The organism is Mucilaginibacter sp. SMC90, assembly GCF_022811725.1.
GTDB lineage: Bacteria > Bacteroidota > Bacteroidia > Sphingobacteriales > Sphingobacteriaceae > Mucilaginibacter.
Genome location: NZ_CP094527.1, coordinates 7490691 through 7548361 on the forward strand (window position 1 = coordinate 7490691; position 57671 = coordinate 7548361).

At 42.7% G+C, this 57671-nt stretch carries 51 protein-coding genes (2 of these 51 cut by a window edge); 19 read left to right on the plus strand and 32 right to left on the minus strand.

Annotation, left to right across the window (positions count from 1 at the left end):
* Positions 1 to 719: the 5' portion of a hypothetical protein gene (locus tag MTO98_RS31295; protein ID WP_243483262.1), read on the minus strand. 94 nt of this gene lie to the left of the window's left edge; the window shows 719 of its 813 coding nt (coding positions 1-719); it begins with the start codon at positions 717 to 719; its stop codon lies beyond the left edge, outside the window.
* 236 nt (positions 720 to 955) lie between these two features.
* Here MTO98_RS31295 and MTO98_RS31300 point away from each other — a divergent pair, with 236 nt between their 5' ends.
* Together MTO98_RS31300 and MTO98_RS31305 are read left to right on the plus strand one after the other, a co-directional pair.
* Complete coding sequence (locus MTO98_RS31300; RefSeq protein WP_243483264.1) at positions 956 to 1975, plus strand: sensor histidine kinase; 1020 nt, start codon at positions 956 to 958, stop codon at positions 1973 to 1975.
* On the plus strand, positions 1972 to 2682 hold the full coding sequence (locus MTO98_RS31305; protein WP_243483265.1) for a LytTR family DNA-binding domain-containing protein: 711 nt from the start codon (positions 1972 to 1974) through the stop codon (positions 2680 to 2682). The genes MTO98_RS31300 and MTO98_RS31305 overlap by 4 nt, the downstream gene beginning before the upstream one ends.
* A 30-nt stretch (positions 2683 to 2712) precedes the next feature.
* Here MTO98_RS31305 and MTO98_RS31310 read toward each other — a convergent pair whose 3' ends face one another.
* Entirely contained in the window at positions 2713 to 3216 is a 504-nt protein-coding gene (locus MTO98_RS31310) for a hypothetical protein (RefSeq protein WP_243483268.1), read from the minus strand.
* Positions 3217 to 3336: 120 nt separating this feature from the next.
* Here MTO98_RS31310 and MTO98_RS31315 point away from each other — a divergent pair, with 120 nt between their 5' ends.
* Together MTO98_RS31315 and MTO98_RS31320 are read left to right on the plus strand one after the other, a co-directional pair.
* Positions 3337 to 3933, plus strand: a complete 597-nt coding sequence (locus MTO98_RS31315) for a TetR/AcrR family transcriptional regulator (protein WP_243483270.1) — start codon at positions 3337 to 3339, stop codon at positions 3931 to 3933.
* 9 nt (positions 3934 to 3942) lie between these two features.
* A complete protein-coding gene (locus MTO98_RS31320) occupies positions 3943 to 5094 on the plus strand; it encodes an NAD(P)/FAD-dependent oxidoreductase (protein WP_243483271.1) in 1152 nt (383 codons plus the stop codon).
* A 142-nt stretch (positions 5095 to 5236) separates the two neighbouring features.
* Here the strand turns inward: MTO98_RS31320 and MTO98_RS31325 are convergent, their stop codons facing one another.
* From MTO98_RS31325 to MTO98_RS31345, 5 genes are all read right to left on the minus strand, one after another.
* Complete coding sequence (locus MTO98_RS31325) at positions 5237 to 6259, minus strand: asparaginase (RefSeq protein ID WP_243483274.1); 1023 nt, start codon at positions 6257 to 6259, stop codon at positions 5237 to 5239.
* Positions 6260 to 6295: 36 nt separating this feature from the next.
* Positions 6296 to 7063 carry a TatD family hydrolase gene (locus tag MTO98_RS31330; protein WP_243483276.1) on the minus strand — a complete coding sequence of 256 codons (768 nt, stop codon included), beginning with the start codon at positions 7061 to 7063 and terminating at the stop codon, positions 6296 to 6298.
* Positions 7064 to 7205: 142 nt separating this feature from the next.
* Positions 7206 to 8210 (minus strand): FKBP-type peptidyl-prolyl cis-trans isomerase, encoded by a 1005-nt coding sequence (locus tag MTO98_RS31335; protein ID WP_243483278.1) that lies wholly within the window; start codon positions 8208 to 8210, stop codon positions 7206 to 7208.
* 61 nt (positions 8211 to 8271) lie between these two features.
* Positions 8272 to 9249, minus strand: coding sequence for an FKBP-type peptidyl-prolyl cis-trans isomerase (locus MTO98_RS31340; protein ID WP_243483281.1), 978 nt, complete (start codon positions 9247 to 9249; stop codon positions 8272 to 8274).
* A 7-nt stretch (positions 9250 to 9256) separates the two neighbouring features.
* Positions 9257 to 10267 carry a bifunctional oligoribonuclease/PAP phosphatase NrnA gene (locus MTO98_RS31345; protein ID WP_243483283.1) on the minus strand — a complete coding sequence of 337 codons (1011 nt, stop codon included), beginning with the start codon at positions 10265 to 10267 and terminating at the stop codon, positions 9257 to 9259.
* 210 nt (positions 10268 to 10477) lie between these two features.
* On the opposite strand from MTO98_RS31345, the gene MTO98_RS31350 reads away from it, so the two are divergent.
* Together MTO98_RS31350 and MTO98_RS31355 are read left to right on the plus strand one after the other, a co-directional pair.
* A complete protein-coding gene (locus MTO98_RS31350; RefSeq protein ID WP_091220172.1) occupies positions 10478 to 10897 on the plus strand; it encodes a nucleoside-diphosphate kinase in 420 nt (139 codons plus the stop codon).
* Positions 10898 to 11042: 145 nt separating this feature from the next.
* Entirely contained in the window at positions 11043 to 11240 is a 198-nt protein-coding gene (locus MTO98_RS31355; RefSeq protein ID WP_143065300.1) for a hypothetical protein, read from the plus strand.
* Here MTO98_RS31355 and MTO98_RS31360 read toward each other — a convergent pair.
* Both MTO98_RS31360 and MTO98_RS31365 read right to left on the minus strand, forming a co-directional pair.
* Positions 11227 to 11517, minus strand: a complete 291-nt coding sequence (locus tag MTO98_RS31360; RefSeq protein WP_243483284.1) for a DUF721 domain-containing protein — start codon at positions 11515 to 11517, stop codon at positions 11227 to 11229. The two genes, MTO98_RS31355 and MTO98_RS31360, sit on opposite strands and share 14 nt — an antisense overlap.
* Entirely contained in the window at positions 11510 to 12610 is a 1101-nt protein-coding gene (locus tag MTO98_RS31365; protein WP_243483286.1) for a DNA replication/repair protein RecF, read from the minus strand. Before MTO98_RS31365 ends, MTO98_RS31360 begins: the two co-directional genes overlap by 8 nt.
* Positions 12611 to 12870: 260 nt before the next feature.
* Between MTO98_RS31365 and MTO98_RS31370 the strand changes: the two genes are divergently transcribed.
* The 6 genes from MTO98_RS31370 (at position 12871) to MTO98_RS31395 (ending at position 17236) form a co-directional block, all read left to right on the plus strand.
* Positions 12871 to 13548 carry a tol-pal system YbgF family protein gene (locus tag MTO98_RS31370; RefSeq protein ID WP_243483288.1) on the plus strand — a complete coding sequence of 226 codons (678 nt, stop codon included), beginning with the start codon at positions 12871 to 12873 and terminating at the stop codon, positions 13546 to 13548.
* A 197-nt stretch (positions 13549 to 13745) separates the two neighbouring features.
* Positions 13746 to 14240 (plus strand): 6,7-dimethyl-8-ribityllumazine synthase, encoded by a 495-nt coding sequence (ribH, locus tag MTO98_RS31375; protein ID WP_243483289.1) that lies wholly within the window; start codon positions 13746 to 13748, stop codon positions 14238 to 14240.
* Between the two features lie 229 nt (positions 14241 to 14469).
* Complete coding sequence (gene ytxJ, locus MTO98_RS31380) at positions 14470 to 14799, plus strand: bacillithiol system redox-active protein YtxJ (protein ID WP_243483291.1); 330 nt, start codon at positions 14470 to 14472, stop codon at positions 14797 to 14799.
* A 149-nt stretch (positions 14800 to 14948) separates the two neighbouring features.
* Positions 14949 to 15830, plus strand: a complete 882-nt coding sequence (lipA, locus tag MTO98_RS31385) for a lipoyl synthase (protein ID WP_243483293.1) — start codon at positions 14949 to 14951, stop codon at positions 15828 to 15830.
* A gap of 24 nt (positions 15831 to 15854) precedes the next feature.
* On the plus strand, positions 15855 to 16406 hold the full coding sequence (locus MTO98_RS31390; RefSeq protein WP_243483295.1) for an RNA polymerase sigma factor: 552 nt from the start codon (positions 15855 to 15857) through the stop codon (positions 16404 to 16406).
* 2 nt (positions 16407 to 16408) lie between these two features.
* Entirely contained in the window at positions 16409 to 17236 is an 828-nt protein-coding gene (locus MTO98_RS31395; RefSeq protein ID WP_243483298.1) for an anti-sigma factor domain-containing protein, read from the plus strand.
* A 347-nt stretch (positions 17237 to 17583) separates the two neighbouring features.
* Here the strand turns inward: MTO98_RS31395 and MTO98_RS31400 are convergent, their stop codons facing one another.
* A complete protein-coding gene (locus MTO98_RS31400) occupies positions 17584 to 19089 on the minus strand; it encodes an NAD(P)H-hydrate dehydratase (RefSeq protein WP_243483300.1) in 1506 nt (501 codons plus the stop codon).
* Between the two features lie 121 nt (positions 19090 to 19210).
* Positions 19211 to 20101: a hypothetical protein gene (locus tag MTO98_RS31405; RefSeq protein ID WP_243483302.1), complete on the minus strand. Its 891-nt coding sequence runs from the start codon at positions 20099 to 20101 to the stop codon at positions 19211 to 19213.
* Positions 20102 to 20307: 206 nt separating this feature from the next.
* On the opposite strand from MTO98_RS31405, the gene MTO98_RS31410 reads away from it, so the two are divergent.
* Both MTO98_RS31410 and MTO98_RS31415 read left to right on the plus strand, forming a co-directional pair.
* Positions 20308 to 21360, plus strand: coding sequence for a sensor histidine kinase (locus tag MTO98_RS31410; RefSeq protein WP_243483304.1), 1053 nt, complete (start codon positions 20308 to 20310; stop codon positions 21358 to 21360).
* A complete protein-coding gene (locus MTO98_RS31415) occupies positions 21357 to 22082 on the plus strand; it encodes a LytTR family DNA-binding domain-containing protein (RefSeq protein ID WP_243483306.1) in 726 nt (241 codons plus the stop codon). Before MTO98_RS31410 ends, MTO98_RS31415 begins: the two co-directional genes overlap by 4 nt.
* A 60-nt stretch (positions 22083 to 22142) precedes the next feature.
* On the opposite strand, the gene MTO98_RS31420 is transcribed toward MTO98_RS31415, so the two are convergent.
* Positions 22143 to 23642: a catalase gene (locus MTO98_RS31420; protein WP_243483307.1), complete on the minus strand. Its 1500-nt coding sequence runs from the start codon at positions 23640 to 23642 to the stop codon at positions 22143 to 22145.
* Between the two features lie 93 nt (positions 23643 to 23735).
* Here MTO98_RS31420 and MTO98_RS31425 point away from each other — a divergent pair, with 93 nt between their 5' ends.
* The 3 genes from MTO98_RS31425 (at position 23736) to MTO98_RS31435 (ending at position 28564) form a co-directional block, all read left to right on the plus strand.
* Positions 23736 to 24671: a hydrogen peroxide-inducible genes activator gene (locus MTO98_RS31425; protein WP_243483309.1), complete on the plus strand. Its 936-nt coding sequence runs from the start codon at positions 23736 to 23738 to the stop codon at positions 24669 to 24671.
* Between the two features lie 281 nt (positions 24672 to 24952).
* Positions 24953 to 27391, plus strand: coding sequence for a TonB-dependent receptor (locus MTO98_RS31430; protein ID WP_243483311.1), 2439 nt, complete (start codon positions 24953 to 24955; stop codon positions 27389 to 27391).
* Positions 27392 to 27394: 3 nt separating this feature from the next.
* Positions 27395 to 28564, plus strand: a complete 1170-nt coding sequence (locus tag MTO98_RS31435) for a PepSY domain-containing protein (protein ID WP_243483314.1) — start codon at positions 27395 to 27397, stop codon at positions 28562 to 28564.
* A 52-nt stretch (positions 28565 to 28616) separates the two neighbouring features.
* Here MTO98_RS31435 and MTO98_RS31440 read toward each other — a convergent pair whose 3' ends face one another.
* The 7 genes from MTO98_RS31440 to MTO98_RS31470 form a co-directional block, all read right to left on the minus strand.
* Positions 28617 to 29648, minus strand: coding sequence for a ferredoxin--NADP reductase (locus MTO98_RS31440; RefSeq protein WP_243483316.1), 1032 nt, complete (start codon positions 29646 to 29648; stop codon positions 28617 to 28619).
* A gap of 3 nt (positions 29649 to 29651) precedes the next feature.
* Positions 29652 to 31112 (minus strand): amino acid permease, encoded by a 1461-nt coding sequence (locus MTO98_RS31445; protein ID WP_243483318.1) that lies wholly within the window; start codon positions 31110 to 31112, stop codon positions 29652 to 29654.
* 349 nt (positions 31113 to 31461) lie between these two features.
* Positions 31462 to 32073, minus strand: coding sequence for a superoxide dismutase (locus MTO98_RS31450; RefSeq protein ID WP_091220078.1), 612 nt, complete (start codon positions 32071 to 32073; stop codon positions 31462 to 31464).
* Between the two features lie 167 nt (positions 32074 to 32240).
* Positions 32241 to 32717 carry a nucleoside deaminase gene (locus MTO98_RS31455; protein ID WP_243483319.1) on the minus strand — a complete coding sequence of 159 codons (477 nt, stop codon included), beginning with the start codon at positions 32715 to 32717 and terminating at the stop codon, positions 32241 to 32243.
* Positions 32718 to 33053, minus strand: a complete 336-nt coding sequence (locus tag MTO98_RS31460; protein ID WP_243483321.1) for a tRNA-binding protein — start codon at positions 33051 to 33053, stop codon at positions 32718 to 32720. It abuts the gene before it with no gap.
* Positions 33054 to 33221: 168 nt separating this feature from the next.
* Complete coding sequence (locus MTO98_RS31465; protein WP_243483324.1) at positions 33222 to 33545, minus strand: hypothetical protein; 324 nt, start codon at positions 33543 to 33545, stop codon at positions 33222 to 33224.
* Positions 33546 to 33979: 434 nt separating this feature from the next.
* Positions 33980 to 36628 carry a ligase-associated DNA damage response DEXH box helicase gene (locus tag MTO98_RS31470; RefSeq protein WP_243483327.1) on the minus strand — a complete coding sequence of 883 codons (2649 nt, stop codon included), beginning with the start codon at positions 36626 to 36628 and terminating at the stop codon, positions 33980 to 33982.
* An 84-nt stretch (positions 36629 to 36712) separates the two neighbouring features.
* Here MTO98_RS31470 and MTO98_RS31475 point away from each other — a divergent pair, with 84 nt between their 5' ends.
* On the plus strand, positions 36713 to 37381 hold the full coding sequence (locus tag MTO98_RS31475; RefSeq protein ID WP_243483329.1) for a hypothetical protein: 669 nt from the start codon (positions 36713 to 36715) through the stop codon (positions 37379 to 37381).
* Positions 37382 to 37540: 159 nt separating this feature from the next.
* On the opposite strand, the gene MTO98_RS31480 is transcribed toward MTO98_RS31475, so the two are convergent.
* The 4 genes from MTO98_RS31480 to nagB all read right to left on the minus strand — a co-directional run bounded on the left by MTO98_RS31480 (position 37541) and on the right by nagB (position 44283).
* Positions 37541 to 40402, minus strand: a complete 2862-nt coding sequence (locus MTO98_RS31480) for a pitrilysin family protein (protein WP_243483330.1) — start codon at positions 40400 to 40402, stop codon at positions 37541 to 37543.
* 71 nt (positions 40403 to 40473) lie between these two features.
* On the minus strand, positions 40474 to 41019 hold the full coding sequence (locus tag MTO98_RS31485; RefSeq protein ID WP_243483332.1) for a DUF2059 domain-containing protein: 546 nt from the start codon (positions 41017 to 41019) through the stop codon (positions 40474 to 40476).
* A gap of 1 nt (position 41020) precedes the next feature.
* Complete coding sequence (locus MTO98_RS31490) at positions 41021 to 42133, minus strand: acyltransferase family protein (protein ID WP_243483334.1); 1113 nt, start codon at positions 42131 to 42133, stop codon at positions 41021 to 41023.
* A 230-nt stretch (positions 42134 to 42363) separates the two neighbouring features.
* The gene (nagB, locus tag MTO98_RS31495) at positions 42364 to 44283 is read right to left on the minus strand and encodes a glucosamine-6-phosphate deaminase (protein WP_243483337.1); all 1920 of its coding nucleotides are present in this window, start codon (positions 44281 to 44283) and stop codon (positions 42364 to 42366) included.
* A gap of 116 nt (positions 44284 to 44399) precedes the next feature.
* On the opposite strand from nagB, the gene MTO98_RS31500 reads away from it, so the two are divergent.
* Positions 44400 to 45593, plus strand: coding sequence for an anhydro-N-acetylmuramic acid kinase (locus MTO98_RS31500; RefSeq protein ID WP_243483339.1), 1194 nt, complete (start codon positions 44400 to 44402; stop codon positions 45591 to 45593).
* 161 nt (positions 45594 to 45754) lie between these two features.
* Here MTO98_RS31500 and MTO98_RS31505 read toward each other — a convergent pair whose 3' ends face one another.
* The 9 genes from MTO98_RS31505 to MTO98_RS31545 all read right to left on the minus strand — a co-directional run.
* Positions 45755 to 46657 carry a glycosyltransferase gene (locus MTO98_RS31505; RefSeq protein WP_243483341.1) on the minus strand — a complete coding sequence of 301 codons (903 nt, stop codon included), beginning with the start codon at positions 46655 to 46657 and terminating at the stop codon, positions 45755 to 45757.
* A 120-nt stretch (positions 46658 to 46777) separates the two neighbouring features.
* Positions 46778 to 48727, minus strand: coding sequence for an OmpA family protein (locus MTO98_RS31510; RefSeq protein WP_243483343.1), 1950 nt, complete (start codon positions 48725 to 48727; stop codon positions 46778 to 46780).
* A gap of 1 nt (position 48728) precedes the next feature.
* A complete protein-coding gene (locus MTO98_RS31515) occupies positions 48729 to 49727 on the minus strand; it encodes a PorP/SprF family type IX secretion system membrane protein (RefSeq protein ID WP_243483345.1) in 999 nt (332 codons plus the stop codon).
* The gene (locus MTO98_RS31520; RefSeq protein ID WP_243483347.1) at positions 49724 to 51763 is read right to left on the minus strand and encodes a gliding motility-associated C-terminal domain-containing protein; all 2040 of its coding nucleotides are present in this window, start codon (positions 51761 to 51763) and stop codon (positions 49724 to 49726) included. The genes MTO98_RS31515 and MTO98_RS31520 overlap by 4 nt, the downstream gene beginning before the upstream one ends.
* Before the next feature lie 316 nt (positions 51764 to 52079).
* On the minus strand, positions 52080 to 53567 hold the full coding sequence (locus MTO98_RS31525; protein ID WP_243483350.1) for a lipopolysaccharide biosynthesis protein: 1488 nt from the start codon (positions 53565 to 53567) through the stop codon (positions 52080 to 52082).
* Entirely contained in the window at positions 53568 to 54698 is a 1131-nt protein-coding gene (locus MTO98_RS31530; protein WP_243483352.1) for a glycosyltransferase, read from the minus strand.
* A 1-nt stretch (position 54699) separates the two neighbouring features.
* Positions 54700 to 55467, minus strand: a complete 768-nt coding sequence (locus MTO98_RS31535) for a bifunctional 2-polyprenyl-6-hydroxyphenol methylase/3-demethylubiquinol 3-O-methyltransferase UbiG (RefSeq protein ID WP_243483353.1) — start codon at positions 55465 to 55467, stop codon at positions 54700 to 54702.
* 56 nt (positions 55468 to 55523) lie between these two features.
* Positions 55524 to 56207: a class I SAM-dependent methyltransferase gene (locus tag MTO98_RS31540; protein ID WP_243483355.1), complete on the minus strand. Its 684-nt coding sequence runs from the start codon at positions 56205 to 56207 to the stop codon at positions 55524 to 55526.
* A gap of 118 nt (positions 56208 to 56325) precedes the next feature.
* A protein-coding gene (locus tag MTO98_RS31545) for a M56 family metallopeptidase (protein ID WP_243483357.1) crosses the window boundary here: on the minus strand, positions 56326 to 57671 show its 3' portion. Its footprint extends 649 nt past the window's final position; the window shows 1346 of its 1995 coding nt (coding positions 650-1995); the start codon falls outside the window, past its right edge; its stop codon occupies positions 56326 to 56328.

A 57671-nucleotide genomic window follows, 5' to 3' on the forward strand; every position in this document is an offset into this window, starting at 1 on the left:
AACTCATGATTCTTTTTGCTGATCCAATAAGTTTCGGTAAAATGACGGCCGTTGTAATCACTTTCATTGTACAGTTTCCAGCAATCAACTTTATTGCCATCCAATGTGGTAATTACCTCACTGCCGGTCACCTTATATATTACATAAAGCGGGGCCTCAATTCCGGCCTCGTAAAAGGGGATGGCAAAACTTTTGCCTTCGGCCAGCGGTAACATCTCAAAGGTTTCAATGTCTAAATTCCAGTTAAGGTTAGGAAAAGTAAAATCGAGCTTGAAATTCTTTACCTCGTTATTAGCAACCGTATCGGCGCTTATGATCTTATCAGGAGCCCAGTTAAAAGCTTTTGTTTTTTTACCTACGGTTTCTGAATGATACAGCGGGGTAAAATCGGCCGTTTTGTTAATAGAATAAACAGAGCGGTACGATGAGCTGTCGCTGCCAAACCAGTGCTGAGAGATAGTAAATACTTTTTCTCCATTACGGGTGTCGAAGTTTATATCACGCAGCCAAAGCCAGAATTTCAGGCTGCGGCTGTCTTTGGTATTTTGAAAATATACCAGGTATTGCCTTAATCCCGGCTTGAGCGTTGAAGTATTTAGCCGTTTATCTTTTACGCCAATGGTGTCAGTTTGGGCCAACACTTTTGTTGTATGCGATAACAGCAATAAAAGACTAAGACCTATGACTATAATTTTTTCGGCTAACTGTTCGGTTTTCATAACGATCTGATTATTTGATAAGGATGCTTTTCTGTTAATGGCTCAAAGCTGCCCTTTATCAACCGGCAGATAAAATCAGTTAAACCGCTGCCGCGTTCTTTTTAGCCTAATACAATATTTATTCAATAATGTGCCTGTAACCCGGCTTATTGAACCATTACCGTCATTGATTGAATAAATGACAGTAATGGTTTAAACCCGGCAGCAACAAACAAAAAGCTTAGTAATTTTAAAAAATGCAGTTATTTAAAACCCGGCCAACAATTAAACAACTCCAGCTTTTGGTATGGGTATCGGTATGCCTGCTGCTGTTTTTTTCTTATTTGCCAATGGATGGGGTAACCCAATCGGCAATGTATGCCAGCGTAACTACCGCCTTTTACGCCATTATTATATATGGCAACATATTAGTTTTATATCCCCTGTTTTACCAAAAAGGCAAATATGTTTGGTATGTATTACTGGTAATTATATTTATAGCAGCAACAGGCATGTTCCGCGGATATATTACACTATTGCTTTATAACAGCTTCTTTGCAAAAACGCCCGAACCGCTCAGCATAAAGGCTATTACTAATTATATTTCGGGCGGGGTACTTATATACATGATGAGCCTGATATTCCGGATAGCACTGGAATATTTTAAATTGAAACAACAAACCGAGGAGATCATCATACAAAAAAGCCAGGCCGAACTTAATCTGTTAAAATCGCAGGTACAGCCGCACTTTTTGTTCAATACGCTTAATAACATTTATTACGAGGCTTACCGCGAAGCACCCCGGACTGCGGCATTGATCGAAAGGCTTTCGGATATTATGCGCTATTTTGTTGATGAAAGTCCGAAGGATGATGTAACAATCGGTACCGAGGTACAATTCATTGAAAATTATATTGCATTAGAAAAAATCAGGATCAGACATGAGGTAGTGATTTTTTTTGAAAAGAATTTCAACTCCAATCTCCGCATCCCACCTATGCTGCTGATGACCTTTGTTGAGAACATTTTTAAGCACGGTATTGATAAATCAAGCGAACAAAATCTTATTGGCATATCTTTGATTCAGCAGGATGGTTACCTGTTTTTTAAAACCAATAACGCCATCCATGTTCAGCCAGCAAACAAGCGCACTACGGGTTTTGGCATTACTAATTTAACCAAAAGGCTAACAATGCTATATGATTCAGATTTTGATCTGAAGATTGATAATAGTAACAATACTTTTTCGGCATTTTTAAAAATTCCGGTAGCATGAACTTAAGCTGTATCATAATTGATGACGAACCCAATGCGGTAAACCTGCTGGAAATGCTGGTGCAGCAAAGTACCAAATGGCAACTTAAAGCCAAGTGCTATAACGCGCTTGAAGCATTGGCATTCCTGAAAAGCCATAAGGTTGATTTCATTTTCCTGGATATCAACATGCCACAGCTAACGGGCATGGAACTTGCAGGTTTACTCCCGCCGCAAACAAAAATTGTATTTACCACCGCCTATTCGGAATACGCCGCCGAAAGCTATACTTATCAAACCATTGATTACCTGCTTAAGCCCATCACCCTGAAACGTTTTTTGGCAGCAATGCAAAAAATAGAGGCATATTTTGGTAAGACCGAACAGCTTGCGCCCAAAACTCAAGCCGACGACGAAGGCTATTTCTTTGTAAAATCGGGCAAGGTATTGCGCCGCATCCTACTGGATGAGATTCTATATTTTGAGGGAGAGAAAGAGTATGTGCGCCTGGTAACCGCCCAGGAACAACTACTAATTTACCGCCGGCTTAAAGACATTGAAGAACAGCTTTCGGCCCCATTTGTACGGGTGCACAACTCCTATATTGTAAACACCAAACAGCTGGCAAAAATCCAGGATAACCATATTTATATCGCCGACAAACATATCCCGGTAAGCGAGAAATTTAAAGACGGTTTTATGACGATAATTAATAAAAGGATATTTTAGATAAAAACACTACTTCAATAGCGGGTATACTTAATCTTTAAAAATCTTACCGGCAATCATGTTTGTTCTTTTTAAGGCGAAATTGTATTTGTCATCCCAGTAATAATGTTCACTATTGCGATATTCACCTAAATTGATTGTATCAAACTCATCCATTCCCATATTACATATTACCCCTATCCCCTTCAAAGCAATATTAATGTGATATCCATGCCACACACAAATCCCATTTTTATATAATGACGCGTATTGCTCACCCATTCCACCAAAATAATCTGTTTTGATCAGGGCATAATCCATAAAATTCAATTCGCGTGCAAAATGATGGATCAATTCGCAATCCCAATCAAGATCCTCGATTGTTGAATCACAACTCAAATTCAATTTACCCGACCAATACAAAACCGAATCCCAATCAAGTATTACTATAGCGTAACCTGATTCATAAGCAACAGCCAAACCGTATGCCTTTGCCCGTTCTTCATTGATAGGTGCCTGCCCAATAATTGCGTCTATATGATGCCCCATACTCACCAAGTTATCTCTGTCTAAAGATATTTGGAAAAGCTTCCTTTATGAAATTAAAAATGAAATGATGCTATAAGTAAATAAACATTTACTTATATTTGAATTATAATTCAAATCACTCGCATTATGAGGCCAAAGAATTTAGATAAGGAACAAGCTATCCGCACCATTGCCCTTGATATCATTGCCAATGAAGGCTTGGAAAACCTAAGCATGCAAAAGCTGGCCAAGGCAGCCAATGTATCGCCCCGCACCATCTATATCAAATATGAGGATAAGGATGACCTGCTGATCAAGCTTTTCATTACAGAGGTTTTAGGAGCTTATGAAGTCGCCATTTTAAACGATTTTAATGAAGAGATGGATTTTGAAACCGGTGTCAAAAAGCTTTGGAACAACGGGTTTCACTACTTGAAAAACAACCGTACACATTTCGTGCTGATCCTCTATGGCAAATCCTCCCCCCTGCTAAACAAGGCCTATCAAAAGCAAAATATCCGGCAGGGACAGTTCTTTGCGCTTATTCACCGGTTTATGGAGGCTAAGGTAAAAGAAGGCGTCATCCGCGATCTTCCTTTTGACGTGCAGCGGGCATTACTGTTCTCCCCGCTGCTCGATCTGGTGAACGAATATTTTGACCATGCCGACAGGCCCGTACAGATCATTACTGATGAAATGGTAGATACTTGTTGCGATGCAGTCATAAAAGGTATGATGAAATAATTAAATAACATGAAAACAATTAAAAACAAAAACATAGCAATTGTAGGCGGTGGCCCCGGCGGATTAACCCTTGCCCGGATCTTACAAATGAACGGAGCCAACGTAAAGGTTTACGAACGCGACTTAAACCGTGAAGTGCGGGTGCAGGGCGCTACGCTTGACTTGCATGAAGAATCTGGCCTAAAAGCTTTAGAAGTGGCCGGGCTGATGGACGCCTTTAACGCCAACTATCGTCCCGGTGCCGACAAACTAAGGGTTGTGGATAAATACGCCAACATTGTGCTTGATGAGCATGGAGCCGACGGAGGCTCCTATAATCGCCCGGAAATTGACCGTGGGCCATTACGAAAAATCCTGCTTGATTCCTTGCAGCCTGATACCGTTGTTTGGGATAGCCAGTTCGTATCGTTAAGTGAGCAGGATGGTGTAATTCAATTAGAGTTTAAAAATGGCTCAACTGCCTGGGTTGATATAGTAATAGCCGCCGACGGGGCCAATTCAAGGATCCGTCCCTACATTACCCCTATTAAACCATTTTATGCAGGTGTAAGTGTGATAGAAGGTGCGGTTTATAATTCAGAAAAGGCAAGCCCCAGAATCCACGAGCTTTTAAATGAAGGTAAGATATTTGCCATGGGCGATGAAAAAACACTGATAGTAAGTTCAAAAGGCGATGGCAGCCTGGTATTTTACGCAGGTATTAAATCGCCTGAATCATGGCTACAGGATAGCGGAATTGATTTTAAAGATAAGGGACAGGTATTTGCCTGGTTTAAACAGGAGTTTACAGATTGGGGCGACATCTGGGATGAGTTATTTGAGAATGCTGAACCCATATTTATTCCACGGCCGCAATATTGTATGCCTTTAGATCAGGGTTGGGAAGCTTTACCTAACCTTACTATGCTTGGCGATGCGGCTCACCTCATGCCACCTTATGCCGGCGAAGGCGTAAACATGGCTATGCTTGATGCTTTGGAATTGGCCGAATGCCTGTTGAGCGATGATTTTGCCGATGCACATGATGCGATATCAGCTTATGAAAAACAAATGCGCGTAAGGGCATCCGAAACCGCCGCCATGACATTGGACCAAACAGATTCATTGCATTCTGCCGATGGGTTAAAGAATCTGGTGGCGATGTTTGATCCGGAAGAATAGTTCAGACCGAATACTCAGCTAAAGACCGTTAAAATCATAAAGCGTCATTGCGAGGTACCTCGCAATGACGCTTTTATTATATTATTTCTTACTCTATATTGAATAACCGATTAGACATGCCAGAAAGCTACCCAGGCATCTATTACGATACCGTGATCTCGCCCCTCAAATCCGTCTCGAGCCATTCTTTAACCTGCAATGGGTCATCGCTTTGGCCCAACAGGTACATCATTTTGGTTACGGCCGATTCAAAGGTCATGTCGTAACCGTTGGCTACACCTGCATCTTTCAGGTGCTTGCTGGTTTCATAGCGGCCAAGTTCAACCGTACCTACCTTACATTGGGAAATATCAAGGATCACTTTGCCGCTGTCGATGGCGTTTTTCAACAGGTCGATAAACCACGCATCGGTAGTTGTGTTACCTGCACCGAAAGTTTCCATCACTATGCCACGCACATCGGCACCTAAAATATTTTCAACTACTTTAGGGCTTATGCCCGGGTACAGTTTCAATACGCCAACGTCACTCACCAGGTTGTTATGTACAATCAGCGAGCTTTCATCTTCAGGCTGCCTGATATCGTTTACACTAAAGCGTAAGTGCACACCCGACTCGGCCAGTATGGGGTAGTTTGGCGAGCGGAAGGCCTCAAATTTTGATGAATTATATTTAAACGCCCTGTTACCACGGAAAAGTTTATAATCAAAATAGATACAAACTTCGGGCACACGGGCACGATCATTCTTTTTAGCTTTGGCAATCTCAATAGCCGTCATCAGGTTTTCCTTCGCATCGGTACGGATGGCGCTGATAGGCAATTGCGAACCTGTGAAAATAATAGGCTTACCTAAGTTCTCTAACATAAAACTTAATGCCGATGCGGTGTAAGCCATGGTATCCGAACCATGTAAAATTACAAAGCCGTCGTTATCATGATAGTTCGACTGGATCAAACCGGCCAGCTCGCTCCAGATCTCGGGGTTCATGTTTGATGAATCGATGATCTCATCAAACGAATGTACTTTGATACGGCAGTTAAGCTTTTCAAGCTCGGGCACATTATCCATTATTTGCTCAAAGTTAATAGGCTTGAGCACCTTTGTAACCGGATCACTCATCATACCTATTGTCCCTCCGGTATAGATGATCAAAATTTGGCTCATTAATTAAGTTTATGCTGTGGTAAAATATTAAACAATTTAAATCCCGAACACAAGCCTGGAATTTTCGGTAGTGACCTCAGCCACTTTTTCAATGCTTGTTTGGTGAAGCTCGGCCACCTTTTGGGCTATGTACACCAGGTATGAACTTTCATTAGGTTTACCCCTGAACGGAACGGGCGTAAGGTACGGAGAATCTGTTTCTAAAACTATATGCTTTAAGTCAATTTCCGGTATTACTTTATCAAGTCCCGAGTTTTTGTAGGTTACGATACCACCTATCCCGAGGTAAAAATTAAGGTCGATCACTTTTTGGGCCTGCTCTACAGATCCTCCAAAACAATGAAAAATGCCACGCAGCTTTTCATCAGCTTCTTGTTTCAACACCTCATATACTTCATCAAAGGCATCACGACAGTGGATCACTATTGGCAAATCAAGGCTTTTGGCCCAGTTAATCTGTTTTATAAATGCATCTACCTGCTGTTTTAAATGTGTTTTATCCCAATACAAATCAATACCGATCTCGCCTATGGCATAGATCTTATTTTGCTGGTGGGCATCCATAATGGCCGAAAGCTCGTCTGCCCAATTCTCCTTTACATCGCAGGGATGCAAGCCCAGCATAGGGTAACAATATTGAGGATAGTCGGTTACCAAACCATAAACTAACGGTATGGAAGCTGCATCAACATTTGGTAAAAACAAACGGGTAATGTTATTATCGATACAACGCTGCATTAAAGCTGCACGTTTTTCAGGAATGGTTTCGTAGTATAGATGGGTATGCGTGTCGGTTAAAACCATGCTGCAAAAATAAGCCTTGAATACTTAATAACGAATTTATAGCTGTAAAGTATAAATCCGTTTAACTAAAAATTGCACCTGATAAACAAAAAACCTCCTGTTATTAAAGCAGGAGGTTGATTGTTACATGTTTTCAATATGTTTACTTGGCTTTTTTGGCCGGTTTTACTTTTACCAGCTCTATATCAAATGCCAGGGTACTGTTTGGAGGGATAGCGCCAGAATCTCTTTCGCCATAAGCAAGCCCCGATGGAATGATGAACGTTGCCTTTGAACCTTCGTTCATTAAAAGCAAAGCTTCTTCCCATCCGGGTATCACGCGTCCTTCGCCAAGAACAACACTGATAGGCTCGTACGGGCGACCAGGCTGATCTAAACCTGCGGCTTTGGCATTGGCCTCAATGCTGCTGTCAAACACTTTCCCGTTAAGTAATTTTCCGGTGTAGTTTACCAGTACAGTATCGCCATTTACCGGCTTAATTTTTTCTGTAGGACTGGTAATAACATACTGAAGCCCGGTAGCTGTACTTGTAGTTTTAAGCCCTTGCGCAGCTACATATTGATTTGCGGCTGCAATTTCGGCCTGTTTTTGCTTTTCCATAGCAGCATTTCTTTCGGCCATGGCTTCATTTATAGATTGGATCTTTTCCATTTTCAAAATAAAGGTCAGGAAACTGCCTTTCGGAAAAAATGGCGGACGGGCTTCTTCATGTCCTTTAAATATCGAGTCTGCAGGAATTTTTACCAAAGCGCTGTCTTTAACAGCAAGCAACGGAAAAACGTCCATCATATCGCCCAACCCACGCGACGGCTGAATTTGCGCCTGTGCAGGATGACCGGCTTTATAACTGCTGAATAATACAGAATCTTTACCTGTTTTTTGAATAAAGTTAAAGGTGATCACATCGCTAACCTTTGGCTTTGCACCCGGGTTAGCCGTATAGATTTTGTAAAACGAACCTTTGCTTGTTTTAAGCATACCAGCTACTTCGGCAGGAGTGATACTCTTTTTCACAACAGCCGTTTTTCTTACTGCCCCTCCTTTAGCCGCAACCGGGCGCTTTTTTACGCCGCCTGTTTGTGCATTAACAGTTAAAGCTGAGATGGTTAATAAGGGTGCGATAAAATAAAGAATGTACTTTTTCATAAGCTATAAATAAAAAAGCCTTTCCTGTTTTAAGCAGGAAAGGCTTTGTAAAATAGTATTATTATTTCGTGGCCGGAGTTGGCATTGGCATTTGCGGCATAGCCGGTTTTGGTGCATTTGGATTTGGATGGACGATATTTACCAACTCAACTTCAAACACAAGCGGTGTATAAGGCTGCATTTGCGGGCTGCCCTGGTCTCCATAACCTAATGCAGACGGAACAACCAATACTGCTTTAGTACCTTTGTTAAACAATTGGAAAGCTTCGTCCCAACCTTTGATCACTTTACCTTCACCCACCGGGATACGGATTGGCTGATAAGGGTTCATCGGGTTGATCTGCATTTTTTCTTTTACAGCAATTTCTTTAGTGCTTGTTTCTAAAACTTTGCCTGAAACAAGCCTCAAAGTATAGTTAATTACCGCTGTATCACCTACAGCTACATTGGCACCGCTGCCTGGTGTAGTAACTGCATAATTTAAGCCTGAAGCTGTTTTCACAAATTTCAGATCTTTATGTGCATCTAAGTAACCTTGAATTTTAGCAGGTTCTTTACCTTTAAGCGCGTCAGTTTGACCTTTCATGTACTGGGTAACACGATCGCGGAAAGCTTGCTCGTTAAGAGCGCCTTTTTGAATAACCTTTTCAATTTTAATTGTATAAACCAGGTATTTACCTTTAAAACCCGGCGGGCGTTGCTGACCACCTTTAAATACTGAGTCGGCAGCTATTTTAAATGTAGCGCTATCGCCTTCACCCAGCAATGATAAACCAGAAACAATATCACCTTTCATCTGAGGCTTAGGCATCAGTGTTGGTATAGGCTGGCCATTATCATATGAATTATTGATCACCGAATCTTTATCGGTTTTGAGGATCATATTCAGTGTCAGAAAGTCACCTTCTTTAACTTTAGGATTGCCTTTTGAAGTGTGGATATTATAAAGCAAGCCGCCTTCGCCCTGCTTAAACCCACCGTTGCAACTTGCAAATCCTATAGCCGCAAGTGACAGAAACATCAGTTTTCTTTTCATCATTACTTTTTTACTGTATTAATAGCTTTTTATATTCGGGTAAAATTTGTTTAAATTGTTGTATAACCTGTTCAAGGCTGTTTTCAGAATGACCGCCGGCCGCATTGCGGTGACCGCCGCCATTAAAATACTTTTTGCAAATCTCATTAGCCGGAAATTCTCCTTTTGAGCGCAATGAAAGCTTTACCCTATCGCTGCGTTCAACTATAAAAGCGGCCAAACGGATGCTTGCCATTGATAATGCATAATTCACTACACCTTCGGTATCGCCGGTTTCAACGTCAAACCGCGCCAGATCTTCTTTACTAACCGCAATAATGGCTGTATTAAACTCAGGCAGCACTTCCAGGCAATTAGCCAGGCAATGGCCTAAAAAGCGGAGCCTGTTTTCAGACGCGCTGTTATATACCAGTTCATGGATGCGCCAGTTTACAGCGCCTGCATCAATGAGGTCGGCAACAATTCGGTGAACGGCAGAGGTAGTATTAGGAAGCCTGAACGAAGCAGAATCAGTCATAATGCCTGTATACAGGCAGGTAGCCACATCCTTATTTACAAGCTCTTTATGATGGAGTTCATTTACAATAAAATCATACACCAATTGCGCGGTAGCACAAGCATTGATATCCCAGTGCCTGTAATCGTCAAAATCGGCAGGCTCCAGGTGGTGATCTATCATGACTTTATAGGCGTTGCTTTCGCCAACCAGCTCACCCATATCATTGATACGGCTTAAAGCATTAAAATCAAGACAGAATATAAGTTTTGCGTCGGCTATCAGCGCAGCAGCTTCTTCACGGTGCTCGGTATAGATAATAACATCCTCGTTACCGGGCAGCCAGCTCAAAAAGTCAGGATAATCTGTAGGAGCAATCACCCTGGCGTGATGGCCCTGCTGTATTAAATAATTATATAAGCCTAATGACGAACCCATAGCATCACCATCAGGTTTATGATGGGTAGTGATCACTATTTTTTGAGGTGCCGTTAAAAGGTCAGTAAGCGAAGCTAAATCTAACATCAATTCTTAAAAAAGAGTTGCAAAGCTAAATAAATTAATGAAATACAAACCATCTAATTTAATTCAAAAAGCTTTATGATACAGTTACAAAAGCCTATTTTTGCCGCAAATTTTAAATATCATCATAAGCTATGGCAGGCTTGTGGTTTAAAACTAACCCAACAAAGGCAATTAGTTTATTAATAACCCAAAAAAGAAACAATTATTTCAATGAAAACTAACAGAACATTTACAATGATAAAGCCTGATGCTGTTGCTGACGGCCATATCGGTGCTATTTTAGACATTATAACTAAAAACGGTTTTAAAATTGTAGCCCTTAAATACACAAAACTATCAGCCGAAAAAGCCGGCCAGTTTTATGAAGTGCATAAAGAGCGTCCTTTTTATGCCGGTCTTGTTGAATTTATGTCATCAGGCCCTATCGTAGCCGCTATCCTTGAAAAAGACAACGCCATTACCGAGTTCCGTACACTGATTGGTGCTACTAACCCTGCTGATGCTGCTGAAGGTACCATCCGTAACCTTTACGCAAGGTCAATTGGCGAAAATGCCGTTCACGGTTCAGACTCCGATGAGAATGCCGACATTGAAGGAAACTTCTTTTTCTCGGCTTTTGAAAGGTTTTAGTGACCTTATTTTGGGCGCAATCAGGCAATCAGCGGGTTGCACCCAAAATGTTTACGTTTTTCTTGCAAGTATGGTTACATTTTTTTTAACTTTACACCCGCACCTGAACAATATTGCATATTAAAAACCGATAACCCCCAATACGATGAAACCACTATTCAAATACATATTTTACGTACTAATATTGGTATTATTGGTTATTGGCTCCATTATGCTTTACAGAACGCATCCTGAGGCACAACTCGCCTTCACTATTCCGGGACTGTTCATTCTTGCCTATTCAAAGCTTACCGACGATCTTAAATTGAAGCAGCACGGTTTACGTATGCTTAGAGGAAGATAATCTCTTCAACAATAACACTTTTAGCTTCGTTATTTATCTTTTCAATTATCTGGCTGCGCATCAGCATCAGTTCATTTTTAATTACCGACGATTCTATTCGCAGAAATAATTTTTTATCGCGCACAAACAACTCCTTGGTACGATTGGCAACCGATTTGCCTACCAGGTCCGGCCATGCAGTAACAACACCGGTTTCGTCAAAACGCCGTTTGATCTTATATACATTAAGCATCTGCTCAATAGCTTCCTTAAGTGTTTTGTCGTTAGTTTTACGCATCAATCGTTCCTCCCTTTACTTTAAATAGTTTAACCGGTACTCCTATTTTATTAAAAACGTTTTCAACCCGCTCCACCCCGGTATCGGTTATAAAAACCTGGCCAAAATCGTTGTTGGATACCATCTGCATCAGCTTGGTTACCCTTCCGTCGTCAAGCTTATCAAAAATATCATCAAGCAAAAGCAATGGCTTAAACCCTTTTTGCTGATATAAAAAAGTATACTGGGCAAGTTTAAGTGCTATTAAAAATGATTTTTGCTGCCCCTGCGACCCAAACTTTTTCATAGCCATGCCATGAATATTGAATTGCAAGTCGTCTTTATGGATCCCAACAGTGGTGCGTTCAAGGGCTTTGTCCCTGTTAAAGCTTTTTTCCAATAAGCTATCAAAACTATCAGCAATCAATTGCGATTCGTACACCAGCTCAACACGCTCTGCATTGTCGCTCAAAAAATCATAATGTTTGTTAAATACCGGCACAAAAGTATCCATAAAAGCACGTCGCCTTTCAAAGATACGCATGCCCGAATCTATCAGCTGTTCATCAATTACTTCAAACAGGCCGGCATCATACCTTCCCGTTTCATTTACCTGCTTTAAAAGTGCGTTACGATTGGCAAGGATCTTATTGTAGGTGATCAGCTCGTCTAAATAATGATTATCTGTTTGTGATATCACATTGTCGATAAACTTACGGCGCTCTTCGCTTCCTTCGGTTATAATACTGGTATCGTATGGAGATATCATAACCAGCGGCAGCAGCCCAATATGATCGGCCAGGCGCTGGTAATCCTTTTTATTGCGTTTAAACTGCTTTTTTTGATTGCGCTTTACCGAGCATGCAACAGCCTCGGGCTGGTCATTCTTGTTAAAAACACCGGTAATAATAAAAAAATCGGCATCCTGCTTAATCTGCTGGCTATCTATCGGGTTAAAATAGCTTTTACATAACGACAGGTAATGAATTGCATCAAGCAAATTTGTTTTACCGGCACCATTGTTCCCGGTAAATGCATTAACCCCTTCACTGAAAACCAGTTCGGCCTCATCATAATTTTTAAAGTTGATAACTGACAGCTGTTGCAGGTGCATGGGATGGCAAAGTTAGTGTTTTTTGGTGAGTGGTTGATTGAGTTTATTAGGTGAATGGTTGGTATGTTTTGAGAAAAGCGGCCTATTTTGGTTGATTAAGCAAATGGCTTAGCTTGATTAAAACACGGCTTTTTAGCAGATTTTCACTACTCACCCAATCAACTCAATCAACCAATAACCCTTCTTTAAAGATTTAATACAAAAGGTATTGCCAGTAAATTTGAAAACCGTATTTTTGCAAACTTAATTTTAGAACAACAATGTCAAAAACCCAGGCGAACACCAAAGTTGCAACACCAGAAAACAATTTTGGTCAGAGTGGCAAATTTGTACGCGAGAACCAGAAAAGCTTACTGTTTATTGTAGGGGCTATTATTGCCCTTATTGCAATCTATTTCATTTACATTAAATTATACTTAGGTCCACGTGAAGTAACTGCTGCTAACCAAATGTATAAAGCGCAGGATTTTTGGCAGCAAAAAAACTGGGATAAAGCCATTAAAGGTGATGCCGGTTTCCCGGGTTTTGAAAAGATCATCAGCGATTACAGCAATACTAAAGCTGCTAACCTTGCATATTTTTACTTAGGTACCGCTTATTTAAATAAAGGCGACTACCGCAAAGCTATTGACAACCTAACTAACTACCGCGGCGACGATAACATGATAGCAGCCGAAGCTTTTGGCAGCACAGGCGATGCTTACGTAGAACTAAAAGATTACGAAAAAGCTGAAACCTATTTCAGCAAAGCTGTTGATAAAGCAAAGAATAAATTTTTATCACCGCTTTACCTTAAAAAGTTAGGCTTAACCTACGAAGCTCAAAAAAACAACAAAGAAGCTGCTGAAGCTTATAAAAGAATAAAAACCGAATACCCTGAAAGCGCAGAGGCTCAAAATATCGACGAATATATAGCCCGCGCCGAAGCAAAACAATAATTTTAATATCGGATTTCGGATGTTCGATTTCGGATTTATGAAGTAGTGATATTACAACTTACATAATTCAGAGATCGAACATTTTTTATTTATGGCCTTTTATTTACATATGCGCCATAAACTAAATGCTAAATCGAACCGCCGAAATTCGAAAATAAAAAATATCCGAAATCGAAATTCCCAAATCCGAAATAAATATGGCTACCCATCTTAAAAACCTTTCTGATTTTTCAAATACCGAAATACCATCGGCAGCACCATACCGCTTTGGCATTGTAGTGGCCGAGTGGAATGCCGAAATTACCAATGCGCTTTACCAGGGTGCATACCAAAGCCTTGTAAGCAATGGCGCACTGGCCGAAAACATTTTTTCGTACCAGGTACCCGGCAGTTTTGAGCTTACATCAGGGGCCGAACTTTTATTAAAAAAAGGCGGCTTCGATGCTGTAATTTGCCTGGGTTGCGTGATACAAGGAGAGACAAGGCATTTTGATTTTATTTGCAATGCGGTAGCAAATGGAGTAAGCAATGTTGCCATCAAATATTCAAAACCTGTTATATTTGGCGTATTAACTACTGATAATCAGCAACAGGCTATTGACAGGGCTGGCGGCAAACATGGCAACAAGGGCGATGAAGCTGCCATTACTGCTATCAAAATGGCCGCACTTGCCGAAACTTTAAACCGTTAAAACACGTTAAAGCAATTAATTTTAGCTCAACATGAAAAAATTAGTTTACATAGCTCTTATAGCAGTTGCAGTTGCAACAGTATCATCCTGCTCAAATAAGTTATGCCCGGCTTACGGTTCATATCCTAAAACAGGTCGTTAACAGTTAATTGTCATTTTTACACCTGTTTAAACACATTACACAGTTTTTGTGTTATAATTACGTTATAGCATTTTAACTATTAATAATATGAACTGGATTTCGTTGGAGACGGCCGATCAGCTTATGGAAATTAAGCAGCAGGAAGGTTATAGCCTTATATTTAAACATAGCACACGCTGCTCTATCAGCATGATGGCAAAAAGGCGTTTTGAGCTTGACTGGGATAATCTTCCCGAAAATATGCCCCTTTACTTTTTAGACCTGATCAAACACCGTGATCTTTCAAATCAGGTAGCACAACTGTTCCAGGTACACCACGAGTCGCCTCAATTATTACTCATTAAAGATGGCGAATGCATTCTCGATCAATCTCACAGCGGCATCTCCGTTGATGAAACTTTAGAAGTATTGAATTAATTTTGTTCATGGATCATAGTTCATGGTTCATAGGTTCATAAAGTATTAGTGTTAGTACGTTACAGCAAATGATCATTTTGCAGTCATTTGCTGCCACTATGAACCATGAACCATTCCCCATCAACTAAATATTTAACTACATTTGCACTATGATTGAATTGCCGGTAGTTCCTGCTGTTAGCCAGCCTGTACGCAAGCCCGATTGGCTTAGGGTCAAGCTTCCTACAGGAAAAGAATATGCTCATGTACGCAGCTTGGTTGATACCCATAAGCTGCACACTATATGCGAAAGTGGTAATTGCCCAAATATGGGCGAGTGCTGGGGAGCCGGTACTGCTACTTTCATGATCCTTGGTAATATTTGTACCCGTTCGTGCTCGTTTTGCGCTGTTGCCACCGGCAGGCCCTTAGCCGTCGATGTTGATGAACCAAACCGGGTGGCAACATCTGTACAATTAATGCAGGTAAAACACTGCGTTATTACTTCTGTCGACCGGGATGATTTAAAAGATGGTGGTTCTATAATCTGGGCCGAAACCATTAACGCCATCCGTCGTGAAAGCCCTGAAACTACTTTGGAAACCCTGCTGCCCGACTTTAAAGGCAATTGGGATAACCTTGCCCGCGTTTTGGAAACCAGGCCCGAAGTAGTATCTCACAACCTGGAAACCGTAAGGCGCCTTACTAAAGAGGTACGCATCCAGGCAAAATATGACCGCAGCCTCGAAGCTTTAAAACACATTTCAGAAGCAGGTTTACGTACAAAATCAGGTATTATGCTTGGTTTAGGCGAAACCGAAGATGATGTGCTTGAGGCTATGGACGACCTCCTTGCTGCAGGCGTACATATCCTTACGCTTGGACAATATTTACAGCCTACACGCAACCATCACCCGGTTATTGACTGGATCCATCCAGATCAGTTTGCCCGTTACAAACAATTTGGACTTGATAAGGGTTTTAGATATGTGGAAAGCGGTCCGTTGGTTCGCTCATCCTATCACGCAGAAAAACATCTGTTTGAAATGTGATAATTCCTTTATATCTTCACTGAGTTGAGTAAAAAACGAAAAATATCGCTGTCGGAAGAAGAACTGGTGTTGTCATTGCAGCACCGGGAAAAAATTGCCGTCGAAGCGTTATATGATATGTATTCGGCCTCGTTATTCGGGGTGATATCACGCATTATAAATGACACCGCTATAGCCGAAGATGTTTTACAGGAAACCTTTGTAAAAATCTGGCATTCCTTTTCAAGCTACAGTAATGAAAAAGGCCGTTTATTTACCTGGATGGTTAACATCGCACGTAACCTTGCGATAGATAAAATCAGATCAAAAGATTTTAAGAACCAAAACAAAAACCAGGAGATTGAAAATAACGTAACTTTCATTGACGAGCAAAGGAACACAGTTTACAAACCTGAGTTAATGGGTGTTAAGGATTTAGTGCAAACGCTAAAACCCGAACAAAAGCTAATCATAGAGCTGGTGTATTTTAAAGGTTATACCCATGTGGAAGCCGCCGAAGAATTGGGCATTCCGCTGGGTACCATTAAAACCCGGTTACGAATGGCTATCCAGGAACTCAGAAAACATTTTAATTAACAGTGGAAGATTTAAAAGCATATATAGAAAGCGGGATACTGGAACTTTACGTTCTGGGGGATCTTACCCCGGCCGAAAGGTTACAGGTTGAAGACATGGCTTCAAAGCATCCGGCTATTAAAGCCGAGCTGGATGAAATAGAACGCTCAATGGAATTATATGCTGAAGAAAATGCAATTGAACCATCTGAAAATTTACGCAGCCGGATATTAGGCAGCTTGCTCACCAATTTCGGCGACGATAACAACTTTCCGTCACAAACGCACGTACAACGGGATAACGTTGTTGTTATGCAGCCCAATAGCCAAAAAGAAACCAATTTTTATAAATATGCTTTTGCAGCATGCCTTGCTTTATTGATAGCAAGTGCAGTGGCTTTGTACAACCTTTATAACCGCCTTAACGATACAAACACACAGTTAAATGCAATGCAGGTACAAAACCAGCATTTTAGCACTACCGTTAGCGCAAAAGATAATGAACTGAACCTGCTAAGAGATACTTCATATAAACTGATCCACCTGAAAGGAACAACTAAATCGCCTGAGTCAATAATGACCGTAGCATTTAGCCCATCCAAACAAAAAGTGATTATTGACATGGCAAGCCTTAAATTGCCGGCAAATGATCAAACTCATCAGTACCAGCTTTGGGCATTAGTAGGCGGTAAGCCGGTTGATTTGGGCGTGTTTGATGCAACAACAGATTCAAGCGGATTTAAGAACATGAAAGCAATAGCTGCAGCCGATGCCTTTGCGGTAACATTGGAACCAAGAGGCGGCAGCGTAAGCCCAACACTATCAGAAATGGTGGTGCTTGGCAAATACTAAAGCTAAAAAAGCACCAAAAAGTGCCCGAAAAATAAAAAAGCTTACATTTTTTTCAGATTTATTCCGAAAACGATGTAAGCTTTTTGCTTTTTACACGTTTGGTACTTATATTTCGTGTAAACCTAATGTACACTAAATAAATAATTTAACATATCTTTAACGAAAACAAAAACCAATTATTAGTTTTTTTGTAACTAATAAGTACGTTCAGGCGTCTTATGAATAGTTAGGAAATAAAACGAGAAAGAAAACTTAAAAATCCTAACCCCAGATTTGAGTATTTAGTTCTTTATAAGATCAGTTAATAGTTAATTAAAACGGCTGTATGATACTTGCAGCCGTTTTTTTTATGCCCTTAACTTTGCCATGGTAACCGGCAATTGCATAATCAGCTTACCGGGCAAAACCACATGCATCCGGTTTGGCAGAGCCAGTTCATCACCGGCCTTCCCATGAATATAGGCCGCTATAATGCAGGCCTGATCCGGTAAATACTTTTGTCCAAGCAAAGCAGCTATAATTCCGGTAAGTACATCACCCATCCCCCCGCTTGCCATAGCAGCATTTCCTGACGAATTAAAATAAGCTGTTCTATCGGGCGTAGCAACAATTGTATAGTCATTTTTTAGCAGGATACATAAGTTCAGCTCTTTTGCCTTTGCTATTGCAGTTTGCAGCCGTTGCCACCAACTGCCGTGCGCGCCAAAAAGCCTGTCGAACTCTTTCATATGCGGTGTCAAAATACTTCGCTCCGGAAGCTGCTTTAACAAATCGTTATTCTCTGCAAGCAGGTTCAAAGCATCGGCATCAATAACCAGCGGTTTTTTATAGTTTTTGATGATTGCTTTTAACAATGCCAATGCATCGTTGCCTTTGCCCAAGCCAGGCCCAACGGCAATCGAGCTAAATTTATCCCATTCTATATCGGGCAGCTCATCACCGCCCCTCACAATGGCCATAACTTCGGGCAAATAACTGTTAAGCGCTGTTAAACCACTTTCGGGTATACAAGCAGTAGTAAGGCCAGCCCCCGCGTGTGCGGCGGCAGATGAGCTTAGTAATGCAGCCCCCATGGTTTTAGCTTGCCCGGCAACAATCAACGCATGTCCGTATGTGCCTTTGTTGCTAAAACGGTGCCTTGGCTTTAGCATTTGCCTGATATCTTTTTCTTCAACAAATTGATAAGGCGAATTCAGGCCCTGTACAAACTTTTCGCTGATACCTATACTTACGGCTTCCCAGCAATTGATATAAGCGGCCGATTCGGGCAGCAAAAAATTAATTTTAGGTTGCTGAAAGGTTATTACCAGATCGGCCTTTATTGCAATAGTACTTTCAGGTACTTCTCCTTCAGAAAAAAAGCCCGTAGGCACATCAACAGCAACAACCGTGCGCTTAAGATCATTGATGTACTTAACAAGCCTTTCATAATCGCCAGTGAGCGGCTTATTTAAGCCGCTGCCAAGTAAGGCGTCGATGATCACCGGGCTGTCATCAGCAGCAATTTCTTCGCCTTTAGCAAGTTGGGCTACGCTAACGCAGGTTTTCCTGATCCGTTGAAGGTTAGTATTAAAATCATCCGACGCTTTGTTTGAAAATTGTGCAACAACGACCTTCAGTTTATTATAATGATGCTCACAAAGCAAACGGGCAATGGCTAACCCATCGCCGCCATTATTGCCGGTTCCGCAATAAAATGTTATGCCTTGATTTCTATCGGGGAAGTGATTAACAAACCAACCAACAAAAGCCCTTGAGGCACGTTCCATCAAATCGACAGATGATATCGGTTCATTGGCGATGGTATAGGCATCGCCTTCACGAATTTGTTCGGCTATTAATAAAGGAAGCATATATCCTAAAGTAAGGATTTATGCTATTTGTTTGAAGTTAAAATTAATATGAGATGGCTTCACTGTAAAATATAAAAGCCACCCTGTTAAGATGGCTTTATAAAAAACAAGGGGCATCCTATCATGGCTTTTTCCAAAACAAGCTGCTGTTATTGGTATGGTAAGTTATAACATTATACTTTTTGCCTGTTGATGTTTCAAACCTATCGGCCCTGGGGTCTTTGCTTCCGGCTGGCAATAGTTCAACATAAGTAAAAACTTTACCCGGAGTTATAGTTTGCGAGTTATACTCGCTAACAACCGGGCATATCATCCGGTACAGATGCTCGGCCAAAAAGGTATACACATAATCCTGTTTTTTGGTTGGCACGTTATGGTAATTGGCTGTGCTGTTTAAGATGATCGGCCTGCCGTCAATTATACGCTGCCTTACTTCTTCTATACTTAAAAACACGCCTTTCTCATCTTTCATATAAGCGTTTTCCTGCGGATCGATATAGATCCACTTATCAAGCGAATCGATATATAGAGCGTTAACCACGTGCCCGCCATGTGCTACAGGATAAGCATCCGAAAAACAAATTACGCTGCGCGATTTAAATCCCATAGCTAAGAATACATCATTCATCCCTATCGATAACACGTAACACCCCTGCCCAACTTTATGCGAACGATAAAAGGAGATCACGCTCATTGCATTCAGCGAATCGATATTCAGGGTATCCTGGTGCGGCACCTGGTTATGAAACCAGTTTAGTAAACGGATAGCCCTATCTGTTTGAGACCCCTTTCCGGCAACAGAATCCAGGTTAAACGTTTGCCTAAGGGCGCTTAGCTGAGGATTTGACAGCGATTGGTAAGTAAAATCAGGAAAGGTTTGACGTTCGGTATTATCATACGGCGCGCTTTTGCTTAGTTCTTTTACATGTGCGAAATCCCTGTAGGATTGTGCTTTAACTTGCACCGCAACTATAAACAGTATGCAGGCAATTATGATTAATTTAACTTTCATTTGTATTTAAATTGTTGATTTTGAACAAATAAACGCACAAACAACAGCGCTTTTTATATTTTTAGACCTATTGCGAATTATGCACCGTCAACACGGCTTACAATGCGTTGAACTAATTTTACGGCAACTAATTGTCTGTTGAAGGGCTTTGATCCGGCGTTGGCAAAAAAATTAGCCTTACAAATAAAAAATCAGCATTTTCAACCATGCCGGTATTTAAAAACATTCATTACAGGGACATTATAAGGCATTGCTTATTTTGGCTTGCGTATATCCTGTACCAGGCGGTAACCTATAAATGGAACAATGTAGATGAGCTTGGCTTTCAGCTGCCTCCGCAAATCATTGGCGTTACCGTTCCGATAACTATAATTATTACCTACATAAATTTGCTGGTGGTAATGCCATGGTTATATAGCAAACGCAGGTATGTTTTATACGGGATATTTTTTTTATTGATGATATCTGCCGGAGGCTTATTGACAAGGCTGCTCACTCATCTTTTTGTGTTGCCGTGGGAGCAGGTACATGACCCGGCCAGATATAAACAGGAAATAAAAACATTTTGGATTCCTATACGAATAGCGCGCCTGTCGTTTGAAATGGGAACTATACTTACCATCACCATGGTGCTCCAATTAATGAAGGATAACATACTGCGTGAAAAACATTTGCGCCAAATAGAAAAAGAAAAATTTACGGCCGAGCTTAATTTATTAAAGGCCCAGATCAACCCGCATTTTTTGTTTAATACATTTAACAGCCTCTACGCGCTTACGCTTAACAAATCAGATATGGCGCCCGGGCTGGTACTTCGCTTATCACAATTGATGCACTATATGCTCTATTCAACGGCAGGTGATGAGGTATCCCTTAATAACGAGATCAATTATTTAAAAGACTACATCAGCATTGAGCAAACCCGCTTTGCCGATAGGGTTGATATTTCATTTCAATGCTCCGGCGTGGGTGCCGATGTAAAGATCGCCCCGCTCCTGCTTTTGCCATTTGTCGAAAATGCGTTTAAGCATGGTATTGAAGAAGGGTCTGGCTGGATAACCATTAACCTCAATTATTTAAATGGCCATTTGTTTTTCAAAGTAGAAAATAGTTACACAGGGAAAGCAGTACCCTCAAAACCGGGAATAGGCTTAACCAATGTAAAAAAAAGGCTCGAACTGCTGTATCCCGGCAGATACAGCTTAAACCTCACAAAAAACGATGAATCATTTGAAGCAGAACTTAAATTAGGCTTATGAAAATAATAAACTGCATAGTTGCCGATGATGAAGAACTTGCCCGCAGTATTATTGAGCGCTACATTGCTCAATTACCACAGCTTAGGTTGGTAGCGTCATGCTCAAACGGAGCGGAAACTTTTACTGCATTAAAAAACAGCAAAGCCGATCTGCTTTTTCTTGATATAAAAATGCCGCAGTTAAGCGGTCTTGAACTTTTGCGTTCGGTAAAAAACCCTCCCCCTGTAATTTTAACTACTGCATTTCGCGAATTTGCGCTTGAAAGCTTTGAACTTAATGTTATTGATTATTTATTAAAACCTATTCCGTTTGACCGCTTTTTAAAAGCCATTGAGAAATACGAAAGCCTGACCAATCCTCCCGGCCTTAACGAACCACAAAAAGACGACCTAACCGATGATATAAAAGAGGCGTTTATTTATATAAAAGCCGATAAAAAAATGGTAAGAGTACTATTAAAAGATATTCTGTTTATTGAAGGGCTAAAAGATTATGTGCAGGTACACACAGCTGATAAAAGAATAATCACCTACCAAACCCTCAATTATTTTGAAGAGAAGCTACCACTCGGCCATTTCATGCGTGTGCACCGGTCATATATTATTTCGCTCAATCACATCCAATCTTATTCGGCAAGTGAAATCGAAATAAGCAGTCGATTGGTTCCTATTGGCAGCACATATGCAAGATCGGTGTTAAAGCAACTTGGCTCCGAAAATTGATATAAAAAAAAGAGGCTGTCTTTTCGGAGACAGCCATTCTTTCATTTAAAGTTACAGGGGTTAAACAGATTGAGGCATTTGCTTCATGGTTTCGGCCAGGTCAAGCTCGAGGCCTTTTGCAACCGCCATACCTAAGTTGATATCCGCCCTAAACCAATGGCAAAGCTGGCGATTAACAATCGTTTCTTTTTTGGGACCTTCAATACCGCTCATTGAGTTTACGATATTTGCAACAAGATCCTTTTTTTGCTGCGCATCCATCAGCCGGTACAGATTTCCGGGCTGAGTATAGTGGTCATTTTCGCCCTCTGCATTACGGTCATACCAATCACCTACCGGGCTGCCAAAATCCCAGGCTGGCTCCTTATAGCTTTGATCTATTTCGATATCGTCAAAACTATTAGGGAAATAGTTAGGATTTGATCCGCCGTTACCATTAACAGCCATCTGGCCATCGCGCTGATAATTGCTTACCAGGTAGGGGCACTTATTTACCGGAATCTGTTCGTAGTTGCCCCCTAAGCGGTAACGGTGAGCATCCGGGTAGGAAAGGATACGGCCTTGCAGCATTTTATCTGGCGAATAGCCTACACCATCAATAACGTGCGCCGGTGCAAATGCAGCCTGCTCCACATGTGCAAAATAATTATCGGGGTTTTCATTTAATTCCAGCACACCTACGTCAATCAACGGATAATCGGCATGCGGCCAAACTTTAGTTAAATCAAACGGATTGATATGGTATGTTTTGGCATCGGCCTCGGGCATCACCTGGATCTTAAGCTCCCATTTTGGAAAATCGCCGTTATCAATAGCAGTAAGCAAGTCATGCTGCGCAAAATCCGGATTTTTACTGCGCATTTCGCCAGCTTCGGCATCCGTAAAGTTTTTAATACCCTGCTGGGTTTTAAAGTGAAATTTAACCCAAAACCTTTCGTTTTTGGCGTTAATGAACGAGAATGTGTGGCTGCCAAAACCATCCATATGGCGATAGCCATAAGGTGTGCCACGGTCGCTCATTAAAATGGTTACCTGGTGCAAACTTTCCGGATTAAGCGACCAAAAGTCCCACATCATGGTTGCACTTTTGCAGTTGGTATATGGATCGCGCTTTTGGGTATGAATAAAGTCACCAAATTTTTTAGGATCTTTTATAAAAAACACCGGAGTATTGTTACCTACCAGGTCCCAGTTACCATCTTCAGTGTAAAACTTAATGGCAAAACCGCGTGGGTCGCGCTCTGTATCAGCCGAGCCTTTTTCGCCGCCTACTGTTGAAAAGCGCAGGAATAATTTGGTTTGCTTGCCTACGGTATTAAAAATTTTAGCGCGGGTATATTTTGAAATATCGTGCGTAACTGTAAACGTACCATAAGCACCGGAGCCTTTTGCATGAACCACGCGTTCCGGTATCCTTTCACGGTTAAAATGGGCCATCTTTTCATGCAGGATATAATCCTGAAGCAGGATTGGCCCGCGTGGGCCAGCAGTCATCGAGTTTTCATCTTCAACGTAGGGCCTGCCCGATGCAGTGGTTAGTTTCTTTTTATTTGTTTCCATAATTAGTTGCGTTTGATAATTCAAACCTCACGAAAATATTTCAATAGAAAAAATCAATATTTATTATCTTCGCATAGCATTTATCTATATTACATGACTATTACACAATTGGAGTATATTGTGGCTGTTGATACCTATCGCAGCTTTGTTTTTGCCGCCGAAAAATGTTTTGTTACACAGCCAACCCTGAGTATGCAGGTGCAAAAGCTGGAGGATACCCTTGGCGTTAAGATCTTTGACCGCAGCAAACAACCTGTAGTACCTACCGAAATAGGCATCGAAATAATTAGCCAGGCCCGTATCATGTTATCCGAAAGCGAAAAGATCAAAGAGATCATTTCCGACAGGCAAAAGGAACTTTCGGGCGAGTTGCGGGTGGGCATCATCCCTACCGTATCTCCATATATACTACCCAAAATCATTCATGGCTTTATTGAAAAATATCCGCAGGTAAAACTGATTGTATGGGAGCAAACCACAGAAGAGATTATCCAACAGTTAAAGCTGGGAATGCTTGATTGCGGAATACTATCTACCCCGCTGCATGAAAGTAACCTTACCGAAATACCTGTATTTTACGAAAACTTTGTAGCCTACGTATCAAAAAACAGCAAACTTTCAAAAAAGAAAAACATCGTTCCGGATGATATAGATATGGAAGAGATCTGGATCCTGAATGAGGGCCATTGCATGCGTGAGCAGGTTTTAAACATTTGCCAAAGGCGAAAATCAACCCGCGGCTTTCAGCACTTTGAATACAATACAGGCAGCGTTGAGACGCTAAAACGTATGGTAGATCAAAACAACGGTGCTACCATCCTACCCGAACTGGCCCTGTCTGAATTGAGCGAAAAGCAACTGGATAAAGTGCGCTATTTTAAATCGCCGGAGCCTGCCCGCGAAGTAAGCATCGTAATACAGCGTAACTTTTTAAAACGCCGCATGATTGAGGCACTGAAAGCCGAGATCCTGGAGTTTGTGCCAAAACGCATGAAGAGTAAAAAGAAAAAAGAAGTAATGGATATTTAGGCATTTGCCCTCCCTGGCAGCCTTGTGATTAACTCTTTGTATGTTGTCTTTAATATTGTACCGACAACACGAATACCCCGTATAGCTTTAACTAAAGTCAGTTAAAGCTATTTTCCTTTCTAAATAACTGTTAATCAAACACAAAATCATCTTTATTTAGATTTATTATAAATAATTTGCATTGTAACACTCACGTGACTATTTTTGCGCAATTATTTATAATTAGTCTAAATAAAATGGATCGACCCCAACCCATATCAATCACATTAACCCCAAACAAGATGTTAAAACCTTTACACACGTTCGGCAAATTACCATTCCTTTTATTGTGGCTGGTTATGCTGCTGATTAATAGCGGCCCGGCATTCGCTGATGTTAAGCCCGGTACAATAACCGGTACAATTACAACAGCCGATGGCCAAACTGTTCCTGGTGTTACCGTAAGCCTCAAAGGAGGTGATATAGCTATGACCACGGTTACCAACGAAAGCGGAAGGTTCACCTTCAATAAAGTAAAACCGGGCAGCTATGCCATCAAAGCAACGTTTGTTGGTTTGGGCGCTGAAGAAAAGACAGTTGAACTTGCCGATGGGCAACGCGCTACCGTAAACTTTATGCTGCGCGAAAACGCCAACCAGCTTGGTGAAGTTTTAATTTCGGGCCGCAAACAAAAATATAAGATAGATGCCCCATCGCCAAGCTTAAGGCTAAATGAGCCATTATTGCAGGTTTCACAAAATATCCAGGTGGTTACATCAAAAGTACTGGCAGATCAGCAGGTGATCAGCATGAGCGATGGTTTGATCCGTAACGTAAGCGGTGCTGTAAGATTAGAGCATTGGGGTGATATGTATACCAATATCACTATGCGCGGTTCACAGATCCAGGCTTTCAGGAACGGCTTTAACGTAGTTAGCTCATACTGGGGTCCGCTTACTGAGGATATGAGCTTTGTAGATCATATAGAATTTGTAAAAGGCCCTGCCGGCTTTATGTTAAGCAACGGCGACCCAAGCGGTTTATACAATGTTGTTACCAAAAAGCCTACCGGCGAAACCAAAGGCGAGATCAGCTTTACCACAGGCAGCTTTAATTTAAACCGTGCAACGCTTGACCTTGACGGTAAATTAAGCAAGGATGGAAAATTCCTGTATCGTTTGGACTTATCTGCACAAAACAAAAACTCGTTCCGTGCTAATGAGTTTAATGATCGTTATGTTATTGCCCCCGTGGTGTCGTACCAGATTGACGATAAAACCAAACTTACAGCCGAATACGTTTATCAGCGTGCACATATGTCTGACGTTGGTTCATATTATGTATTTAGTCCAAAAGGTTATGGTGTGCTGCCACAAAATTTTTCGCAGCTACCGGCAGGTTTGCCCGCTACTAATATCAACGACCACAGCTTTACGCTTAACCTTACACACCAGTTAAGCGACAACTGGAAACTGACCGTTCAAGCTGCCCGATACAATTATTCACAATTGGGCACCTCTATGTGGGCCGATTCTGTAAATGCTGATGGTTCTTATTATCGTAACGCCGGCATATGGGAAGCCAAAAGTAACATGTCATTAGCTCAGGCATTTTTAAATGGCAAAGTAACTACCGGTAGTGTTGTACATAATATTTTGGCAGGTGTTGATATGGGCAATAAAAAATACGTTGCCGATTATAATCAAACGGCATCCCTTGATACTGGTTCAGCACCATTTAACCCTTACCAGGCAGGTGTGCCTACACGCGATAATCCATCTAACGGTTATCCTACTTTTGATCGCTCGTTGAACCTGGAAGCACGCGCAGCCGCGGGATTTGGCCTGATCAATACAAGTTATTCCAGCTTATACTTACAGGATGAGCTTGGCTTTTTTGATAATAAGGTGAGATTAACACTTGCAGGTCGTTATACATACGTGCAAATGTCAGATTTTAACACACCGGAAGAAGCGAAACATTTCACCCCGCGTATTGGTTTGAGCGTATCTATTGATGACAATACTTCAGTTTATGGCTTACGCGACCAAACATTTTTGCCGCAGGCAGGTAAGGTTTCGGTTGGTAAATTACAACCGCTAACAGGTACCAATACCGAGTTTGGTATTAAAAGGGACTGGGCCGGCGGCAAATGGAATACTACGCTTTCGGTGTACCGCATACTAAGAAATAACGAATTAACTACCGACCCTAATGCTGCTCCTAATTCAGGGTTAAGCATCATATTTGGTCAGAAAAAATCACAGGGTTTAGAGTTTGACCTTCGTGGAGAAATTGCACCAGGTTTAAACCTTACTGCAAATTATGCTTATACCGATTCGAAGGTAAGCAAGGTAAATCCTGACCTGGCTGCATCTCCGGATAATACTATTAAAGTAGGCGACGTGGTTCCCGGTTATGTAAAGCATGTTGCTAACGCCTGGTTAAGCTACAAATTAAATAGCGGTGTGCTAAAAGGAACCGGTGTATCTCTGGGCGGAACTTATTATGGAGGCCGTCAAACAGATACCTGGAGTGTTGGCCTTGAAAAATTACCAAACTATTTTAAAATGGATGGTGGCTTATTTTGGGAAGGCTCAAAAATGCGGATCACCGGTAACGTATTTAATGTTCTAAATAAATACACTTACAGTGGTTCGTACTATTCATATCTAAATGCTTACTATTGGCAGGCAGATGCACCGCGTAACTATCGTTTAAGTATTGCTTACCGATTTTAATGAATGACGCGTTTTAAGAAAACCATATTATTTATACATCGCTGGCTCGGATTTATATCCGGGCTTGTGGTGTTTATAGTAAGTATCACAGGCTGCATTTTTTGCTTTCAGGATGAGATCCAGGATGCCGTATACGGTTATCGTAAGGTTGAGGTACAAAACAAGCCATACATCGCCCCATCAATACTTAAGGCAGAAGCACTTAAAGATTATAAAGGTGCAACCGCCAGTTATATCTATTATTACGGTGTCGACCGCCCGGCAGGTGTGCTGGTAAGCGACCCGACGAAAGGCCTGCAGTACGTTTATATGAACCCGTACACCGGCAAAATCACCCATACTGAAAGCCCTACCACAAACTTCTTCATCATTGTTGAATATATCCACCTGTACCTATTGCTTCCAGCCGATATTGGCGGTATGGTTGTTGGCATTTCGGTAATTGTTTTTGTGATACTGATGATCACCGGCATTGTGCTTTGGTGGCCCAAACGTAAAACCGACCGTAAACGCAGCCTTACCATTAAGTGGAACGGGCGCTGGCGCAGGGTGAATTATGATTTGCATAACGTACTGGGTTTTTACGCCACCAGTGTTGCCATCATTTTAGCAATAACAGGCCTTTCCATCGCTTTCGATTGGATGCGCGAAGGTATCTATACCACCGCTAACCTTGGCAAAGCACACCCCGAAGAAAAGGTTGTTTTCAAATCAGATTCATTACTAAACGGTAAAACAGATACTACCCAGGTTATCAACAAAACCTTCCTGGCAGCAAAAGCAGCTTCGCCGAAGGCCGAAATGTTTCTGATTTATGATGACGCCGCAAAAGCAGGAGCAATAGGTATAACCGCTTACGCGCAGGCCCTCCACTACTACGAAAGTGATAGCTACACCTTTGATAAATACACAGGCAAACTCCTGAACCGCACCACTCACGATCAAAAAAGTGCTGGCATGAAGATGAATGAGATGAACTATGATATTCACGTAGGCCAGATAATAGGGCTTCCGGGAAAGATCATCGCATTTTTAGCCAGCCTGATTTGTGCCAGTTTGCCAATCACAGGTTTTATTATCTGGCTCGGCAAACGCAAAAAAACCAAATCAAAAAAGGTAAAATCAGTGGTACACAGAAGGACGGTAAGGCAACATTTACCGGCTGACCGTTGATTTTTTTGATTACATTGATTTCGTTGATTACCGGCTGCCCGCTACTCCCCCTTTAGGGGGCTGGGGGGTTTACTACTACCCCATCGTCCAGCGGGTGTCCGGTACAGGTCAGGATCCACCCTTGTGCAAGGTCTGCGTCGGTAAGCACATCATTCTTTACCATTTCAACTTTACCGCCGGTACATTTAACCATACAGGTTGAGCATACGCCTCCGCGGCAGCTATAAGGCAAAGGAATATTATTTTGCAGCGCCGCCTGTAATATGGACTGGTTTTCGCCTACTACAATATCATGCAGCTCGCCATGGTATTGTATTTTGATATTTTTAGGTGGAAAATTGGTATAGCTGCTTGTTACGGCAACCGTTTCGAGCACAAAATTTTCACGGCGGATCTTAGTCTGATCGATCCCCATATAAACCAAGTCAAACCGGATCATGCGCATGTAAGCAAATGGACCGCAGAGGTAAAACTCCGCATCTGCCATATTAAAACGAGCATACTGCTTTACCAACTTTTCTACTTTATCGGTATTGAGCCGGTTAGCCTCGCTGCTCAACAAATGAATGATAGATAACCTTTCGGGGTGCTCGACGGCTAATTTATTCAGTTCATCCTTAAATAAAACAGAAGCAGCATTCTGACTGCTGTAAATAAGTACCAGCCTGCTCTTACCATCCCGGTTTAAAATATATTTCAGTTGTGAAAATATTGGAGTAATCCCGCTGCCAGCGGCAAATAAAAAAATGTCCTTTTGTTGCTGATCATCATTAATGATAAAACGCCCGGCCGGTGCCAATGCCCTCAGTACGTCACCCTCCTTTACCTTGGTGAGCATAAACCGCGAGATCTCACCGTTGCTGATCCGCTTTATCGTGATAGCCTGATAAGGTTCATCGGGCGATGAACTTAACGAATACGACCGCCTGATCTCTTCCTGCCGGTGATTAAATATCAGGGTAATAAATTGACCGGCTATATATGGGATGGGATTACCTTCAACACCACTCAAATAAAATGTAGCGGTATCAGGAGTTTCCCATTTTATACGTTCAACTTTTAGTTTTAAAATATCGTCAGTCATCAATTAATAGCGCTGGTGCTTATCCTCAAGCATTCTGCGGATAACACTGTTCTTTTTGCCGTAAGTATAATAGATAACCAAACCAATTGCAAGCCATATGATCAAACGCAGCCAGGTGTCGCCGGGTAAAAACGTCATCATGGCAAAACAGGTAAGGATACCAAGTATTGGTACTAACGGAACAAGCGGCGTTTTAAACGGCCGGTGAATATTGGGCTGCTGCTTACGCAAAATAAGTATACCTGCACAAACCATCACAAATGCAAGCAGGGTACCGATGCTGGTCATTTCACCAACTACGCGTATCGGCACAAATGCAGCAAACATGGCGATAAAGGCGCAAAGCATGATATTCGATTTCCAGGGTGTACGAAATTTGGGATGGATCTCTGAAAACACTTTGGGCAGCAAACCATCCTTCGACATTGAGAAGAACACCCGTGATTGCCCCAGCAAATCGACCAGTATTACCGAGGTATACCCTATCAATATAGCCAATACGATAGCCTTGCTCAGCCACTGATAATGCGTTTTTTCAATGGCGATGGCAACCGGTGCGCCTGAACCTATAAACTCCTTATAGTTAGCCATGCCAGTCATTACGTGTGCAAATACGATGAATAACACCGTACAGATCAGTAATGAGCCGATGATTCCGATAGGCATATTACGCTGCGGGTTCTTTGCCTCCTGTGCTGCGGTTGATACAGCATCAAAACCGATAAATACAAAAAACACCAATCCCGCGCCTCTTAATATACCCGACCAGCCATAATCACCCCAAACGCCTGTATTTTGCGGGATATAGGGATGATAATTTTGCGGATTAATGAACGACCAGCCCACAGCTATAAATACCAGCACTACACCTACTTTCAATGTTACAATAATGGCATTAACCAATGCCGAGCCTTTTGTACCGCGGATAATGATACTGGTAACCAAGATCACAATCAGTGCAGCTGGCAAATTGATTATACCGTTAATAACATCACCATTGGCGGCCTTTGCTGTTTCAAAAGGTGAAAGCGTAAGCTGCGGTGGCAGGTACAGATCAAACCATGACAAAAATTTAGTAAGATATTGCGACCAGCTGATGGCCACGGTTGCCGCCCCAACAGCATATTCAAGGGCAAGGTCCCAGCCTATGATCCAGGCAAAAAGCTCGCCCATGGTAGCATACGAGTAAGTGTAAGCACTACCCGCAACCGGGATCATGGCCGAAAACTCGGCATAACAAAGTGCGGCAAAAGCACAGCCTACGGCAGCTATTAAAAAGGAAATGGTTACCGCCGGCCCCGAATGCTGGCCTGCCGCAATGCCGGTTAATGAAAATAACCCGGCCCCTATAATGGTGCCTATCCCGATTAAAATAAGGTTAACCGGCCCAAGCGAGCGTTTAAGTGAATGTTCTCCTTCTTCCTTTGATTCGCGGAGCAGGGTTTCTATGGGCTTTTTGATCATGATATAAAAAAGTCCACAAAGTTAGTAGATTATTTAAGAGCTATTGTATGGGGATATAATTGGGAGGTAAAATATCCGATTTGGCAACATCAATTGCAACGATCCGTGGAGACACGGATCGAGGGAAGGAATCCCCCCACGTCCGTGTCCTCACGGACGACAACAAAAAATCCTTCTCTTCAGCCCGTCATTGCGAGGAACGAAGCAATCCCCGATTGGCAGAGCAGTTATGCAGGTTTCTCCGTGCAGTTTGGGATTGCTTCGTACCTCGCAATGACGGCGAGATTTAACAAAAAAAGCGGCAGGACCATCAGATCCTGCCGCTTCAAATTTATATGCTTAAATAAAATTAAGCAGTTGCTTTAGCGTAAAGCTCAGCAACGTGGTTCCAGTTAATTACGTTCCAGATAGCTGCTAAGTAATCAGGACGACGGTTTTGGTATTTCAGGTAGTAAGCGTGCTCCCAAACGTCGATACCTAAAATTGGAGTACCTTTAACCTCAGCAATATCCATTAATGGATTGTCCTGGTTAGGAGTTGAAGTTACAGCTAATTTTTTATCAGCAGTAACAATTAACCATGCCCAGCCCGAACCAAAACGGGTAGCACCTGCTTCAGATACTTTGGTTTTGAAATCGGCAAATGAACCGAAAGTGCTCTTGATAGCATCAGCCAAAGCACCTGTAGGCTCGCCGCCACCGTTTGGTGATAACAAAGTCCAGAATAAAGTATGGTTGTAGTGACCACCGCCGTTGTTACGTACGGCAGCAGGGAATTTAGAAATATTTTTGATGATATCGTCGATATTGCTATCGGCTTCCGGCTTACCTTCCAAAGCTTTGTTTAAGTTGGTAACATAAGCCTGGTGGTGTTTGCCATGGTGAATTTCCATGGTCAGTTTATCAATGTGCGGTTCCAGAGCATCAGTAGCGTAGGATAACGCCGGTAGTGTAAATGCCATAATTTTAAGTTATTAATTTTAAAGTTTAACGTTTGTTGTGACGTAACAAATATAAGCGTTGACGGAGGTTTTTGTTCTAAATAATTGTCATGTTTTCTTTAGTTCTTAGTTGATGGTTCATGGATCATAGTTATTGCCCATTACCATGAACTATGATCCATGAACTATCAACTTTTTTTCCTCTTCCCCTTAAAAAAATCTTTTACCAGCTGACTGCATTCGGCTTCACGGATGCCACCGGTGATCACAGTTTTAGGATGAGTTATTTTTTGATTGATACGGCCAAAGCCTAACTTGTTGTCATAGGCCCCAAATACGATCTTACTTACCTGGAACCAGTATGATGCCCCGGCGCACATAACACAGGGCTCCATGGTTACATATAGCGTACAGCCCTGCAAGTATTTACCTCCCATTAAATTGGCCGCCGCGGTAAGCGCCTGCATTTCGGCATGGGCCGATACATCATTAAGGCGTTCGGTAAGGTTATGTCCTTTACCAATAATACGGCCGTTGTAAACTACAATTGCCCCTATCGGGATCTCATCTTCCTCCAATGCATACCGGGCCTCTTTTAATGCTTCGCCCATAAAATATTCATCGGGCGATATCGAGGCCTCGTCCTCAAAACTGATATATCTCATTTAAATAAGTTTGCTGCCGTTTGGCACCGGCTTTTCAACGGCGGTTAATACGATATCACCGTTCTCGTCGGCAAAGCCTGTAACCAGGAACTCCGACATAAAGTTGGCGATCTGCTTTTTGGGGAAGTTAACAACGCCAACAATCTGCCTGCCAACTAACTCTTCTTTGGTGTAATGTTTGGTGATCTGCGCGCTGGACCACCTGATGCCGAACTCGCCAAAATCAACCCTTACTTTAAAGGCAGGCTTGCGGGCTTCGGGAAAATCAGCGGCTTCCAATACAGTGCCTACTCGCAGTTCTACTTTCTCAAATTCATGCCAGGTGATGGTTTCCATAAGGGCAAAGGTAAAAAATATGCATATTACAGTAGTTACAAACTACAGGCAAAAAAATCCGCAGACAGAGCCTACGGACAACTAAGTAAAAAAGAGCCTCACTCCAACTCATCTCCGGATGAAAAGGGCTAAAAAAATCTCCGCAATCGGGGGAGATTTATAGGGGGCTTAATTACTATACTTAATAGCATCAGCCCTGATAGTAGCATTGGCATTATTGCCTTCTACCTGAAAAATAATAATGCCGTTGGCTCCTTGCGCTTTAGCTTTATCAGAAAGCAGTTTCTTAGCTACCGCCGAGTCTTCAGTATAAGCGATGGCCAGGTGACCTATTACCTTATAGTCATGCTTAACATCTTTGGCATCATAGTAAACATCAACGTTGTTAGTTACAGGATAGGTATCGCCTAAATAAACCGCCGCAGGAACGGCACATGACGTAAGAAAAAGAGTAAATACAATGATTAAGGTACGGATTTTCAAGGCTTTCATAAGGATAAGTGTTTATTCTTATGAGTCAAAAAATGGGGGCAGGTTTAATGGATGAGGGGGTAACAAGTTTGTTAACTAACCAACCGCTCGACTGGAGCCGGACGACTTATTTCCAAGCCCGCTGGCCATTATGATCCGGCTGCCAGAGGTCGCTTAATAGTTGCCCCCCGGCAGGAGGCCATAGCCATTAACTTAAAGTAAAAAGCTTCTCAAAAGCGTGGGAATGTGCGATTCCCCTCTTGAGAGGGGTGAAGGGGTGTGTTATTCTACGTGCGGCTCATCGCTTGTATAACACACCCCTGCTACAACACGTTCCCACGCGCCCCCTCTCAAGAGGGGATTTAAAAAGTTTGCGCCAAATTACTCCCTTAAGTTAACGGCTGTGGGCAGGAGGCGAGCGGCGGCGGTAAGCGGTATCTTTGTATGTCTGTAATTTAAAACCCCTTCTTCCTCGTGATCCCCGGTCTTCTGCTTTTGCGTTCCGCAGGTTCAGGGACACCTTCGGCACCATAGCTGCGGGCCATTTTGGCTATACGCTCTTCCAAACTTTCGGTAGTTAATTTTTCTCGCCCAAGACTGTCAACCATGATCGGGAAGGCGAAAGGCGTTGGGCGCTCTATCACTTTTAAAATAATGTTTTGTGTTTGGATCCGTTGCAGTGCAGCCCGAAGCCGAAACTCTTCTAACTGAAAAGCCAGCGCTTCGTTATAAGCCTGTCGCACCAGTAAATTATCCGGTTCGTACTCGCTAAAAACCTCGAACAGCAACGAGGTTGAGGCCTGTAAATGTTTGTTTTTAACCTGCTGACCGGGGTAACCGGTAAATACCAAACCACCGATATGTGCTATGTCCCTGAAACGGCGTCGGGCCATTTCATTGGCATTTAAACTATGTTGAATATCATCTATCAGGTTATCTATCGAGAAAAAACCTGCATCTTCCAACGCCGCCTCAATTGGAATATCCTCATCCGCAAGCAACTCAAACCCATAATCATTCATGGCAATGGAGAAGCTGGCGGGTTTAATTTTGCTGATGCGATATGCCAGCAGCGATGCCATGCCTTCGTGCACTAACCGTCCTTCAAAAGGATAGAATAATAAGTGATGCCCCTCTTTCGATTTAAAAGACTCTATCAAAAACTCATGACTTTGGGGGAGGTGGGATAATTGTTGCTGCAAATCAAAAAGCGGCTTCAGGGCCTTAACCTCTATATCTTTTTCGATGCCATGCGCTACTTCGTCCAGCTTCAGCCTGAATACGGCTGCCAGTTGGGATGACAAAGGCATCCGCCCGCCGTTCCAGCTTGGGATGATGCCTTTGGTTGAATTGGATTTTTTAACATAGGCGGTCATTTCCTTCACCCTCACAAATTCTAAACTCCGGCCTGCAAACCAAAAGGTATTACCGGGTTTAAGTTTAGATACAAATGATTCTTCAATAGTACCTAAACTGCCGCCACTGAGCCATTTCACCCTAATACTCAATTCGCTGGTAATGGTGCCGATACTTAACCTATGCCGCATAGCTACCCGGCGACTGTTTACTTTATACAGTCCATTTTCAACCTCAACCTTTAAAAATTCGTCATACTGCGCAAGCGTTTTACCTCCGCTGGTGATAAAATCAAGCAGCTGACCAAATTCGTTCCGGCTCAGATCGGCGAAGGCATAGGTGGTTTTAACCTCTTTAAACAATTCATCCGCGCGGAAACCATCTGATACCGCCAGCGTAACCATATACTGGATCAGCACATCCATGGTAAGCAGCATCGGGTCGCGGCTTTCAAAGATCTTGTCTTTGATCGCCTCCTTCAAAGCAGCTCCTTCTAACAATTCAAGCGAGTGCGTAGGCACAAAATATGCCAGCGATGTAGCGCCGGGGTGGTGACCGCTTCGCCCGGCACGCTGCATAAAGCGGGCCACACCTTTAGGGCTCCCCACCTGCACCACAGTATCAACCGGGCGAAAATCCACGCCCAGGTCCAGGCTGGAGGTACATACCACCAGCTTCAATGCTTCTGCATGCAAAGCAGCTTCCACCCAGTTGCGTAGTTCATTATCCAGCGAACCGTGGTGCATAGCCATGATACCCGCGTATTCAGGGTAATTATCTAAAATGGCATGATACCAGATCTCCGATTGTGAGCGGGTATTGGTAAATATCAGCGTGGTTTTACTTTTAGCCACTATCTCCATAACCTCGGGCAGCAGCTTTAAGCCAATATGCCCCGCCCATGAGTAGTTTTCAATGTTCTGCGGAATGATTGACCGGATATCCAGTTTCTTCTCCAGGTTGGCACGTACCATTTTTACCTGCTCCGCCGGAAAATCATTGCCTAATAAAACTTCGGCAGCTTGTTCAAGGTTGCCGATGGTGGCAGAGATACCCCATATTTTGAGTCGTAAGTCGAAAGCCTTAAATTCTAAGTCTTTGGTTACCTTTTTATTTTCGGCTCCCGGCTTTTGACTGATGACTTCTGACTCAACACCCGAGATTTCTGACTTCTGACTTAAGGCTTCTGACTTAAGGCTCAAGGCTTTTAACTTAGAGATACCCAGCTCCACCTGCACTCCCCGTTTAGTACCCAGCAACTCATGCCATTCATCAATTACTACTACCTGCAACTGATTAAATAACTTTGGATACTCCTTTTGGGCCAGCATCAGGTGCAGGCTTTCGGGGGTGGTGAGCAGTACCTCGGGTAGCTTTCTTTTGAGGGCAGCTTTCTCGGCGGCAGATGTATCACCAGTGCGGGTTGCTATGCGCCATGGCAAGCCTATTTCATCGCAGGCTTCCTGCATGGCTTTACGGATGTCATTGGTAAGCGCCCGTAAGGGGGTTATCCAAAGCATCAGCAAGCCGTTATTCTGTTTGGTTTTATAAGTATCGGGATGAGCGTTAATAAATCCGGCCAAAAAGGGCAGGAACAGGGCAAAAGTTTTACCGCTTCCGGTAGGGGCATTCAACAAGCCCGAATAGCCGCCAAGGTATGCATCCATCATTTCGGCCTGAAAAGGAAACTGCTGCCAGTTTTTTTCACTGTACCATTGCTGTATTACTTGTTGGCCTTTGCTTGTCATTATCCCTTTAACAAAATTTAAGCTGTTTGGTTATAGCTTGTATAACCGAGCCAACAAAATAACTATTAAATTGGTTATAGTTATATGATCAGAAATAGCTTAATCATCCTTTCTATAGCCATTTGCCTTTTGTCATGTGGCAACAATTCAAAAAAACAATCATCTTTGGCAGATACCAATAAGGTGCCGAAGGACACTACAGGCCAGCATCTCGGCGATAAAAACGATACTACTGTCCATCATACCATGGCATCGGATACCGGTACAAATAACGCCTCACAATCCGATTGGCTTATCACTCCCGGCAAAAGCATCGGGCACATTGTTTTAAACGATGATGTTCAAAATGTAATCAAGCAATTAGGTAAGCCAGATAGTTCGGACGCAGCCATGGGCAGTTCGCTTATGGTTTGGTTTGCCGGTCATAATCCTGCGGGTAACCGCACTGCGGTCTTTACTCATCATAACATGGGTGGTAAGGACGAATCGGTAAGTCACATACAAAAGATCCTGGTAACCTCGCCCCGCTTTAAAACCGATGGCGGCGTAGGTGTTGGCTCGACTAAACAGGATGTTCAAAAAAATTACACCCTGAAACCAACCTCAAGCTATAGCAAAAATGGCAGCAAGGTTCAGGTTTATACCGATTTAGAAAAAGGGATTTCTTTTGAAATAGATGGTGCCGGCAGTTGTGTTGGTATAGTTGTGCATAAAGCCAACGATACGGCATCGGCTTATTTGAATATGCATTGAGAATTGACCTCATTTGCGCATTTAGCATCACGTACAAGCTTTCTCTTGCGCCCCGGCGCTCTTTCCCATCCCAGCTCTATCGTATGACAAAAAGTTTCATATAAACAAAATGGCCCTACCGGAATAGCAGGGCCATTTTGTTATCGATATTAATCAACCTTACTTTTTTTCAGGCATCAAAATCAGTTTAATTAAATTTTTGCCACTCAGGTATTTATTAGCGGCATCTTTAGTGCTTTGAGGGGTTATTTGTTCCAGGCTATTTACGTGACCCAGGATCTGATCTGCTTTTTCACCATTCTGAGATGTAGATGCAAGATATCCAGCCCAAAAAACGTTCTGTTTAAGTTGCTGCTGCGTTGAACGGGCTTCTTCGGCAACAAATTTCTGGATATCTACCGGTAATGCGCCATTCTGCTTTATTTTACCAATTTCTTCCATAGTGGCATTGATCAGCTTATCCACATTTTCGGGCGCACAGCCAAATGATATGGTAAAAGTATATCGCCCCCCCGGGATTTTGTGATAGCTTGCCCTTACTCCAGGTGCATAAACACCGCTTTCCTGTTCCCGCAAACGCTCAATCAATTTGATGTTCAACACTTCTTCCAAAGCATCTACTTGTATATTATTGGCTTCATTGTAATCGTAATCGCCGCTAAAAACCAATTGTACCGTGCTCTTATCACCAATTCCCTTATTAATGGTTTTGGTTATTACTCCGGCAGGCGGCTGAATATTCATATTTTTATAAGTTTCCTTACTGTTGGTTGATGGCAAACCACCCAGGTAATGTTCAAGGTATGGCGTTACTGTTTCCACATTAAAATTACCTACCAGCGTAAAGGTAAATGCACTGGCATCGGCAAAGCGCTTTTTGTAAAAATCATAAGCCTTATCAAGTGTTGCCCCATTGAGTCTCGGAATAGTGGTAACCATTCCGCGGAAATTATAATTGCTCAATACTGCCGATACCGTATCCTGATAAACGCTTCCCGGATCAAGTCCGCGGGTACTCAATATCGATCTTGTTTGATCAATGTTGGCATCCCATATGTCTTTATCCTTACGGGGCTGGGTAAAATACAGGTATATCAACTGAAGTGCAGTTTCAAAATCAGCAGGTGATGAATTGCCCGAAATACCCTGAGCAAACTCGCTGATATAAGGCGATACTCTCAGGTTTTTACCAGCCAGCTTTTTATCAAGCATGCCTTGGTTAAATTGGGCGATACCACTGCTGCCTATAATGGGCGAAGCCAGGTTTGCAGAGGTAAACTCATCGTCACTTGCCAGTGATGTGCCGCCAAATGCGTATCCGTTTATCAGGATCTGATCGTTACGATAGTCGGTTGGCTTCAATATAACTTTCAGGCCGTTACCCAATGTAAGTGTGGTGGTACCTACGGCTTCGTCAGTATCCTGTTTGGCAACCTTAGTACCCTCCGGCGCTTTCGCTAATAGCGGATCGCTCGAAACGTTGTCAACATAGGCAGTAACATTTTGCCCGCCTGTGGCAATCCAATTCAGTAATGTTTTATCATCGGGCAGGTTAGCCTTTTCTTTATCGGGGGCCTGTACTATAACTACGCGGTTTTGATCGCTAATGAATTTACCGGCCATGGCATTCATATCGGTCAGGCTAACTTTATAGATATTACCTATATAAAAATTATACTCATAGTCGATACCCGGGATAGCTTCGCCGGTTAAAAAGTTGGCCTGATATTCCCGTACAAAATTTAATGACGGCGTTTTGTCCCTTTCACGATAGGCGTTTCCAATACCTACCAGCGCATTTTGTTTGGCGCGTTCAAGTTCGGTAAGGGTAAAGCCAAATTTCCGGGCACGTTCCGACTCGGCAACTACGGCTTTAACTGCTTTTTCCAATTCACCGGGCTTGGCAACAACCAATGAGGTGTAAGCATCCTGATCGCCTATAAAATCCCCATAACTGGTATGTCCATATAAAAACGGCGGATTGGGCTTTTGCTGCAGCTCATCTAAACGGGCATTAAGCATCTGGTTAAACAATTGCACCCTTACCTGCTGCATATAATCGGCAGTGGTTTTGGTAACCGTTCCGGGATGTTTAACGATGATCTGCGTTATGGTATACGGATATTCAGGATCGGTGACGATTTTAACCGCTGTACCCGGTGTAGCAGGTACAGAATATTTAGTCCTTGGCTTTTCAGCAACCGGGTTTTTAAGCTGCGAAAAATTTTGTTTAATAAGCGCCTCAACACGTTTGGGGTCGAAATCGCCCACGGCGATAACGGCTTGCAGATCTGGACGGTACCAGTCCTGATAAAAAGCCTTAATAGTTTCGGACTTAAAGTTTTTCAATACCTCCTCTTTACCTATAGGCAAGCGCAGCGCATACCTTGAATTATTAAGCAATACGGGCAGTGTTTGCTGCTGCAAGCGTTCATTGGCATTTTTACCGCGAAGGCGTTCTTCTTCCAAAACAACGCCACGCTCTTTATCAATTTCTGCAGGATCAAAGCTTACGTAACCAGCCCAGTTAGCCAATATGTTAAAGCCTTTTTCAAATACGCTGGCGGTATCGGTTGGTAGTGGTAACTGAAATATAGTTTCGTTAAATGTAGTGTAAGCGTTTAAATCAGCTCCAAATTTAACACCTGCTTTTTGCAGGTAATCAACCATCTGGTTTTTTGGAAAATCACGAGTGCCATTAAAGGCCATATGCTCGGTAAAGTGGGCTAAACCTTGCTGATCATCATTTTCCAAAACCGAACCAACTTTGTTTACAAGGTAAAGCTCGGCCCTGCTTTTAGGCTCGGCATTAGCACGGATATAGTAAGTTAATCCGTTTGGTAACTTTCCTATGATCACGCTTTGATCAACCGGTAAAACATCGCTTTTTGGAGCAATTGCCTGGGCTCCGGGTTTATTTTTAGGAGATGGAACAGGTTTCTTTTTTACTTGTGCAAAAGCACTGCCACCCGAAAGTGTTAAAGCCAACAAGGCCAACGGAACGTATTTGTTCAGGTTCATTATAAAATTTGAATAATCAGGGTACTAAGATGCAAAACGAAAAGCTTAGTTACAAAGTATAGTTGTGAAAATTAATGTTTTGTAGCTGCTTTCGAGGCAGGTTTTTTAGCAGGCGGCTGATTGGCCGGAGTCTGGTTAGAAGTACCAAAAGCATCCTGCATCATTTGCGTTAACTCACCTTTGTGTTCGGCAACTGCATTCTGGCCAACCATCATCCCCCTTTGCATTAACGCAGGCAATTTTGAGCTTACTTTTTGCCCTATCGGTGAGCTATAAAAAACCGAAATCTGGTTAAGCTCATCTTCAGTAAATTCTTCAGCATAAATAACCGCCATTTTATCTTTAAGCAAATCCCAGGTAAAGTATTTGTTCATAAAGGTTTTCATCACATCAATAAATTTGGCACGCTGTTCTGCAGGAATTTGATTACTTGAAGTGCTAATGATATTATCCATCATTCCACCAAATTGTTTATCTATACCAATAGAAATTAACAATTGCTCAGCAGCCTTTAAATGTGACGGGGTAATAGTTTGATCTGTAGTTTGCGCTTTTAAGCTCGAAAAAGAAAACAGGACAATTCCTGTTAGTGCGATAAGTTTAAGTTTCAGGTTCATTTTAAATTTTAATAAAAATCTTTTTGATATAGAATATCCACATCACTACCCATAAAATGAGTACCGTAAATATAGCACTCACCAGTGAAGCATTTACGGGCGAAAAATAAGGTGCAAAAAATGTTTGATAGATTGAATGCCCGCCAATTTTAATCATCCCCATATAATGCGGAATAAAACCTGACAACACATAGGCTGTAATAGCATTGGTACCAAATACCACAAATGGGTAAGTAAAACGTTTGTATCCCTGTATATCAATAAGCCAGTAGCTTAACGCCAGCCCAATGGTTGCCAGGCCGCCGGTATATAATACAAACGAGCTTGTCCACAAGGCTTTGTTAATTGGAAAGAAAAGATCCCAGAACAGGCCAGCCATAACTGCAATTATTCCATAAGTAAACATCCAGTTTGTTTTTACCTGGTCGTCACGGTCTTTACGTTTAAGCCAGCTGCCAACCCTTATCCCAAACAGGGCAGTTGCTACGGCTGGAATGGTACCCAGCAAACCTTCCGGGTCCCAGGTATGCGATTCGCGCCATAGATGATCGGGAGTAAATACCAGCCTGTCTATCCATGCCCCCATATTGGTTTCGGGCTCAAGGTTGGCATAACCTACGCCCGGCACAGGAATAAAGGTCATGATGATAAAATACCCAATAAGTGCGCCGGCAAAAATCCAGTCGCGTGTTTTTTGTGATGTTTTGAGATAAAGTATGGTGCTGATAAAATATACCAGGGCGATACGCGGCAGCACACCCGGCAGGCGCAAATGGGCCAGTCCACCATCCGGGTGAAAGATGTATTGAGTTATCCAGGGGATCAACAATAGGATCCCGGTACGGTACAGCGCTTTCAGAATAAGTTTACCGTGCGGTACAGTAGCTCTTTTGCTTTCCATGGCATATACAACCGATACGCCAACCATGAAAAGGAAAAACGGAAAAACCAGATCGGTAGGTGTACAACCGTTCCATTTAGAGTGTTCAAGCGGGGCGTAGATATGGCCCCAATCGCCGGGATCATTAACAAGGATCATCATAGCGATGGTTGCTCCACGAAATACATCTAATGAAAGCAGGCGTTTTGGTTTTTCGGCTGTGGCTGAGGTCATAGGCTTATGATCAATTTCAAACTCCCCTCTTGAGAGGGGGCGCGCAGGACTTGTGCATTGGCAAGGGTGTGTTTTCGCGTGGAGAGAAACACACCCCTCCGCCCCTCTCAAGAGGGGAATCGCACAATGCTCTCGCTTTTATCTTTTATCTTTTATCTCCTCAATGCCCATGTCCCCCACGGGCATTATTAAGTCGCCCGTGAGGGCACCGGCGACGGGATGCAATTTCATTAAAATATATATCGCTTAAACGCTTCCATAGCTTCATATTCGGCAAGGCCAAGGCGGTCGTAGCGTTGGGCGGTGTCGCGGGTGCGGTCTTCTGCCCTAACCCAAAACTCTCTTGCATCATCACCCGGGAATACAGGCCTGTCCTTCTGCGACTGGTGTTTGAAGATCGCGTTACGTTTGCGGATCACTTCCTGCGGCGATAAAGGTACAGCCATTTCTATCTCATAAGTTTCAAACTCATGCCATGCACCACGGTACATCCATAACCAGCAATCTTCTACCCAGGCTTCTTTCCCTTTTAATCTATCCAGTGCTGCCAATATGATCTTGAAACATACCAAATGCGTTCCGTTAGGATCTGCAAAATCACCTGCCGCAAAAATTTGTTGTGGCTTTACTTTTTGAAGCAATTCTATTGTTAACTGGATATCTTCCTCGCCTACTGAGTTCTTTTTCACCTTGCCTGTTTCGTAGAAAGGCAAAGCCATAAAATGGATATGATCATCCTGCAGGCCTGCATATCTTGCACCTGAAATTGCCTCTGTTTTCCTGATAAAGCCTTTTACATTCCTGATCTCCTGTGTATCGATCTCGTTTGGCTGTTTATTAGGGAAGAAAGCCCTCATATCTTCATATGATTGTTTCAAATGCGTGGTATCTTCACCAATACTGTTGGTAAAGTCTATCGCAAATTCCATATACCTCAACACATCATCATCCCATACCGCGGTATTGCCCGAGGTTTGATAAGCTACGTGTACATCATGTCCCTGATCTACCAAACGGATGAACGTTCCGCCCATGGAGATCACATCATCATCAGGGTGTGGTGAAAAAATGATGGAGCGTTTTTTGGCTGGCAATGCCCTTTCCGGTCTTTGTGAATCATCCGCATCCGGCTTACCACCCGGCCAGCCGGTAATAGTATGCTGGATCTGGTTAAAAATATCTATGTTGATATTGTATACCGGCCCTTGCTCTACCGCCAATTGCGCCATACCATGGTTATTGTAATCTTCTTCGGTTAGCTTTAATACCGGTTTGTTTATTTCATTGGCCAGCCAGATCACGGCTTTCTTTTTCAGTGTATTGTCCCACACACAGTCTTTTACCAGCCATGGGGTATCAAACCTGGTCAATTCTGATGCTGCCGCCTCGTCGAGCACAAACTCCACATGTTCTGACAATTGCAGGTAGGTGGCTGGTACTTCCCCCGAGATCTCTCCTTCTACTGCTTTTTTAATGATCGGGGCTTTCTTCTTATTCCAGGCCATCAGGATGATTTCCCTTGCTTTGAAAATAGTACCGATACCCATCGTGATCGCTTTAGTTGGTACATTGGCTTTGCCGCCGAAATCCCTTGAGGCATCGCTCCTCGTCAGGTCATCAAGCGTTACCATCCTGGTACCCGAGTTTGGTGCAGAGCCCGGCTCGTTGAAACCGATGTGACCCGTACGACCGATACCTAAGATCTGAAGGTCTAAGCCGCCAAGTTCTTCAATCTGCTTCTCGTAGGCCAGGCAGTAGCCTGCCACTGCATCTTTATCCAGCGTACCGTCGGGAATATGCACATTGGCTTTCTCAATATCTATATGGCTGAACAGGTTTTCGTACATAAAGGTCACGTAGCTTTGTGCTGCTGTTGGCTTCATCGGGTAGTACTCGTCCAGGTTGAAAGTGATCACATTTTTAAAGCTAAGTCCCGCTTCTTTGTGCAATCTTACCAGTTCGGCATATACACCTATCGGTGTTACACCTGTGGCAAGACCCAATACCGCTTTTTCGCCTTTTGCTTGTTTCGCCCGGATCAGATCTGATATCCGGTTCGCTACCGCAACCGAGGCTTCATGCTGGTTGTTATACACGCTTACAGGTAACTTCTCGTAACGCGTCTCTTCCAATAAATTTAATCGTGCCATGAATCTTAGGAAATGTATTTGAGGTTAGTTGTTCAAAACAAATATATCAGATATTTACATAGCGCCACTATTATTTTAACTTTTGCCCCTTGCCGCACAAATAGTAATTTAAGCCCATGATATCATTGAACCAGAACCTGCAGCACCTTTTTAACATTGCTCAAAAACCATCCAAAACGGGCATCGGCCTCATGTCGGGCACCTCGCTGGATGGGCTTGATATTGCTTTATGCAAGTTTACCGGCCATGGTTTAAGTACTCGTTTTGAGCTGGTGCAGTTTATCACCATCCCCTATCAGGATGATTTCAAGCAGGAAGTTCAGCAGGTATTTGCAAAGCGTAACGCCGATCTTGAAAAGGTTACTTTACTCAATGCCTATATCGGCACCTACCATGCCGAGCTGATATTGCAGGCGCTCGGTCAATGGAACGTTGAGCCGGCAGATGTTGATTTTATAGCCAGTCACGGTCAAACTATTTACCATGCGCCACAACGTTTACATCAGCATAAAAACTATCCCAATGCCACATTGCAAATTGGTGATGGCGATCATATCGCCGTAAAAACCGGCATATTAACCATTAGTGATTTCAGACAAAAACACATTGCCACCGGAGGCGAGGGCGCACCGTTGGCCTTATATGGCGATGTTTTATTGGGCAATAAAACCGGCGAAAACCGGGTGCTATTAAACATCGGGGGGATTGCCAACTTAACCTGGCTGCCGGGCGAAGGCGATTTTAACCGCGTGCTCTGCACAGATATCGGCCCCGGGAATACACTCATTGATGCCGCCTGCCGTAAATATTTTGATAAGCCTTACGACGAGGACTCGGCTATAGCTTACAGCGGAACTGTGAATTTACAATTGTTGACAGCGCTCCTCGCCCACCCGTTTTTTAAAGAAAAAGCACCGAAAACTACCGGACCAGAATTATTTAATCTTGACATGGTTGCCGAAGCGCAGCGACAATCAGATACTGCACAAATTAGCAATGAAGAACTTATTTGCACCCTGAGTGCCTTCACAGCGGCATCTATAGGCGGCTTTATTAAGGAAAATATCTCCGGCAATGAGATTAAAATTTTCACCAGCGGCGGTGGTGCCAGGAACCCATTTGTTGGTGGCGAATTAAAAAAATTATTGCCGGAAGCATTGATTGAAGATAGCAGCTCGCTGGGAATTAATCCTGATGCCAAGGAAGCGATATTGTTTGGGTTGTTAGGTAATGAAGCTCTATGCGGCGGCCCCATCAGGATCGGAACTAATCCTGCTGTATTGATGGGGAAATTTTGTTTCCCGGTTTAAAAAGTTGTTCAAAATTGATTTTTCTAAACGTAAAGACGCATAATTGCGTCTCCCATAGGACAAGCCGCCTTGTATAGTGTTTAACCCATCTTGAATTGCATACGGGGAGGCGCAATTATACGTCTATACATTCAAAAACAATCGCTTAAATGTATAAACAATCACCTTCCCATCTGCTGCCTCACAAACCGCCTAACCCGTTGCAATAAGGTACCTTTTCTATTAGCCAGGAAATGCTTGATGGCTTTATAAGCCTGCTCGTTTTCCTGTATCACATCCGGAAATTGTGTTACCTGCTTGCGGGCCATTTGTACATGGTACATATCTTCGTTGTTAGAATGTACACCGGTGCCGTCATGCCCGATATTTTGAATAAGCGACTGCGAGGGATTGAGCGTTAATCCGTTCTTTAAAAAGATGGATGCGTACCACCTGATAGCCCATGAGTTGTTTTTACCGGCTTTAAACTGCTCAATCTGTTTCCAGAAATTCATTTTGCCTTCTATAGAAAAACGGGCTATTTTCAGGTTATCAAACTGGTTGATCAGTTTGTCAACATCGGGTTCAAAGTTTTTCCAGGCACGTGCCCAGGTTGCCCAGCCCCAGCTGGTGGCTGCACGATAAAAAAAAGTTTCGGGCAGGGTTTTATCATGCAGGTTATACATGTATGCACCAATATGCATAACCTGTTCGTGGTTTGCATACTTTGTTAATGCATCATTAAAATATTGCAGCGTATAGGGCGATGATAGCAGATCATCTTCAAACACAATCACTTTACCATACTCGTACACCAGTTTTGTTACCCCGCTGATGATAGATTCGGCCAGCCCAAGGTTTTGATCGCGCAAAACAACTTTTACCGATTTAAAGCCGCTTACATCATTCAACAGCTGCCTCACCTGTTCAACTTTAGGCTTATCGGCATCAGTTTTGGCTGCATCGCAAAAAATGTACAGGCGAGATTCATCGGCCAGCAAATTTTGCTGCAAATAACTGATGGTACGGCGCGTATGCTCGGGCCGGTTATAAACAAAAAGGGCTATAGGGGCAAGATTTTGCATTGTATGAATTCAGCAGGCTTGTATTGAAATTAAATGCCCTGCATATAGCAGGGCATTTAATTTTCAAAGACAAAATTATAGTATAACCCTGCCTTCGCCAACAAATAAAGTAATTTGTTTTTAGCCGGCCGATTTTACTGTAAATGTAGTGCGGCGATTAAGTTGCCGGCCAGCCGGATTATCCTTGCCGTTAGGTAATTTATTAGGCGCAATAGGCATCCTTTTGCCGTAGCCTTTAGCTTTAATACGCGATGATTTAATTCCCTGAAGCAGCAGGTAATCCACACAAGTCTCGGCCCTGGCCTGCGATAACTTCAGGTTGCCGGCATCGCTGCCTATTCCATCGGTGTGCGAGCCAAGTTCTATCTTTATTTTAGGATTATCATTCATAATGGCAACCAGCTTATCAAGTGTATTATATGATTCGGCCCTGAGATGGGCATTACCAAAATCAAAGTAAATATTCTCAATTATTATCGGCACGTTAACTTTGTAATTCTGCAGGCAGGTTTCGGGATTAATCAGCGTGTCAATACCTGGTTTTACTATCGGGGCCGGAACAACTTTAGTAAAATATCCTTTTTGCGAAATCTCAAGTTTATAACTTGGCAGCTTTTCCTTCACCTGGAAAACATAATCTCCTTTGTCGTCGGTAATCTTAGCAACCAGGCCCATTTTTACATTCGGATCTTTAAGGATCACCCTTGCACCCACCATACCACTGTTGGTATGGCAATCAATAACGCGGCCGCTGATGTATAAGAATTTATACTGCCCGGTAAACAGGCTCAGGCAACAATCAGATCCCCGGGCAGAGCTCAGGTAAAATTTATTAGCATTGGTTGGATCAAGGCTGTAATACAGATCATCTTTAGATGAGTTAACCGGATAGCCTAAGTTAACCGGTGCCGCCCAATGACCGAAATCTCCATCGCTACGGTAAACATCAAAGCCGCCCATGCCTGTAAAACCTGTCGAACTAAAAAATAACACTTTATCAGCTTCGTCGTAATAAGGAGATTGTTCATCGTAGGGAGTATTAACGGTATTACCCAAATTGCTTACCGTTTTTGGCTGTCCCGAATCATCGAGGGTACTTTCCCAAATATCATCGCCACCTTCGCCGCCAGGCCTGTCTGATGAGAAAAACAGCCGCCTGCCATCGGGGCTGATATGCGGATGCTTGGAATTATAACCTTCGGCATTAACTGTACTGTTTAGCCTTACCGGCTGCTGCCAAACACTGCTTACCAGCTGACTGAGATAGATAGCCGACACCGTTTTACCATTCTTTTTATACCAGCGGGTTAGGTACATTTTAGTACCGGTAGCATCAAGCGATGGCGTAGCATACTCAATTTGCCCTTCTTTATCAAACACGTTAAAGTTGGTAGCAAGTGCTTTTGTTGAATCAAGTATGGCCGAACTATAGATCCTGTTAGTAAAAAACTTATCCTTATCAACCATACGTGATGAGGTAAACCAATACCTGCCTAAATTTACGGTAAGGGCATAATCGCCCTGATCTTTATTTAAAAACACCAGGGGTGATACATCAACTGCGCGCGGGTGTTCTAATTGCTTCAATGCATACCCGCATGAAGCAATTTCTTTATTAGCAAGTGCAGTGTACTTAGGGTCCTGATTACGCTCTGCAAATTGTTTCAACTGCACCAATGCCTCATCATATTTTCCATTTGCCTGCAAACAGATACCGTACCAAAGCGGGGTTAAAGGATATTTCTCTGCCGATCCTTCATTGCTCATTTTGGTATACCAAATGGTAGCGTCTGTATAATCCTTATACAGGCGATATGATTCGGCCAGTTGATAAATGATGTACTGATTGGTAGTTTCCTTTTTTGAACCGCTCTTTCTGCTTGCTGCTAAAGGCACGCTGTTTTTTGACTCAATGGTTGTGCCATCGGCAATGTGTTTATAATAAAAAGCTGCGGTATAATATTCATGCCTGTTAAAGGCTGTATCGGCCAGGGCCTTGTAATTTTTCGCCTGCCCAAATGAAATCGCCGGAAAAAACGACAGTAAAAAATAAGGTAATAGTTTTTTCATATTATATCCTTGGACAAATTGGGGCCGGAGAATCGGTGTAGCGACTAAAAATATAGCTTATAGATAATTCAAAACCACCACGGCCCGAAGTAACTGCACGGAGCCCGGAAGTGTTAAAATCATAGCTGGCCCCTATAACCATCTGTTTTATGTGGTACCCAACATTAGCAATTGCGGCATCCTGAAGCCGCATCATACCACCCAGTACGAGGCCATTGTCATCCGCAAACTTAAGTTCGGAATATACGCCCAAAGCCTTGATCTCGCCTTTGCCCTGTTTAATGTAAACAACGTTAGGGATCAGGTCAAAAAAATCAGAAGCCTTGATACGGATACCACCATGTGCAGTAAAACGCATAGGCAGCTTGCTGTTGATGCCCCCGGCGGCAAAAGGATCAGTTACATCATTGATATGGTTAATGCTAAGCCCGCCAAAAAAGTTTGCTTTATTCATCGGGTCGGCATTGTAATAATAGATACCGGCTCCGGCGTCAAATACCGTTTTTGATGAATAGCCAAAGTTTTCGAAGTTAGGCAACGTTGGATCGAAACCAGCATCAGGATCGTACTGGTTATCAGACTGGAGCTTGCCCGGGTCAAAGCTGCGGCTGATAACGCCTGCCTGCAAACCGAAATGCAATCGCTGGTTACCATCATCAGACAAGGTTATGCCATAGCCAAATGAGCCGTAAGCCGTAAAATAATTATAACCGGCAGTTCCAGCTTTTTGATCAAGAATGTTAAGGCCGATGCCTACTTTATCGGTAGGTTTAAAATCGGCTGATACACCGGCTGTACGGTAGCCATTGCTGATGTTTGTCCACTGGTCTCTGAAGTTGGCAGATACCCGCGTATCGCCATCAAAAATACCGGTAAGTGCCGGGTTTAACCAAAGTGGATAGGCATAAAATTGTGAAAAATGCGGATCAACCTGCGCCTTCACCGTTCCTGCAGCTGCAAGCTGCAGCGCTATGGTAATAATAAGTAATACTTTCTTCATCGTAATAGCGTAATTGTTCCTTTTTTACTCAATTGCGCCCCATTATTCATTGTTGCTTTTAAATAATATACATATACGCCCACGGGCATTAATGAGCCTTTAAAATAACCATCCCATCCTTTGTTAACATCGGTTGATGTAAAAAGCAATTGCCCCCATTGGTCATATACATAAAAGGATAGGGTGTTGATATTTTTACCGTGTACATAAATAATATCGTTAATTCCGTCGCCGTTTGGTGTAAAGTTATTGGCTACATAAATCACGTTATTGTTATCGATAGTAGTAGCTTTAACTGCAGCCGAGGCCTCGCTGAGCGTACACGATGTAGCGCCCAACGCTTTCACTGTAATAGTTACCGACTGGTTAAGATCAAGCCCGCCTACTTTATGCGTTAAACCGGCGCTTCCTGAACTTGGCGCTGTATAAGTTAAACCATTATCGGTACTTACCAGGTAACTGGTTGCGCCATTTACCGCGCTCCATTCAAAAGTTACGCTTGATGATGTAACTTCACCAACAGTCACCACAGGAGCATCAAGCGGACCCGTCATTTTTACCTGTACTGCAACTCGCTCATTACTGTTACATCCCGTGGTATTTGTGGCCTCCACATAATAGTTTTTGGCCGAAGTCAGGTTACCGGTATTGTATGTATTGCCTTTAGCAAGCAAGTTGCCGCCGGTTGGTGCATCATACCATGATATAACGGCTGCCGCATCTGAAGAGGATGCTGTTAGTGTAGTGCTTGTACCCGGACAAATAGATGTACCTGAAGTATTTACCGTAACCACCGGTAAGGTAACTACAGATAAGCTTACTGTACCCCGCGCCGACGAGCTGCAGCCACCGGCGTTTACCGCCTGAACATAATAAGTTGCTGCCGATGTTAAATTGCTAATAGTATAATTAGGGCCCGAATGCAAGATATTAACGTCGGTTGCGCTGCCATACCAGTTATAAACAACACCGCTTTGCGCGTTTTGTATGGTGATGGTTGTTGTTGAGCCTGAACAAACATTAACGGTGCTTTGTGCAAATTGCGGTACGGCAGGTGGTGGCGCAACTGTTACGGTTACAATTGCCGGCTGACTGCCGCAAGTACCGTTTGACGCCTCAACGTAATAACTTTTACCGGCATTTAAAACGGGTGTGGTAAAAGATGTTCCTGTACCAAGCACTACAGTTTTAGCAGGCGAATCGTACCAGTTGTAAATTAACCCTGCTGTTGGTGAGCTAACTGTAAGCGTGGCTGAGGTTCCCTGGCAGATAGTTACTGCCGACGCTGCGGTTGTTGGCGGTGGCGGGGGAGGCGAAACCTGGAATGTAATCTCATTACTTATAGAGGCTGTTGTACATGCTCCGGATGTCACTATGCGGCGATAGTAAGTGTATTGACTTAAAGCAGGCGGATCATAGTTTTTTGAAGTAGCCCCTGGGATATCAGTAAAAGTTGCATTACCTCCTGATGATGATTGCCACTGGTATGAAAAAGTGCCATCGCCACCGGTTGCAGTACTGCCAGTAATAGAGGTAGGGTCGCCCGTACTACAGAACTGAGTAACTGCAGGTGCAATGATCGAATTATTGCTTACCGCCCTGATGGGCCTAACTGTAACATCGTAAAATGAATCATAAACAATAACGCCGCCGGTACTGGTTTGCCTGCGCAAACTGTATACTATACTTCCTGCCGAATTATTTATTAATGATGATGTGATATAATCTTTCTGCGTATTTGCAGATGGTGCGCTAACCCAGTTTCCGTTACTGTTTATTTGCCATAGGTAACTATCAGGCGTTGGAGTTTTAATATCCCCGTTAAGTACAGCCGCAGCAGCCGAACAAATAGTAATTGCCTGCAGGGGAGCAGCTGTTAAATAATATGGAGTGATTGAACTTTCAACCGATCTTACATCAGTATAGCCCGGTAAGGGAAAATCAAACGCCCGGCTAAAACCAGCGAATGGAAAAAAAAACAGGCAAAGGGCTGCCAATAAAAAACGTTTATACAAACGTACAGGTTCAGGGTGCATAGTTTAAATTAACGGATAATGATAATAATTATCTTTCATATTACTAAATTTTCAGATATTTTAACCGCTAACAAAAAACATTTTAAAGCAAATCGCAATTAATTTAACTCAGTCAAAGGCTAATAAAATGTTTTGTTGTTAATCCAGGTTTCATTGATAACGTTAAATTGCAACGGTATCATGGCCTCTTTTACGGTACAATCAATTATAATGTTCACATTATCAAAACATTTAAGCCGTACATAAAGTCACCCGGCAATAATTGAAGCATATAGCTGTAACGAGGGCAGATAAATTAGTGTTCAACGCACCCGGTTTATGCTTTTTTCAGGATGCGATCAAATATGACATTTATATCTTCTGAGATTTTTAAAGTGTATGCAAGAAACACATAAACTACACCGATAATGACAGAGCGGTAAACCATATCCACAAACACATTTTTTAAAGGAGGCAGGTAAAGGCCTATAAGCAGGCAAACGGCAAAGATCAATAATATATACAAATGTGCTTTTGCAAAAGGCTGCAGGTTAAACTTAATTTTGATAAATAACCAGTAGGCAAAGTTTAGTACAAACATGGTGATGAGGTAAGACACAGCAGCCCCCATCATTCCCATCCGCGGAATCAGGATCCAGTTTGATACCACACAAAGCGTCACCGCCGAAACAATAAAAACTGTAGTTAGCCTGTAGTATCTGGATACGTTCATGATATAGCCATTTAGCCCGCCTGTCATATCAACCAGAAATGCCACACCAACCACTATAAAAACGTCAAAATAAGGAGTATAATCATGTTTGTGCAACAGCATGATGATAAACTGCCTGTTAATAACCAAGCCTGTGAACAGCAGGCAGCCGATAAGCATTTGTACTACCGAGGTTTTGTAATAGATTTTGCCAATTTTGGCCAGATCATTGGCCACCCATGATTGAGCAATGATCTGCAGCGAAGTGCGGCTTAGTGCCTTGGCAGGCAAACTTATAACCACGGCTATGGCGAAAAACGTACCATATATACCCACATAAGCGAATGACTGCTTGGTAAGCAGGCTTAGCATCAGGGTATCCAGGTTTTGGATCATAACAAACGAGCTGCCGCTCAATACCGTAAAAAAACCATAACTGAGAAATGTTTTTCGTTCACTTATCAATTGTGCACTAACAGCCGAAAACTTAAAATGCCGGCCTTTGGCAATATAGGCAAGCAGCAACAGCACAGCTACAAGATTAGCAGTTATATATATCATTAAAAAAACATGATAGTCAATCAGTTTAATGGCAATCAATAAAACTCCGGCAGTTGTAAACAAGCGCAGCCCTACTTCGCGCAAAAACGAAGAAAATACATTTTTAAATACAGTAAGCGCCATGTTTTCCAGTACAGAAAATACCAGTGTAAAAAACGATAGCGGAATCAGGTAGTAAAAATACCGGGTAAGCAGCGGGCCTCCATCCTTATTAATATAATGACTAATAATAGAATCTTTAAAAACTATAAAAAGTATAGTGAATACTACAAAACCAACCAGGCTCCAAACAGTAACGAAAGAGGCAAATCCTCCGTGTTTTTTATCTTCACTCCTGTAGTAAGGGAAATATTTAAGAATGATATTACCGATACCCAATCCGGCAAACTGCGCGTAAAGCAATGAGATGGTTGTTGTCATTAAATTAAAAAAACCGATCTCTTCAATGGTCAGAATCCGCTGAAAAAGGATGATAAGATTAAAAAAACCGAGGGCTACACCCGCGTAAAGTATCAGGCTGTTAAAAAATCCCTGTTTTTGTAATAGGTTCATTTATTTTTTGTTACTGATGCTGCTCTTGATAATGGAATCAAGCAAAGCAATGCGCATGTGAATATCATAATTATCAACCATGTGTTTTCGTGCTGCTTTACCCAGCTGCATAGCTAATTCAACAGATTCGGCCAGTTTGATCATTCGCTCGGCCATACCGGTTACATCATACTCATCAACCAAAAAGCCGGTTTGTCCGTCAACAACAGCCTCCTTTATACCCGAGTGCCGGGTTGAAACCACAGGAAGGCCAGATGATGACGCCTCAAGTACAGTAAGCGGGGTACCTTCTTTATCTCCATTGGCTGCTGTAACCGAATGCTGTACAAATGCGCGCATGGTTTTCATCAATGCCTGTATCTCGGCCGGCTTTAATACGCCGGTAAGTGAGATATGCTCAGCAAGTCCAAGCTCAGTAACCAGCGCACTGGTTTCATCAAACAGCGGCCCGGCACCAACCATCCAAAGCCTGGCATCGGGTTCCCTTTGCTGTACTATTTTGAATGCCTTAACTAATGACTGAGGAGATTTTTTTTCAACAAAACGACCAACAGATAAAAAATGCTTGGCTGAGGCGGATATATCAAGTAAAGGAAAAGCTGCCGTATCCACGCCGCATGATGCGGTAAATACTTTATCGGCAGGGGCACCCATTTCTTTCAAGGTAGCTGCCATATCAACAGATACAGCAATAAAAGCACTTGCGTACTTAAATGCGTCCTGATACAGGCTTGCATAAGCAGCAACTGTATCGCGGTGATAAACATCGGCACCATGAAAATGAATTATCAATGGAACCGCAGCCATTTTACAGGCTTCCGTAACCGATGCGCCAACCATGCCATATTCGGCAAAAACGGCGTCTATTTTATGTGCTTTGAGGTATTTATACAGGGCAAGAGTACGTACCCTGATATTTTTCTTTTTAAAAATCCGCTTTTGAATCAGATAACTCAGCAGGCCCAGTTTTGAGCGGATCAGCGTTTTTCCCTCATGGTCATATACCGGGAACGCGCCTCCATACAATACTTTTTTATTGCCTGCGAGATGGTCAATATGCGCTTGTATAAAAGTTTCAGAAAAAGCAGACTTATTGGGCTTTATGATACATAAATTATACAACCCGCTCATATTAACCTAACTTTTTACGAACATAATACCGGCGGAAGAAACTGCCTAATTTATAAACAGCCTTGTTAAAGATCCTTCTGCTGCGTTGTGATGCAGTTACCGGTTTAGGCTGAAAGAATGCGGCTTCGAAATCGTCATTTTTTTCCAGTACGATGTGGGCATAATCGCCTACGTTCCATACGTTTTTAAGTTCGTAAAAAACCACTTCGGTACCGGTATCTGCGGCAAGTTTGCCAATAACATCAAAAGATATATGCTCATCAACAGGCTGCATTGTTTCCGGCTTATTCACCAGCGACCATTTTAGGTTTGCCGGGGTTGGAACCGTTAAAATGATCCGGCCTTTGTTCCGTAATATTTTTGCAAGCGCGGCATGAACAGCCGGCCTGTCGGTAACAGCAATGTGTTCATATACATCCATGAAAATGATCAGGTCAAACTGCTCGTTAAAAGTATCCGGGGTAAGGATGCTTTCTTTAAAGCTGAGTTTGCTGTCACCAAAAAGCTTTTGAGCAATCTGGATAGACATGGTGCTGATATCGATACCAGTAATAACAGCATCAGACCAGTACTTACGCATGCGCGAACAAATATTGCCCATACCACAGCCTACCTCTAAAATACGGGCCGGTTTTGATGGCGTAAAACGCTTAATGGTATCCCACCCAAACTCAATACGGGGGTTAACTACAATATAATCATTAAGCTTGTTTTTAACGTGCTCATCATAATAAGACACAACATTTTCGCGGTTCGGATTTCCAGTCATTACAGATACAGAGTATATAAAGCTATGCTTTGCAGGTACAAAGTTAATAAATAATATTAAAGGGGCTTTTGGGCAACAATTACGTAAATGGCACCATCGCGGTCGCGTTGTGCCTGCGTATTTATCTTATTAAACAAGCCAATCATAGCCTGCATTACCAATGCAAAGGGAGGGATCAAAAATTTAGGCATTTTAACCGCAATACCATCTTGAAACAACTGTAAACCGCTTGCCGTCAAACCCATAATACCATAAAAAGAATTGATTTTAAAACCTTCGGCCTCAATAGTTTTCCTCAAACCGGCGCTTGTCCACCTCCAGTAGTCGTTGGGTGTGGGGTGGTAAAACCAGTAGCCATGGGTAGTTATAATGGCCGAACCGCCGGGTTTCAGGATCCTCATAGCCTCCTGCAAATAGCCCGAGGGGGTATCAACGTGTTCCAGCACCTGGTTGCTAAGTACAATATCGCAATAATTATCGGGCAGGGTTGTTTTACTGTCGAACCCGATATGATGCTCGGCCTTCGGGTTCATCTCCAGGTCGATACCCAGATATTTACCAACAACAGGTTCAATCAATTCGCGATACGGCATATCACCACAGCCAAAATCAGCAAGCAGCAAGGTTTTATTATCAGCAGTGAGTTGCTTTACTATTTCGATGGTTTTATCCCTTAATTGTGAAAGGGATACATAGCGCGTGTGAAAAACAGAGGGATATAAACGGTCGTTACCTTTCATGCGGCTAATTTAATAGTTTTACTTAGTTTTTCACCGGCTGCCTGTAATGTAAAACAGGTTTTACCTTGCGGTAAAACCTGTCTGCTTTATCTAACTATGATCGTGTATTTTTTCAGGATCAGTTATTCTTTTTAACCGATCCTTCAGCTGCCTTCTTCTTTGCAGCAGATTTCGTGGTCACAGATACAACACCATTTTTAGCCCTATCCCCATAAATAGCCTCAGCAGTTTTGTCTTTCATCACGTTTATTTGTTCAATATCGTTCGGATTAATTTTATCAAGTGATGATCCTTCCGCCAGGACTACCCCGTCGATAATAATTAAAGGGGCTGATTTACTATCACCCGCTATGATTTGAGATTTTGTAGTGTCAGTGATCACTTTGCCGGTATAAATTACCTGATTGGCGTTTGATGGATTTACAACAGCCCCCGTTCTATTTTCACCGGATTTTGCTGGCTTGCTATCAGCCAGTGTAAAGCTAATAGGAACCGAATATTGCACCCTAACCGGTTTACCGTTCTGTATCCCTGGCTTCCATTCTGGAGATAATTTAAGCACCCGCAACGCTTCTTCATCGCAGCCATAACCTATCCCTCTTAAGATTTTAATATCAGATAATGCTCCATCTTTCTCGACAACGAATGTCGCTATAACACGCCCCTGGATATTTTTGTCGTGCGCCTCTTTAGGGTATCTGATATTGGTCATCAAAAATTTACCAAATGCATTTATCCCACCCTTAAACTCGGGCACCTGCTCAACCGATGTGAAGACCTGGTTGGTACCTGATTGCGCCGAAGCTATTGAGAAAGTTGCCGGTGCCGTTGTTTTTGTAGTGTCGGCATCAGGCGGAAGTGTGAAACTGATAGGCACAGAATATTGCACCCTTACCGGGCGATTGGCCTGCATACCTGGTTTCCAGTTAGGTGATAATTTTATAACCCGTAAAGCCTCGTTGTTCAAATCATCTGCAACGCCCCGAACAACTTTTTGATTTGACAGCGAACCATCTTTTTCAACAACAAAGGTTATGATCACCCGGCCTTGAATCTTTTCGTTGCGGGCCTTGGGTGGATACTTTATATTGGTTGTCAGGAATTTGCCGAAGGCTTCAAGTCCGCCCGGAAATTCAGGCACCTTTTCAACCGATGTATATACTGGAGTCGTGTCAGCAGCTGCAACCGGTCTGTCCTCTACAGTTGGCGGGGCAATAGTTATTTCGGTCATCTTACTTGCCGGTGTCGAAAAAACTTTATCCGCTTTTGTGTTGATTACCGTTATAGCATCACTGTTATTGATAGTTGCCGATGAGAGCACCATCATCAAAATAAACAATGGGGCCGAAAGGCCATACTTAATCAGTTTAATGCGATGTGATCTGTTTTTCTGTAACATAATGATACGTTCCTTCAAAAGGCTTTTATTAAAAAATGAATTTACCAGGTTATGTGATGGAGCAT

Excerpts from the sequence above, each read along its gene's own strand:
- MTO98_RS31300 (WP_243483264.1), top strand. The coding sequence starts at position 956 with ATGCAGTTATTTAAAACCCGGCCAACAATTAAACAACTCCAGCTTTTG.
- MTO98_RS31305 (WP_243483265.1), top strand. The coding sequence starts at position 1,972 with ATGAACTTAAGCTGTATCATAATTGATGACGAACCCAATGCGGTAAAC.
- MTO98_RS31315 (WP_243483270.1), top strand. The coding sequence starts at position 3,337 with ATGAGGCCAAAGAATTTAGATAAGGAACAAGCTATCCGCACCATTGCC.
- MTO98_RS31320 (WP_243483271.1), top strand. The coding sequence starts at position 3,943 with ATGAAAACAATTAAAAACAAAAACATAGCAATTGTAGGCGGTGGCCCC.
- MTO98_RS31325 (WP_243483274.1), bottom strand. The coding sequence starts at position 6,259 with ATGAGCCAAATTTTGATCATCTATACCGGAGGGACAATAGGTATGATG.
- MTO98_RS31330 (WP_243483276.1), bottom strand. The coding sequence starts at position 7,063 with ATGGTTTTAACCGACACGCATACCCATCTATACTACGAAACCATTCCT.
- MTO98_RS31335 (WP_243483278.1), bottom strand. The coding sequence starts at position 8,210 with ATGAAAAAGTACATTCTTTATTTTATCGCACCCTTATTAACCATCTCA.
- MTO98_RS31340 (WP_243483281.1), bottom strand. The coding sequence starts at position 9,249 with ATGATGAAAAGAAAACTGATGTTTCTGTCACTTGCGGCTATAGGATTT.
- MTO98_RS31345 (WP_243483283.1), bottom strand. The coding sequence starts at position 10,267 with ATGTTAGATTTAGCTTCGCTTACTGACCTTTTAACGGCACCTCAAAAA.
- MTO98_RS31350 (WP_091220172.1), top strand. The coding sequence starts at position 10,478 with ATGAAAACTAACAGAACATTTACAATGATAAAGCCTGATGCTGTTGCT.
- MTO98_RS31355 (WP_143065300.1), top strand. The coding sequence starts at position 11,043 with ATGAAACCACTATTCAAATACATATTTTACGTACTAATATTGGTATTA.
- MTO98_RS31360 (WP_243483284.1), bottom strand. The coding sequence starts at position 11,517 with ATGCGTAAAACTAACGACAAAACACTTAAGGAAGCTATTGAGCAGATG.
- MTO98_RS31365 (WP_243483286.1), bottom strand. The coding sequence starts at position 12,610 with ATGCACCTGCAACAGCTGTCAGTTATCAACTTTAAAAATTATGATGAG.
- MTO98_RS31370 (WP_243483288.1), top strand. The coding sequence starts at position 12,871 with ATGTCAAAAACCCAGGCGAACACCAAAGTTGCAACACCAGAAAACAAT.
- ribH (WP_243483289.1), top strand. The coding sequence starts at position 13,746 with ATGGCTACCCATCTTAAAAACCTTTCTGATTTTTCAAATACCGAAATA.
- ytxJ (WP_243483291.1), top strand. The coding sequence starts at position 14,470 with ATGAACTGGATTTCGTTGGAGACGGCCGATCAGCTTATGGAAATTAAG.
- lipA (WP_243483293.1), top strand. The coding sequence starts at position 14,949 with ATGATTGAATTGCCGGTAGTTCCTGCTGTTAGCCAGCCTGTACGCAAG.
- MTO98_RS31400 (WP_243483300.1), bottom strand. The coding sequence starts at position 19,089 with ATGCTTCCTTTATTAATAGCCGAACAAATTCGTGAAGGCGATGCCTAT.
- MTO98_RS31405 (WP_243483302.1), bottom strand. The coding sequence starts at position 20,101 with ATGAAAGTTAAATTAATCATAATTGCCTGCATACTGTTTATAGTTGCG.
- MTO98_RS31410 (WP_243483304.1), top strand. The coding sequence starts at position 20,308 with ATGCCGGTATTTAAAAACATTCATTACAGGGACATTATAAGGCATTGC.
- MTO98_RS31415 (WP_243483306.1), top strand. The coding sequence starts at position 21,357 with ATGAAAATAATAAACTGCATAGTTGCCGATGATGAAGAACTTGCCCGC.
- MTO98_RS31420 (WP_243483307.1), bottom strand. The coding sequence starts at position 23,642 with ATGGAAACAAATAAAAAGAAACTAACCACTGCATCGGGCAGGCCCTAC.
- MTO98_RS31425 (WP_243483309.1), top strand. The coding sequence starts at position 23,736 with ATGACTATTACACAATTGGAGTATATTGTGGCTGTTGATACCTATCGC.
- MTO98_RS31430 (WP_243483311.1), top strand. The coding sequence starts at position 24,953 with ATGTTAAAACCTTTACACACGTTCGGCAAATTACCATTCCTTTTATTG.
- MTO98_RS31435 (WP_243483314.1), top strand. The coding sequence starts at position 27,395 with ATGACGCGTTTTAAGAAAACCATATTATTTATACATCGCTGGCTCGGA.
- MTO98_RS31440 (WP_243483316.1), bottom strand. The coding sequence starts at position 29,648 with ATGACTGACGATATTTTAAAACTAAAAGTTGAACGTATAAAATGGGAA.
- MTO98_RS31445 (WP_243483318.1), bottom strand. The coding sequence starts at position 31,112 with ATGATCAAAAAGCCCATAGAAACCCTGCTCCGCGAATCAAAGGAAGAA.
- MTO98_RS31450 (WP_091220078.1), bottom strand. The coding sequence starts at position 32,073 with ATGGCATTTACACTACCGGCGTTATCCTACGCTACTGATGCTCTGGAA.
- MTO98_RS31455 (WP_243483319.1), bottom strand. The coding sequence starts at position 32,717 with ATGAGATATATCAGTTTTGAGGACGAGGCCTCGATATCGCCCGATGAA.
- MTO98_RS31460 (WP_243483321.1), bottom strand. The coding sequence starts at position 33,053 with ATGGAAACCATCACCTGGCATGAATTTGAGAAAGTAGAACTGCGAGTA.
- MTO98_RS31465 (WP_243483324.1), bottom strand. The coding sequence starts at position 33,545 with ATGAAAGCCTTGAAAATCCGTACCTTAATCATTGTATTTACTCTTTTT.
- MTO98_RS31470 (WP_243483327.1), bottom strand. The coding sequence starts at position 36,628 with ATGACAAGCAAAGGCCAACAAGTAATACAGCAATGGTACAGTGAAAAA.
- MTO98_RS31475 (WP_243483329.1), top strand. The coding sequence starts at position 36,713 with ATGATCAGAAATAGCTTAATCATCCTTTCTATAGCCATTTGCCTTTTG.
- MTO98_RS31480 (WP_243483330.1), bottom strand. The coding sequence starts at position 40,402 with ATGAACCTGAACAAATACGTTCCGTTGGCCTTGTTGGCTTTAACACTT.
- MTO98_RS31485 (WP_243483332.1), bottom strand. The coding sequence starts at position 41,019 with ATGAACCTGAAACTTAAACTTATCGCACTAACAGGAATTGTCCTGTTT.
- MTO98_RS31490 (WP_243483334.1), bottom strand. The coding sequence starts at position 42,133 with ATGACCTCAGCCACAGCCGAAAAACCAAAACGCCTGCTTTCATTAGAT.
- nagB (WP_243483337.1), bottom strand. The coding sequence starts at position 44,283 with ATGGCACGATTAAATTTATTGGAAGAGACGCGTTACGAGAAGTTACCT.
- MTO98_RS31500 (WP_243483339.1), top strand. The coding sequence starts at position 44,400 with ATGATATCATTGAACCAGAACCTGCAGCACCTTTTTAACATTGCTCAA.
- MTO98_RS31505 (WP_243483341.1), bottom strand. The coding sequence starts at position 46,657 with ATGCAAAATCTTGCCCCTATAGCCCTTTTTGTTTATAACCGGCCCGAG.
- MTO98_RS31510 (WP_243483343.1), bottom strand. The coding sequence starts at position 48,727 with ATGAAAAAACTATTACCTTATTTTTTACTGTCGTTTTTTCCGGCGATT.
- MTO98_RS31515 (WP_243483345.1), bottom strand. The coding sequence starts at position 49,727 with ATGAAGAAAGTATTACTTATTATTACCATAGCGCTGCAGCTTGCAGCT.
- MTO98_RS31520 (WP_243483347.1), bottom strand. The coding sequence starts at position 51,763 with ATGCACCCTGAACCTGTACGTTTGTATAAACGTTTTTTATTGGCAGCC.
- MTO98_RS31525 (WP_243483350.1), bottom strand. The coding sequence starts at position 53,567 with ATGAACCTATTACAAAAACAGGGATTTTTTAACAGCCTGATACTTTAC.
- MTO98_RS31530 (WP_243483352.1), bottom strand. The coding sequence starts at position 54,698 with ATGAGCGGGTTGTATAATTTATGTATCATAAAGCCCAATAAGTCTGCT.
- MTO98_RS31535 (WP_243483353.1), bottom strand. The coding sequence starts at position 55,467 with ATGACTGGAAATCCGAACCGCGAAAATGTTGTGTCTTATTATGATGAG.
- MTO98_RS31540 (WP_243483355.1), bottom strand. The coding sequence starts at position 56,207 with ATGAAAGGTAACGACCGTTTATATCCCTCTGTTTTTCACACGCGCTAT.